Below are 44501 nucleotides of genomic sequence, written 5' to 3'. Positions count from 1 at the left end.
CACAGACCAAAAATCCTCTCCCCCACTCTCCCCCTCTCTCCCCCTCTCCCCCTCTCCCTCTTCGATCAATACTCTGAGCCGATTTCAGCAACCCCTCCCACAATCTCAATTTTTTTTTGATTTAGGGGTTGCAATTTTTCGGAAGGTATGTTTATATTAGAGAGTAGACAAAGCGACGCGGGATAGAGCAGCCTGGTAGCTCGTCGGGCTCATAACCCGAAGGTCAGTGGTTCAAATCCACTTCCCGCCACCAACTTGAAACAAACCCTGTAATTGTTGAAGTTCCAGGGTTTGATTTTTGAGAATAGAGAGTAGACAAAGCGACGCGGGATAGAGCAGTCTGGTAGCTCGTCGGGCTCATAACCCGAAGGTCAGTGGTTCAAATCCACTTCCCGCCACCAAATTTAATCAGATCAGCCCCGGCAACCAAAAAGTTGCTGGGGTTTGTTTTATCATAAAATTCAGAAAATAGAGACGCAGCATTGCTGTGTCCCTACCGCATATTTGTGTTCCAAAGGAAAAAATCAAACAGACCCTCAACACTCAACCCCATACTTTTCTACGCCCGTTTGTGCAAGCTTTATTTCTCAAAAATCAGCAATTCAATATCCCTGTTTTTAAACTTTGCATTTTAAATTGCTAAGCCGATTGAGCTTGCAGCCAATCAAAGATCAAATCTAACTGTTTCAGCGTCACTAACCCGTACTGCCACAACACCATCGGCAGTTGGCTGGCATCTTCTTCGCCGTGTCTGAGAGCAACGGCGATCGCAGAATTCGATAGCGCCAATTCCCCCCGCAAATAATCGATCAGTTGAGCCTTTCCCATCACATTCACCGCCTGTTTTATGCGATTTTGTAAAGATATGTATCCGAGTTGACTGAATTTGAAGTTTAATAGTTCTAATTTTCTGTTGATAAGGGGCGATGTGCTGTGATGGAAAGCGCATGCAACTTGTGATAAAACTAATAAAAAAAGGCGATCGCAGTCACAATATCTCCCAGCCTAAAAAATAGGATCGGGCGATCGATCGCTTGACATCAATTCACTTAAAATGGCTACAGTCCTAGCTGAAGCTGAACTCCCGCTTCTGTGCCGCTGTCGCTCGGTTTAATAGGTAAGGGATTTCCTTGGCGTCGGGCGTCGGAAGGAGTAGTAATAAATTCCAATTCCGGGCCAACTTTGAGGCGAAATGTATCAGCCAAGCTGCGCTCCCTGCTAGCAGAATTAGCCCCCGTTTGTGATTCACCAATCAAGTTTTGGTAGTCCGAGTCCACTGTTCTGTCCTCCACAGTCCTCAGAGAATCCCCCGATAAAGTCGTTTCCGAATTTTGGGGTTCTGATTGCATTCTTTGTTGGGCGAAAACCGCCGGGGTGAAACCGATCAAAATTGAGCTCAGTCCGAGAACAGTACCAAAATTAGCCATAACTGCGTTCATCATCCATGCCTCCGCTAGCTGCATCCTACTATCCTAATTGTACCCAACCGGAGTTTAGTTGCGCTATATCAAAAGTAACTGGTTGTGAAAATAAGCTGGCACCAAGTGGAATTGTCTGTGATTGTTGACGGAGAGAGGGAGAGAAGAAGATCAGGAGGAGAGGATTTTACTGTTGGAGGAATACAAATCGAGAAATATACAGAAACCGTTCCATGAAACCGCGTTTACGAACATACTTAGTTGCAGCAACGCTCAAATACTTAGGACTTACGCACGGAGGACTAAACAAGAAACACGCTTCGGTGCTGGACGCATTAATAGTGCAGAAATCTGGTTTCGATGGGGATTAAAGGTCTAGATGGAGTATAGTCGATCGTCAAACCCGGTTTTTCACCAAAGAGCTCACAAAAGTCTGTCTCAATCTTAAATCGTCAGGGCGATCGCGCGCCGATGTCTCAAATCTCAAATCTCCCAGAGTACGATCGTCCCAGAATGTGTCGAAGACTCATCTCGATCGCCCTCCCAAAGCTCCCGATCGCGTTAAGATGGCGGTGGCAGCCGTTAAAAATTCAGTAACCAGCGACAGATTCCGATTTCTTAACAGCACTTTGCCTGCTCAAACAATCTCAACGTTCAAAATCTGCGCTCATCAGGTTGTACCTTACTTAAATGTTGTGGATTCATAATATTTCTGCTCGATCATGCCAATCAGATCTCTGACAGACCGGATTTTCAAAATGTCGGGTAAAGTGCCAATTCGCATCGTCCTTGTCGTGCCTTTTGCCCTCCAGACTTTCGCTGCGGTAGGGCTGACGGGGTGGCTGTCGTTACGCAACGGGCGCAGGGCAGTCAACGATGTTGCCGCGCAACTGCGGGCGGAAGTCACATCGCGCATCGAGCAACACATTCACAGTTATATCGAAACGCCGCACCAAATCAATCAACTCAATCTCAATGCCATCAGTCTAGGCATTTTGAACCTGCAGGATTCCGCTAGTTTACGCAATTACTTCTCCAAGCAAATCAAAATCTTTGATAAAATTAGCTACATTCAATTCGGCTCCGAACAAAAAACTTTTACGGGAGTTGAACGCCTCGACAACGGCAAGTTGCAAGTTCGGATTTCTAATCAATCTACTGGCTATAACTTTTACAGCTACGTGCCGTCGGAGTTCGGGGAAGCAACCGAGGTATTAAAGACTATTCCTAACTACGACCCCCGCCTCCGACCTTGGTACACGGCTCCGGTGCGGACTGGCAAACCAACCTGGAGTAAAATTTATAGTTATTTTGATACTCCAAAACTGGCGATTACGGCTGCACAACCAGTTTATGGCAACCGAGGAGAATTGATTGGAGTCCTGGGTGCGGATTTGCTACTTTCCCAAATCAATCAATTCTTGGAAACTCTAAAAATTGGTAAGTCTGGCAAAACTTTTATTATAGAAAGGTCTGGACAATTGGTGGCAAATTCTACTCCAGAACCGCCATTTATTGTGAGCAATGGCGTTGCGAAACGGATTGCTGCAACGAGCAGCCAAAATGTTCTGATTCGATCGACAGCCCGCTATTTGACACAGCGCTTCGGGGATTTGAGCAAGATTGACGGTACTTACCAGCTAGATTTTGCGATCGGCCAAAAACGCCAATTTCTACAGGTGACACCATTCTCAGACAGCAGGGGCCTCGACTGGTTGATTGTGGTGGCGGTTCCCGAAGCCGATTTTATGGAAAAAATTAACGCCAACACTCGCTACACAGTGTGGCTGTGTCTCGGTGCTTTGGTGGTGGCGACGGTTCTAGGGTTTCTGACTTCGAGGTGGATTGCGATCCCGATTCAGCGTCTGAGCAAGGCTGCGGAGGCTCTGTCGCGGGGAGAATGGGACTCGATGGCGCTAGATCCATGCTTGATGGTGTCTGTAGAGCGGGAGGATGAAGTGGGTGTCCTGGCCCGCTCTTTTAATAAGATGGCCGGTCAATTGGAAGAGTCGTTTGCTACTCTCGAAGAACGGGTGGAAGCTGCGATAGCTGATAAAACTCAATTAATTGGCTCTCTGAAACAATCTCAGCAAAAACTTGCTTTCCATCTTTATCAAACTCCTTTGGGGGCGATCGAATGGAATCTGAATTTTGAAGTAGCCGACTGGAATCTGTCAGCCGAAAGAATTTTTGGATACAATCGCTTGGAAGCAATGGGACAGCACGGAGTCGATCTCATAGTTCCTGAAAATGCTAAGGAGTATGTCAGGCAACTATCTATTACTTTGCTCGCTAATCAAGGAGGAGTTAGTAGCATTAACCATAACATCAGAAAGGACGGTAAAATAATTCTTTGTGAATGGTACAATACTACTTTGGTTGATGCTGACGGCTGCATAATTGGACTGGCATCGCTGGTTCAAGATGTTACGGAGTTTCACACGGCGATGGAGCAATTGCGCGCTAGTGAGGAGCGGTTTCGCCAGTTGGCAGAAAATATTCATGAAGTATTTTGGATTAGAGAACCCAATAAACAGCAAATAATTTATGTGAGTCCAGCTTGCCAGAAAATATGGCATTTGAGCTATCAGAGTTTGCTGTCAGAACCGGAGGCTTTTTTGAATGCTATTCACCCGGAGGATCGCGATCGCGTCAAGGCTGCTTTTGAGAAACACCTGCGGGGCGATTATGATGAGGAGTATCGGGTAGTGCGATCTGACGGTTCAGTTTGCTGGGTGCGCGATCGGGCTTTTCCAGTCCGCGACGAAACCGGAGAAATTTACCGCATCGTCGGCATTGCAGAAGACATTACCCAGCGCAAATTAGCAGAAGAATTCCAAAAAGTCGCTCAAACCGCTCAAGCTGCAAGCCAAGCCAAAAGCGCTTTTTTAGCCAATATGAGCCACGAATTGCGTACTCCCCTCAACGCAATTATCGGTTACAGCGATATGCTCAAAGAAGATGCTGAAGATTTAGGCCACGAAGATATTATCCCAGACTTGCAAAAAATTCAAACTGCCGGCAAACACTTGCTGTCTTTAATTAGCGATATTTTAGATATTTCTAAGATTGAAGCAGGGCGCATGGAACTTTACCTAGAAACTTTCAACCCAGTTACTTTGATTGAGGAGGTAGTTTCTACAGTCGAACCATTGGTAGAGAAAAATAATAATCAGTTTAAAGTTAATTGTGCTAGCGAGTTGGGAATGATGTATGCTGACCTTACCAAAACTCGTCAAATATTGCTCAACCTGCTGAGCAATGCAGCCAAATTTACGGAAGGTGGCACTATTACCCTATCCGTTGAAAGAGTTAAACATGACAGCTTAACAACTCAAGAAATAGCAGAACCTTCCGACTTAATAATTTTTCGCGTTGCTGATACCGGCATTGGGATTCCGGCCGAACAAATGCAGCATTTATTTCAAGCTTTTATGCAGGGCGACGCTTCAACTACGCGCAAGTACGGCGGCACAGGTTTGGGATTGACTATTAGCCGTCATTTTTGCTTGATGATGGGGGGGGATATGCAGGTTCAAAGCCAGTTAGATTGCGGTTCGGTTTTCATCGTATGCTTGCCGGCTCAAGTTGAATTATTGGTCAGCAGTTAGTCTTACTTTTCGGGATGCAATTGTTACAAAATACACCGGATTTGTTGACAAAAAACTTATACTTTCAGATAACACCAATTATAAATTGTAATGCAATAGTAGCCGTAGGGTGCGTCGCCGTTGAAAATCCCTAAATTTGACAGACAATCTCGTAGCGACGCACCTGAGATATAGCCTTTCTCGTAAAGATGAGGTATGTCCGGTAATAGGTAATTGGTAATGGGTAATGGGTAATTGGTAATTGGTAATTGGTAATTGGTAATTAAGAATTGGTAATTGGGAATTGGGCGGAGCGAAGCGGAGGGATTGGGCATTGGCCCGCGCAGGGCATTGGGCGGAGCGAAGCGGAGGGATTGGGAATTGGGCGGAGCGAAGCGGAGGGATTGGGCGGAGCGAAGCGGAGGGATTGGGAATTGGGCATTGGGCATACTAGGGCTGAAAAAAACATCAAAATTTTTGTTTTCAGCAATGTTTTTCATAAATGATATAAGGTGCGGTTCCGTGAAATTTTAGATTTAATGCTGCAGGATTTTTTATGGCGATACACCCTACAAATACTGTTGCATAACTTTTGAAAAATGGTATAAGTTATCAGCAGCCAACCAAGGTTGTTATACGATGCAGCACAGGTCTGATTTTAGTTGATTTGCCGTTTTTTTCGCCCCAAAAGTTGAGCGGCTAATATCCCGCCGACAAAGCCAAAGAAATGTGCTTGCCAGGAAACTCCCGGCTGCGAAGGCAAAACTCCCCAAATTAAACCGCCGTAGAAGAAACCGACTATTAAAGATATCGCAATAGAGGTAAAGCTGCGTTCAAAATATCCGCGCAGCAGTAGAAAGCCGAAGTAACCAAAGATTAATCCGCTGGCACCTATGTGGACGGAATTGGGCGCGCCTGTCAGCCAAACGCCGAATCCGCTGACTAGGATAGTGACGGCACTCACGATGAAAAAGTCCCTAGTTTCTCGCAGCATGATTAACCAACCAAATGTCACAAACGGGAGGGTATTAGCTGCTAAGTGAGCAAAACTGCCGTGCAAAAAAGGCATGAATATGATGCCTTCAAGTCCTTGGATGCTGCGGGGGCGGACTCCGTAGGAATTTAGTGCGCCTCGGAATAGGAATACATCGACAATTTCGATAATCCAGAGGAGGGAGACGAAGCCGCCGAGAATGGCGGCGTGGCTTTGCAATTCGCGGGTGATGCTTTTGCTTTCTGGGTTGCTCATGGGTTTTGAGGGCGGTGAAACCGATTATTTATAATTGTAGGAGTTGTTTGCCGATCGCGCGAAGCGACACTTGGCACTAGCTTTCAGGTTTTTTGCAGTCGAGCTTATTTGAAACTATTATAACTTTGATTTGAAATTCCGCATTTTCACCTATAGAATAATTCACCTTAATGCGTCACAATGATCGAAGAACTGCACTAGGAGAGTTAACCAAAGGTTAAAGTTAGAACGTATCAGGCAGAGTTTTTACCCCATAGGTAAATGCTTGAGCTGGCAGTGAGGACATTTTGGCGATCGCACACTGTCTCTAAAAACTCAGGAACTACTTGTCTCGGTTCTAGTCATTAATTCAAGAACTTTCATCCGGTAAAGCAAAACGAGCTGCTGTAGGTACTTATTGTAGACAAAATCCAGTACAAGCTCTACAAAGAGTTCTTGGCACCTCGTTCTAAAAGAGGAGAAGAGCAATATGAACGTATTTGAGCAAAAATTACCCCAGAGAATTCTGCCAATTTGGGTATGGCATGGCAAAGAAGAAATTACTGTTACTGTCGCTACAATTTCTCAGCCTTACAGCAAAAAGCCGCGCTTTGATTTGTTACATCCCCTGAAAGAGTGGATCGAGAACACGGAAATTAAGAGTCAAAAATTTGCTCGATTTTTGTGTAAATATATTCCGTCGCAGTGTCCGTTTGAGCGGGAAGTCAAAGTTGGCGATCGCACTTTATTTTCCATTCCGCCGTTGTGCAAGTTAAATCCGCTTTACGAGCAAGTGGTTGGGATTCGCTTTCGGGCTTTGTGTTATTTGGCTGATGAGTGCGGCGTGGATGTAACTCCCTATTGTTAATTTTCCAAAAACTTTAATTTCTAACTCTATTTTTATCTTACCTTCTCTTTGTTGGGGAGGTTTTTTTATTTTCAGATTATGCGGCGGTTGAAACCACTACTGCACAAGAACGTCGGCGGTTGAAACCGCTACTACATAAACAAAGTCTGCCTTCGCAGACTAAGAGAGCGCGATCGCATTTAAAGACTAGAGAGAGCGAATTACTCGTGGTTGGAGAAAGAGTTTGCCGTTTTTAGAAACACTGAGGCTGGCTCCTGTAAAGCACACTTCCCACTTGGCATTCTACGGGTAGTGATTCCCCCGTCAATGGATTGGTCAACCTGTGCCGGATCGCCTGACAAAAACCGCACATCTGCGGGGACAATATCGCCCAGACGCAACCGGATCAGGTCGCCTAGAACCAGTTCGCGGGCAGGGATATGCGTCCAGGTGTTGTCTCGTTTCACCCGTGCCTGGAGTGCTAATTTTGCCTTGAGAGCGGCGATCGCATTCCCTGCTTGAAATTCTTCCCAAAAACCCACTACTCCGTTGCCGATTAGGAGTACCAAAATGATCCCAAAATTTACCCAGTCTCCAACTATTGCCGAAAGAATCACTGCCGCCTCAATCATCCAGGCGATCGGCCCCCAAAAGTGCGATAGGAATTGCATTATTGGGCTGACGGTTGTTTCGGGTAACTCGTTGTAGCCACCTTTTGATTGTCGTTGCAGTGCCTCTTTTTTGCTTAATCCCTGATTGGAAGTAGTCAGTTGCTTTTGTAGGTCTTCTAACGATAGATGCGAAAGCGTTTCTCGATCGGTAGATATAGTCATGAGATGGTTCCTCTACTTGTAAATCACAAGCTATTCAAGATAAGACGAGAACAATATTGAAAGCGCAAAACTCCCGATAAATGTCAACATAGACCAATTTGTATCTTGAGTTTGATGCACTTCAGGAATAATTTCTTCAGCGATCGCCACCATCAAAGTGCCTGTTGTAAATGCAAGCACAACTAGCTTGGGAAGCTCGGCTTGTCCGCGCAATCCCCAATAGCCCAGCGTCGTGCCCAGCCAAACAGGAATAATAAATGCCGCAAGTAACAAAAATCGCAATGTTCGCGGCATATTTTGACTCTTAAACGCTGCATTAGTGACAAATCCTTTTTTGCTTAAGTTGAGAAGTTGATTAACCCATACAAAAAAAGCTCCACCTAAAAACAATGCTAGAACCGTTGCCCAAACAGGTTTAGCGATAACAACTTTTGGTATCAGTTCGGTAGATGCGATCGCTTGTGGAGGAGAAGAAGAATAAGTTAATCAAATGGAATTCACCTTACCGATCCTCTAGTTCAATACTTCTAATCCTTTGGTAGTCCTAAATCTGGCAAGCTTTTTACAATTATAACGGTTTCTAAGCTGACGGTGATTACTTGTTTGATTAAGCGCACGATGTATTCTTCATCATCGAGTCGGTTGGGATCGTTGGTGATACCGCTTCGTTTATCGGTGCTGATTTGGTATTGATCGACGATCCAATCTAGGGCGGAACGGTTGCCGAGGCGATATTCTAATACTTCTGGGGGAATGCCTGTCAGCGTCAGGAAGTCGTTATATTTGATTTGGGTTTTGTCTTTGCTGAGGCGCATTTTTTCGACTCGCCAATCTATCGGGAGGTCTTTGTTTTCGATATGTTTGAGGCGATATTCGGGTTGTTGTTCGTAGTTGATATGGATTTCGGCGAGGCGTTTTCCTGCTGTGGCAAAAGGATTAAATTCTGGCGCGAAGGGGATGCGCGGTAGTTCGCGTTTGAGGTTAGCGGCGTAACGTTGGCGATAGTGGGGATGATGGAGTACGGCGTAGGTGTAATGGAAGATGTCCCATTTGGTAATCTTGGGATCTTGATAATGGGTGTGAAATTGTTCTAACGCCCAATTTGTAATGTTTTCTTGACGATTATTTCCATTTTCATCATAGATATAAAATGGAAAACATTGAACTTGTCTCCCACCATAGTGCATATTTGGCAAACACGCACAGGCTAATGTTAAAAAAGGAATTTGAGGCTCAATTACTACTCCAATCACTTTGTTTTCTATTTCTGTATTTAGATTTGGGAAGAACCGAGCATTACTACCTGCTTCATCAATAATCACATCATCAAAATAGAGAAATCTTTTAGTGAAAGGTCTATATAAACTTGATCTTGCTTTAGATGAGTTAAAATTTAGTTTTTTATAATTCTTCAGCGATCGCTTTAAATTGCGGCTCCATTTTACATTTTCATAGTCAAGAAAACTGTCAATATCAATAGGTTTTATTGAATTATGATAACTAATGAGTTGAGTATTGTAATCACTACAAAAAACCTCTACTCTTTTAAGTAATTCGTCAAGAGTGAAATCATAGACTACTGAATCTCGATTAGTAGAAACTCCTAAAGAATAAAGTTTAAAAACTGCTTCATCTTTATTCTGACTACTTCCTGATTTAACTTCTTTACTTCCTAAAGCAATAAAATTAAGAAAATCATTGCTCATATTTTGAGTCAACCAATTATTTTGACTGTCAGGAATAAGTTCTTGCCATTCCAAGTTATATAAACTTTGAGCATTTTCCAAGATCGTGAATTTATCTTTTCGTTTTGCTCTCCAGTCAACCTCTGAATACAGTAATTTATGCTCATCTATATTTCGCTTCTTTACGAAAAATGTTACGGCAACTCCTACCATTGCAGACAAGCCAAATACAGTATGTTTTTCACCAAGAGGAATTCCATCCCTCATTGAATCCTGTCTAATATCTCCCTTTAAATCCAAAACATAAATAGTGTTGAAATCTTTGGACAGATGATTTCTCATCGAATCAAAAGCTTTCTTATCTAAAAAACTGTTGTTAGTAACAAAAGCGACTATACCTTCATCCCCAATTCGATCGGATGCCCAACGTATAGCTTTAACATAAGGATCGCTGAGCTTGCTGAGTAGACTAGCTCTTGAATCTTTAGCATAGGTATCTGAGACTCTATCATCTACACCTTTTCTATCGGTTCTTTTATATTTACGATTTTTGTTATTGTCATTTTCATCAACTTGGTTGGTATTGTATGGTGGATTACCAAGAATCACAAAAATTGGAGATTCTTGCTGTCTTTTGACTCTTTGTGTATTTTCTGGGACAAACAACGATAGCTGTTGCTCATCAATCATTTCAAAAGTATCAACTAAACAAATCCCCTCAAACGCCTCATACTTTCCAGTCTGCTCAAAATACTCATGCTCAATATTCATTGCAGCAATGTAATAGGGCAACAACATCACCTCATTGCAATGCAACTCATGCTCATACTTATGAGGCAAAGCCGACTTCTGGATATCCGCAATCTCACGCATCACCCGCATGATGAAATTTCCCGTACCCACAAACGGATCGAGAATATGCACACCCTTATCCACCAGAGACTTGCCAAACTCCCGTTGCAAAATCTCCTCCACACTCTTCACCATAAAATTCACAATCGGCTGTGGTGTATACACAATCCCATGCGTATCCGCCACCTTCGTCGAAAAGCCCTGAAAGAATTTCTCATAGACTGTATTCAAAAAATCTTGCTTTTGCGAAAAATCATCAATCGTTGCAGCCGTCTCCTCGATCGCCCCATAAAACCGATCCAAACTACTCAAAAAATGAGCGCGGCTGAAATGCTTAGAAGTCAAGGCATTGATCACTTTCTCAATCTCAACCGCAATAATATTCCGTTGAGCAAAATCTGGATTATTGAACACACTCCGAAAAATCCGTTCCGTCAATAAATGTTGAATCAACATCTCCTCAACCGCAGACTCCGATAGATTCGGATTAATCGACTGACGGCAAAGCTGCATAAATGTCGCAAACGCATCGATGAATTTTTTGTTAGTCTTCTCCTGTGTACGGATTAACTCAAGTAGCGCCGTTGCATGATCCTTTACGCGATCGCCAAATTCCTCAGCAGCTTTTTCCCATTGCGCGATCGCAGGCGCACGATATTCAAAAAACTGGCGCACCACATCCACCAATTCCTGATCCTTGGTAATGTCTACATCCATCACCAACTTGCCATCTTGATAAAGAATGGCGCGATCGGGCTGCTGAAAAATAATATTGTCTTTGGGATAGCCCACTGCAAATTTTTTCTGAACTTCCTTCTTCAGATCATCCTTACTATCCTTCGCTTCCCAGTAAGCACGCGGTAAATGATAAATATCTACCAACGCCCCATCGATGCGAATTGGCTGCTTGTTCGATCGCTTAATTGCAAATTGCTGTTCCAAAGTCCATTCAAACTGTCGCCCACAGGACTCCAGCAATTGCTGAAAAGCCGATAACACCGCCCCTTCATGGACTATACCTAACTTGGCGTAGCGATCCAACGCTTCATAGTAATTTTTGATTGGCTTGTGCGATGGCTTGAGGCTAAGACTAGGCATATTCAGTCTGTATGAGATAGGGGATAAGACTACTATAAACTAACTGCGAAAATCTGGCGATCGCCGATTTTTGATTTTGTTTAACTTAAGATGGATGAGTAATCATTTTATTCCTGGGTTGAATAGACATCTCCAGAAATCATAGATCGACTCAAGCATAGCCAGGGCTTGAAATTCATTTTTGGAGATGTCTAATAGGCGAATTTATTAAACAATCGATCGCACCACTCCACCCTCGACTCGCAAGGCAGCACCATTAATTGCAGAGGCTAAAGGACTAGCAACAAATGCAACTAATGCAGCAACTTCAGACGTTGAAGCAAATCGCTGAATCAGGGAAGATGGACGAGTCTTGGTAAAAAACTCTTTCTCAACTTGTTCGGCTGAAATATTTTGCTCCTTGGCAAGTCCCTCGATAAAAGTTTCCACTCCTTCGGAACGGGTTGGCCCTGGCAATACGGTATTCACCGTGACACAACTGCCTGCGGTTGTTTCAGCTAAACCACGAGCCAAGGCTATTTGTGCAGTCTTGGTAACGCCATAGTGAATCATTTCAGCGGGAATATTCAAGCCAGATTCACTAGAGATGAAAATAATGCGTCCCCAATCTTTTTTTAGCATCAAAGGTAAGTAAAAACGCGATAGCCTTACACCGCTCATCACGTTTACTTCCATAAAGTTCATCCACTCTTCATCGGAGATATTTTCAAATGCTGTAGCGCCATAAATTCCCAAGTTGTTGACCAAAATGTTGACGAATGGCACTTGTTGAAACAACAATTCAGCTCCAGCTTGCGTTCCCAAATCGGCAGCAATTCCCTGAAGTTTGGCCTTGGGGACGCTTTGCTGAATGCTTTTGAGGGCATGGTTTACGCGCTCTTCCGTTCTGCCATTGACTATGACAGTTGCTCCTTCCTGGGCAAGTGTCGTGGCGATCGCTAATCCAATTCCTGCGGTGGAACCGCTGACCAATGCAATCCGATCTGATAGTTGGAGATCCATACTTTCTTAAACCAAATAATTTATCAGCAATCTAGGGTTTCAATTTGCTCAAATAATGAAGCAACTGCCGACTCAATCAGTGGCTACCCATTAGTGTCAACTTAAGGCTGAAAGCTTTGGTATTTATCGCTTTTACCTAAGTCGAGATCCCCCTAAATCCCCCGGATAGTCGGGGGACTTTGAAAAGACTCCTATCCCCCCCGACTATCCGGGGGAGTAGGGGGCAAGCTAAGGGGGGATATAGATTTAATAGTCAAACAACAGTCTTTGGCTGGGTTTGACGTTAAGTTGACACTAATGGCGGCTACCTAATCCAGTTTTACCACCATTTTACCCACATTTTTGCCTTCAAAAAGACCGATAAACGCATCCACCGCTCGCTCGATTCCTGCCACCTCTGTTTCCTTATTCTTCAATTTTCCAGCTTGGAAATAGCCGCCCACTTCTTGTTCAAATTCACTCTGGCGATCGAGCCAATCGCGAACAATTAGCCCTTTCATCGTCAAGCGTTTGCCAATCATATTAAATAGATTGGAAGGGCCCGGCTGCGGTTTTTCATCGTTATAACCGGAGATGCTGCCACAAGCGATAATCCGGCCGTGCACGCGCAATGCCGAGAGCGCCGCTTCCAGCGTTTCGCCTCCTACATTATCGAAATAGACATCAATTCCGTCCGGTGCTGCCTGATTCAGTTGTTCGAGAATAGGGCCGGCCTTGTAATCGAAGGCGCTATCAAATCCGCATTCTTCCTGCAGAAACTTGATTTTTTCCATTGAACCGGCTGAGCCGATGACATGGCATCCGCGCAATGAAGCCAGTTGTCCGGCGACATTTCCCACCGCGCCTGCGGCTCCCGAAATAAAAATAACATCGCCGGCTTTGACTTCTACCAAATTCAACCCAACCCAAGCAGTCATACCTGTCATGCCGAGGGCACCGAGGTAAACTGAGAGCGGTTGAATGTCGCGGCTAACCTGATGCAAATCTTTGGGTGCAGCGATGAAGTATTCTCGCCAGCCATAGTTGGAAGTCACAACATCACCCGGCTTTAATTCCTGGGCACGAGACTCGATTACCTCGCCGACTGCGCCGCCTTCGAGTGCTTTTCCTAACGCGAAGGATGGAACATAGGATTTCCCCTCGTTCATGCGACCGCGCATATATGGATCGACTGACATATAGAGATTGCGAACGAGCACTTGCCCATCTTGAATTGGCTCTAGTTCTGTTTGCGCGATCGCAAAGTTATCTGCGGTAGGAATCCCCTTGGGGCGGGAGACTAGCCGAATCTCGCGGCTCACGATCTCTGTCATAATTTTATCCTCATTAGTTATTAGCCCAAATTTATTGGTTTACCTCATCAATTGACTGTTTTTTGTTTTGCGATCGCCCCATTAATCTAAAGTTCTTGACGAGTCGGACGGATGATCATTTCATTCACATCAACATCAGCGGGCTGTTCAATCGCATAGGCGATCGCCCTAGCAATAGCATCTGCATCAATAGCTATTTCATAAAGTGCATTAATGTTCGCTGCTGTATCTTCATCGCTAATCGTAGTAGTCAACTCAGTCGCAACTGCCCCTGGTGAGATATTAGTCGATCGAATTTCACCGTTTGACTCTAATCGCAGCCCTTCCGAGAGCGCTCGCACTGCGAACTTAGTAGCACAATAAACCGCCGATCCGGGAAACACTTTATGTCCGGCGACAGATGATAGATTAATGACGTGACCGGACTTTTGCTGGCGCATAGTTGGTAACACGGCCGCAATCCCATAGAGAACGCCCTTGATGTTGACATCAATCATTTGATCCCACTCTTCCACCTTGATTTGGTCGAGGGGAGAGAGCGGCATCAACCCGGCATTATTGATTAGCACGTCGATCCGGCCGTAGGTGCTCAAAGTTTTTTGCGCCAAGGATTCCACCTGTGCGCGATCGGTGACATCCGTCACTAAGTAGGTTGCAGTTCCTCCCGATCGGGCGATCGCATCAACCAGTTCTTTGAGCCGATCTTCGCGGCGGGCAGCTAACATTAGTTTGGCTCCACTAGCAGCAAGTCGCTTCGCTGTCGCCTCACCTAATCCACTGCTGGCTCCGGTGATAATTACCACTTTGTTTTGAATTTCAGACATATTGATTTCTGCGGGTTATTGAGTGTGGGTCATCAAACATTTGATGCTGAAATCAGCTAAACTCAGCATTATTCTATCAGCTCAACTAGCTTGTAGCTTGATCAATGTTTGTGTACCAGCAGCATCACTAATCCGAACCGCTATCATCACGCCATTTAAGTCTTGTCCGGTTAAAATTTCAGTTGGTGAATCGATGGTGTGAGCGTAAGTCACCTCATCTTTACCCACTTCAATCACCAAATCATCTCCCTTGCCAGGGCGATCGTAAACAATAGCATGAAGAGGTGCGTTCTTAATCACTTCGGCATCACCGAGTTCTGAATTGAGGATTTCGATGGAAATATGCCGTCCGCGATTACCATCTGAAAACTGATCGAAAAATTCACCCCATCGCTCGCGCGGCACAGATTTGTTGATGTCAATTTTATTTGTCATTATCATTCCTTGTGAAAAATCTTAAAAACAAAAAGAGCAATACAATAGTTGCTAAGTTTCACTACCCTATTGCTGTTGGTTCAAAGCCTTAGACTGCGATCGACATACTCATTTCATGACTGATTCTGTCTAGCATCTGCTTCGCCTGACTGACATCATCCTCGCTGCCTGTTACAAGGATCGTGAACTCCCCTGCTTGGATTTTAGTCTCGTACTTCAGTACCTCGTTCTTCGGGATTCCTAACCCTCCCAAGGCACCCGCTAGTCCTCCTACAGCAGCAGCACCAGCGCCACCAACAAGCGTTCCTTCCAACCAACCCGCCAACACTCCAGCAACGGGGCCAGCAATGATGAGCGGAGCCATTCCGGGAATAAACAGCACTCCAGCACCTGCTAAAATACCAAATAAACCTCCAACAAAGCTACCCCAATAACCACCTCCTGCGGCTCCAGCTTTCGCTGTATCTTTCCAGGTTAGAAATCCGCGCACATTTTCAGTAGTCTGGTAGTCTTTGCCAATAATCGAGAGCTTTTCCATATCGAAGCCTTCTTTTTCCAACTCCAATACCACCCTTTCTGCTTCTGCATGGGATGGGAAAGAAGCAACAATCGTATGTGTGTATGCCATGAGTTAGTTTCCTTGGTTGTTTGTCCGAATGACGGAAAAAAAATTTGGTTTTTGATTTGTTTTCTATTTTTTGACGTTCGATTTTACCTGGTCGAGCTTCGATTGAATCTCAACTTTGGTTTCTTTCGTCGTCAAATGAACTTTAACAAAAATTGCCTAATATAATCTCTACCTTTTGATTGAATTTTAACAAGAATTACCCAATATGATCTCTACCCTTTGATTGCTTTAAGGAGATGTTATATCAAAGGAAAATAGCGGAAAAAATGGCATTGTTCCGCTCATAAGCATCTATCCTGAATCAGGTAAAATCTGGCGCATTTGAAAAGCGAAAGTCAGGAAACGGCACTGCCGTGTCCCTACAATTAATCGGCGTAGGGAAACGGCACTGCCGTGTCCTCTTACAATTAAGCAAGGTATGGAAACGCCACTGCCGTCTCCTCCTACAATTAAGCAAGGTATGGAAACGGCACTGCCGTCTCCTCCTCCTACAATTAATCGGCGTAGGGAAACGGCACTGCCGTCTCCTCTTTGCTGTCAACTGTCAACTGTCAATTGCGTCGCCCTGAGCGTAGTCGAAGGGTCAACTATCAACTGTTTAATCGTGTCTTACTTATGCGTCGTAGTTCCCGCAGCAGTTGTGGCATCTAATCTGGTGGAAATCGCTTTCAAGGTAGCTTCTTCGGCTTCTTCCATCGTCGCCATTGCGAATAAGATCGCTGTGTTGGCATAATCCTCAGCTTTATCCGCCCGATGTTCGAGTTTCTTGACTTCGCGACTCGCTTTCCATTCCTCGACGTTCGACTTCACCTCAGTTTCTTTTTCCTCAAATTGAGTTTGGAGCTTTGCCCGATACTCATCAAATTCTTGTTTTTTAGCATCTAGATTTGTCTTCATTCCGTCAAGTTTCGATTGCAGCTCAGATTGAGTATTTTTTGTGGCAGATTGAACGCTTTCCTTCAGCGACTTTGCCCGGTCTTCAATCGCTTCTAAATTGTCGTGTAGTTGGTTGGTGAAGTTGTCAATTGTCGTACTCATGGTGATTCCTCTCGTATGTTGAGTTTGTCGAATTGTTGGTAGTGTTATTAAATTGCCATCTGGCTACAAAAGTTTTTGTTCTAAGTAACCTCATCTACTGGTGAAAAACTAAAACAACTCTTTAATGATTTGATGCTGGTGAGTTATTATTTTTAATAATAGCTTTAAATTGTGAAGGAAATCTGAGGTTTTGGTGAAATAAATATATCGCTAATTTATGACTATGCCGAGGCGTTTTGGCGCATCAGAACGGTTGATATCATTCCGGCATAGCCGGAATGATATAGAGGAGACTGCACGTGCTGTTTCCCTACAATTAATCTGGCGTAGGATACGGCACTACTGTGTCCTGATTTCTCCCAAATGCGGGCTGTGGATTGATTATTTGACACCTAATTTTTAAATTTTATATAAGCAACCTTTGCTGCTAGAACTAATGTTTGACCGTCTCTGACTATGGCCTAATTTTTGTAGTTTGCTTTAACAGTTCAAACCAAAGCAAGCTAATCAATCCACCGCCCAAACAGATAGCAAGATCGATCGCACTTAGCAGAGAAAAGCTGAACAAATGACGCAAAAACGGGACATACAGCACCAACCCAAGGAACAACAGTCCCCCACCAAGCACCCACCACAGGGCAGGATTTGGGGATTTCAGTATTTTAAAGCTGAGGCGCGAGGTTGAACCTTCGCTCAAAATTAGTCCTAAATTTGCCAAAATCAACGTCGTAAACGTTAACGCCCGGGCTTCAAATTCGCCTTGTCTGCGATATAGGGCGATCGCAAAAATCGCCAGTACGATCGCCAAAATTCCGCCCCCTTGCAACACAGCCAAGCCCAGCGTTTTCTTGCCAAATAAAGGTTCTTTGGGGTTGCGGGGAGGGCGCTTCATCACCGTTGTTTCTGCGGGTTCGGCTTCTAAAACGATCGAGCAAGCTGGATCGATAATTAAATGTAAAAATGCCACATGAACCGGAAGCAATACTAACGGTAACTTAAACAATACTGGAATCAAAGACATTCCAGCGATCGGGATATGAATCGCAATCAGATATGACATGGCTTTGCGGAGATTATCAAAAATTCTGCGCCCCAGTTTGACCGCTTGGACGATCGACGAAAAATCATCATCCAATAATACCAACGCCGCAGATTCACGGGCCACATCCGTTCCTCGCTCACCCATCGCAATCCCGATTTGAGCAGCTTTGAGAGCAGGAGCGTCATTCACGCCATCTCCCGTCATTGCAACGACTTCACCCTTGGCTTTCAAAGCATTAACTAACCGCAATTTTTGTTCGGGAACGGCTCGTGCAAAAATATTTGTACTTTGAATCCGCTGCTCTAATTCAGCATCGCTCATGCCATCTAATTCTGCTCCGGTGATAATTGCTCCCATCTGCATCAATCCAACTTGACGGGCAATACTTTGAGCAGTTTCTGGATAATCACCTGTAATCATCACGACTCGAATCCCTGCGGTATGACATTCTTGAATCGCCGCCGCCACGGTTGGACGTACTGGATCGGACAGTCCAACTAATCCGATAAATTGAAACGGAAAGTCATGTTGTTTTTCGGGCAAATGATTAGGATTGAGCGACGGATGAGGCGGCAAAAATGGCGGCGGCGCACCAACAATAGACGCTTTGGCAACGCCTAATACCCGCAATCCTTGACTTGCCATTGCACTGACTTGCGCTGCCATAATTTTCTGCTGTTGGGGCGTGAAATGGCAGAGATCCGCCATCGCCTCCGGTGCTCCTTTTGCCGCAACTTCATACAATTTGCCATCGGCTGACTCCCAAACATGAGACATTGCCAGTAGATGCGGTGACAGCGGATATTCTCGCAACAGTTTCCAATCGCTGTGCAAATGTTCGGTATGCGCCAGATAGCGATCGCCCAATTCCTTAAACGCTTTTTCCATTGGATCGAATGGATCTCTTTGGCTCGCCAGAATACAGAATTCGACTAATTGATGAACTGCTTCTGGGAGTGCCTCTGATGAATGCAATCCCAAATCATAAGGCTGAGGATTTTCTGCCTGGTTGTAGGATAACAACTGCTGCACAGCCATCTGATTCTGAGTCAATGTCCCGGTTTTATCCACGCACAAAACGGTTGCGGAACCTACGGTTTCAACGGCTGAGGCGCGGCGTGCTAAGACATGATTCTGAGAAATCCGCCAAGCTCCCAAGGCTAAAAAGATTGTCACGACAACCGGAAATTCATTCGGCAAAATTGCCATCGCTAACGTAATGCCGGCGAGAATTCCTTTAAGCCAATCTCGTGTCGTGAATCCATAAATTACAACAATTGCCACACACAGCGATAAAGCGATGCCAAACAAACGACTAACCAAGCGATTCATTTCCTGTTGCAAGGGGGTCGTTTCTGGCTTGATTTTTTGCAAAGCCTTGCCAATCTTGCCCATTTCTGTTTGAGGGCCGATCGCCTTAACTTGAGCAATTCCCTGTCCCTGAACCACCAATGTGCCAGAATACACAAACGGCAATTCATCGCCTCCCGGACGCGCCATCTCCACGTTACCCACAGCGGTAACTTTGCGAACGGGTAGCGATTCCCCGGTTAATAACGACTCATCGGTTGAGAGATTTGTGCAAGATAGGACGATCGCATCCGCAGACACTCGATCGCCTTCAGCCAGCACTAAGAAATCTCCCCGAACCACTTCTCGCCCCGCAATCCGTTTTCGTTCCCCATCCCGAATCACCAAGGCGCGAGGACTGGAAAGATCGCGCAAGGCTTCTAAGGCGTGTTCGGTTTTGCCTTCTTGATAAAGGCTAATTCCGGTGATAAAAAAGACGAAACCTAGCAAAATCAAGGCTTCTTGTAAGTCGCCTAAAATCCAGTAAATGATACCACCGCCGACTAGCAAGAGAAAGATCGGATCTTGAACTGTATTCCAGGCGATCGATAACAGATTGCGAGACTGAGCCGAGGGGAGTTCATTGTAGCCGTCATCTTTGAGTCGGGCGATTGCTGTCGCAGACGGCAAGCCGTTCGCGTCTTTTTCAGATAAGCCAGTTACGGTATTGATCTCAACTGGTGAAACCATAATCTTGCTTTTTGATAATAAACATAAAAAACAGGTAAATTCGTCTTGATACTGCCGATTGCTACGTGGTAAAGTGCTGTCGAATCTTCGCCGCAATCTGATAATCAGTCATTTTGTCAACTGTTTCAATACCTACAACGCGACCACTGAGGTTATTTCTTTCAAGACGTTCTTTTAGTTCATCTTTTGCCTCACCCGGCCCAAATATCAGAATAGATTCTGCATCACGAATATACGCAATGACCTCATCGTAGTAAATATTGAGTTCTCCCGTAAAAGTTCTCTGGCGGCTATTATCAGCGGGAATCTGACGCGATTCATAAGTGCCCTTAAGAGGTGAATCACCAGAACGCCGAGGCTGTTTTTCTACGTCAGAAATTATCTCTTTTATCTCTTCTCCTTTCTCCGTAATCGCCACGACAGTAGCTTTCCTATGGTCAATCCACAGCCCTACTTGTGTTTTCATTTATATCTCCTTTGTTAACGAGTTCCACCTAATGTGTACTATGCAAAATTAATTTTGCTTTTTTAAATTCTGTATCTTTGATTGGATTAGGCACAGAAGCAAATGAGTTGTGACAATAATTTTGGTTGTGCTTATGAATGGGTTTAAGTAAATACACTTAACCCCTTAACTTCAATCATTATTGGGCAAAGCTTGTTAAAGAATAAGTTGAAGTGACTAATATGGCGATGGTTTTGCCACTGCAATGTAGTTTACGAGCAGCCTACCCTTTATAATTGGCGAGGGTATCGTTCTTAAGGAATAGTTTTTATGAAAGCAGGGTTTTATTTAATTTCCGATCCTTAACAAGTTATTGCTTTAAATCTCGTTGTGCTAAGGCTTGAACCTCAGTTCGCAGTGCGGAGATTTCTGCTTGTAGAGCTTGAATTGATTTTGCACCTGCTAGTTCTGCTTCATCATCCTCAGCATCCTGACCTACAAAGAATGTTGCTAGCATTGCTGTCGCATAACCACATACTGCGATCGCATACAACCCCAGTAAAAAACATAGCACCCGCCCTTCCGGTGTTTTCGGAAAGTAATCAGATCCAATCGTGGTCATCAGCATTGCCGTCCACCACAGCGCAGTACCATAGTCGGTGATATTGCTATTAGGAAGTTCGCGCTCAAACGCATAAATTCCAGCCGCTCCAACTAAGATAACGATCGCAGTTAATCCCATCACATAGCCAAACCCTCGACGCTGAACACTTACAGCGAGTAATCGCATTCCTCTGTTAGTTCGTGTCATCATTCCCAACAACTGTAACCCTCGAACCGCATGAACCGATCGCAAAGACTGTATGAATCGCACAATCCGAAGGGTTCGTAGCGCTGGGATGAACAGTGAGAAGGCAATTAACCAGTTGTGCTTGAGGTAAGAAAGTTTGCGAGGAGCGAGGAGAAATTTGATGCAAAAATCCACGATCAAGACAATCCAAATGGTAATGCCGATCGCTTCTAAAAGAGGATTTAGTCCCCAAACAAGCTCAACGATAAACAGTCCTAACCAAGCAAAGCTCAGCACTAGCATCGGCATTTCTAGCCAATCTTCCCACTGTTGCAGCATTTCGCTGCGCTCCCGATCTAATGTCGGCTTTTCAGTTAGGTTCATATACCTCATAACGCATTTGATGGATGAGATTGATACGCCCTAAGTTGTGCTCGTAATTGGGCAATTTCAGTCGCCATATCTAACACCATTGCGGCTCCGACTAAGTTCAGTCCCAAGTCTTGACGCAACCGCTGAATCTGAGCAATTCTAGCAATCTCGCGGGAATGCAGCAGGTCGCCAATTGGTTCGATCACACCTAATTCAACATAAATTTTCACTAGCGTAATTGAAGTTTCAGTTACCAATGCAGCATATTCAAAGGTGTAGAGTTGTTCACCTTCGGGTGAAACCACAATTTTTGAAAGGCTAAAGCTCATAACTTAATTTCCTCTAACTGGATACGCGGATTAAAACTCGTATTTGCTTGGATTTTTTCGTAGCATTCTTCCTCGATCTCATTCAGGTCTTTCGGAGTGACTATCTGAAGTTTAGCTAATAAGTCACCTCGTCCTCCTTTTGGCAACGTCCAACCTTTGCCGCGCAGTCTTAATGATTGTCCCGATCGCACTCCTTTAGGCACTTTCATTGTAACGCTACCATCGGGAGTTGGCACGCTGATTTCTGCCCCTAAAACGGCTTCATCGGGGCGAATTGGAATGTCACAAACTATGTCATCACCCTCGAATCGAAAGAAAGAATGGGGCAAAATCTCGATAGTTAAATACAAATCGCCGCGCTGTTGAGAGAATGGACTAGGACGACCTTTACCTTTGAGTCGAATTCGACTACCGGGTTTTGCGCCTGCGGGAATGCGGACGTTGATTGTTTCATCGTCGAGTTGTAGCCGTTTCTGGACACCGTGAAATGCTTCCGAAAATGTGAGTGCGATCGCAGCTTCGGTATCCGGCGCGGGCGCTTGAGAACGAAATCCGTCCCCAAAATCATTAAAACCATTGGTCGCAGTTTGATAGTTCTGGGTTCTACGTTTCGATCCACCTTTCATTCCCCCCAGCAAATCGTTGATAAAGGAATCAAAGTCCTCGTAGCGATCGAAGTCTTCCGCCGAAACATTAGTTCCTCTAGGAGTTGGCGCTTCAGTGTATCCCGGCTGATTCCAATGTTGACCAAAGCGATCGTACTTTTGCCGGTTCTCTGGATCGGAAAGTACCTCATTTGCTTCATTCAAGTCTTTGAACTTTGCCTCTGCATCTTTATCCCCAGGATTGAGGTCAGGATGGTACTTGCGGGCCAGTTTGCGGTAAGCCCGTTTGATTTCTTCAGGAGTTGCAGTTTTGCTCACTCCTAAAATGGTGTAATAGTCTTTAAAATCCGTTGCCGTTGGCATCACTGACCTCTCAATATGTAATGCTGCTATCTGAAATACTATCTGAAATGCTAAAAATGATGATTCATCTAAACTTAATTTGAATTCAAAAAAATGACTTATAAACTAGGTGGGAGTTGTCACTTATCCAGAATTTCGGGAGCGTGAATTGTTCATTATTTTGTCCTAGTTTTTCCATAGTCCCTTAATTGTTTTCAGGCTCCCATCTCCTCCATCGCGACCTTGTATTCGCCACGACGCGCCGCCCAATTGCACTTAGCTCGATGCAACAAAGCCTGCTGTGCGTTTGACACATTCGCCTCTTTGCCTTGCCAAAGCTCTAACGGTGGTTGCTGGATGGCGCGGGCAAAGGAAAACGCTAATGCCCAGGGGAGCATCTCACTTTTGCAGCCAAGCTAGAAATTGGAGGTAGGAGACAGGAGACAGGAGGAAAGAGGAAGAAAGAAGGAGTCAAAAGAAGTCTTTTTACAAATATGAGATGCTCCCAAATTTATTGACTATTTATATCTAGTTCGTGGATGGGTTGCAGCAACTCTTTGGCATCCTGTCCACGCAGTCCTAGCGCCAGCAATTTTTCGACCGTTTGTCGAACCAAATTCTTTAACCGAATCGGATTTTGCTGGGTTTCGATTCCTAAACCTCTCAGTCAATTTTTTGCTCAAGTTTGTATCAGGTTTTAATCAATGGCTAATCAGGGTTTGCCATTCCTGAATTGCAGCAGAGGGAACAGATAAGCTGACGGATTCACCGTCGATGGTTGGTAATGTCAGTTGCAGGGGAATCTCCGCTTGTAACTGAGGTAGGGCAAGCTGAATATCATATTCTGCGACATTCGCTGGGGCTGGTGTGTCCTGAGAAATTTCGCTAGAAATATCCTTGGCGGTTAGAGTTTCGCCCATAGATGTTGTCAAGGTAAGCGGTTGAGTGCGATCGAATTCCACCGCACCAGGAAAGCCCACGACGCGCAGAGAGAGACTAGAACTACCTTCGGGATGGATGCGCTTAAAGGCGATCGCCTGCCAGGAATTTCCGTTCCGATCTTGCAGGGTTTGCCGGGATTGGTAGAGCATTTGCCCTGGATATTCTTCGATTTGCGTCACAGATGCAAAAGCGGGTAAGGGAGTCCAGACAACCAGTGAAATGCAGATTAAAGCAGCTAGCAGCCAGGGCAGCGGGTGAATTTTCAACCCGTTAAAGCAGATAGAGTTCATCACAAAAATCCTCTTAAAGTAAGTTAAAAGCTTTGGCAATTGCAGAGTAAAAATTCGGAATTTTAACTAGAAGCGATCGCTTCTCCTGCGGTTTTCCAACCTGCTTTCGCTAGGTGGAAACCCCTGGACATTATCATAACCCAATAAGTGCAGTGTCATTACTCCCATTGCCGCTCGATAACCGGCGGAACAGTACAGCACTACAGGGCGGTCGTGCGGAATTTGCTCCAGATTGTGCGCCAAGGTTTGGAGGGGAATATTGATGGCATCAGGTATATGTCCAGACTTATACTCAGAGGGTTCTCGCACATCCACCAACAGGGTTTGAGGGCTCTTTAATTGTTTTTTTAACCCTTCGACATTGGCGATCGTGTAATAGCCTGGTGGAATTGATGTGAGAAAGCGATCGATTGTTGATTCCAGATTTACGGTTTTTTCAGACATTGTTTGCATCTTTTCTTGAAAGATTGGTTCAGTTTCTGCGATAGTTGCTGCGAGGATCGGGTTTTGCCCAATGCCAACCAAAAGACAAAAACATAGTGCAAAACCCAGCAATACCGTCTGAATTGATTTCTTAAAGCTCATAAATTGCTCCTAAAATCCTAGTAAAAATTTGAGCCGATTCGATCTATTTCCTTTCAGGTCTTGTGCATTCATCTCTGACTCCTGAGAAAATTTATTGACTATTAATTGAGCTAGACAGAGGTGGGTCAGTTCTGTGATTTTCTTGGTGGTGCAGCCGTCCAAGCGTGTGCTCGATCAATCTGGTCAATTTATCGGCAGCCCCGTCAACGGCTTGGTCTAAGGTCGCTGCCTGATGTGTGACCGCGAGGGGTTGGTGTCCTTTGAGGCGGGCTTCGATCGTGCAGCGCATATCGTCATCGCCGCCCTTCTTGTCGCTGTTCTCATCGCTCAGGTGAACATCAACGTGAGTGATGCGATCGCCCAATCGGCTTAGACTCTCTGCAACTACACCACTAACCTGAGTGGCTAGTGCTTTGTCACCTTTGATGTTGTGGCCGGTATGGATTTGGATTTGCACGATGTTCTCCTGTTGTAATTGTGATTGGCTTAATATTTAGATGGAATGACTAGGATCTGGCTGTCTGTCTTTCCAACCCTTGACATTCCTTGCTGCGCCCCACTTCCAATTGCGGATTTCCGGCAAGTCTTCGCCGTGCTTGTCGATGTAATGCTTATGCTCGATCAACTTATCCTGCATCATCTGCTTGAGATAGTCTCCCTTACTACCCAAATGCAGCAGACGATCGACTACATCTTGCACCAGATGAAAACGATCCAGGTCATTTTGCACCCTCATGTCAAGTGTACATAGATGAAGTTCTGTCCCGGTGTTGTACCCCAATTTCCAACCACTAATGGTTTGACGTGGGAGAGTTGCAGAGGCTGCTTCAGCAATGGATTGTCGTAGAGATAAATTTGCCCAACTGACAGATAGTTGGCGGCACGCCAGTAGGCATCTATTTTGTGGAGTAGTTCTGGGGAAAGAGTGTTTGTTTTTATGGTTAATTGCCCAATTTCTAAGCCCGATAAACCAGTCCGATCAATTGTGTTCACGGTTTTTCTCTTTTTATTTATCTTTATCGGGATTTGTATCTTTTATGACTAAAACAGAACAATTCGCGCGATCGACCACATGATTGCTGACACTACCTACGAAAAATTCTGCGATCGCAGAGTGGTCATGCCGACCTAGTACGATCAGATCGGCATTCCACTCTTGAGCAACACTAGAAATCGTTGCCCCTGGCTCACCAAAATTGTGTTGGTATTCAGCAGGAATATTTCGGGCAGTTGCGCGATCGCAGTATTCTTGCAACCAAGTTTTTGCCTGCTCAATCTGTAGCTGAAGCGTTTCGTCCTGGAGTAATTGAGAAAACCCAGTGTTGATTGGATAGATTCCAAATGTCCCACCTGACTGGAATCCTGGATCGATCGCAGTCAAGTCTGCGAGGCAATGAAGGATCATCAATTTAGCTTGCTCTTGCTGCGCTAAATTGAGTGCGCGATCGAACACGATGGATGTTAAAGGAGAATGATTAATGGCAACTAGAATGCGTTTGAAGTTCATTATTTTGAGCCTTCAGGTTAATTTCAGTGTTGACTAAATCTGCTATTTGTAAAAGTTGAATTATTTCCTTGCGGCTAGGATGTAAAGCTAGTTCCGGGGCTGAAATTTTTGCCCAAGATGAACGTAGCGCAAGAGCCAGTAAATGCTTAAGCCTAAATCCACAATTCCCTCAATCACGGATAGTAAATCTATTCCTGACTTGAGATTGAGGTTGAGATTTGGTGAAAGAATCGCGAACCCTAAAATCAGTCCAGAAATAATGGTTAAAGTAAACTGTATCCAAAATTTACTCTAGCCCAATGTTGGCAGTAAACTAGCAGTTGTGTGTCTCTCTAAAGGATGATATTTTGATTGTAGGTAGCTAGATATAAGGCATTGCTTTCTAAATAGAACTCTTGCAAAAATCCAAAGCACCCCACCCCAACCCTCCCCTCCCGCGGGGAGGGAGCAAGATTATTCTTGTTTCTCCCCTTAATAAGGGGGGACTAAGGGGGGTAAATTTGACTTTTGCAAGAGGTCTAATCTTTGCTTTGAAAAATAGCAGGTGTCTCAAACAGTGTCCATTAAAGATAGCCGTGCGAGGCAAGCAGTAATAGCGGAACATCGCCCCTCGTTCCACAAATCGCTCCATCACCAGCAATATTTACTGATGACTTTTAAGTATTGCCTTCGCCTGCAAAAGCTTTTGATATTTTTCGTCGCTGACCTTTGGATATTTGAGGTTTAGTTCCTTTAACTGGGTGTAAATGATGCTAGCTACTACAAGAAGAGTAAACCATTTGCTATCGCAATACATTACTCCTCTAAGATCGCCGATATTATAGGGTTTGTTAATGCAATGTAATGCAACCAAACGTTAATGAATGCTAATTTTTTGTGCGTTACTCTCCGCTAGGAGACTCTACAAGCTTTCATTTTGCCAAATAAAACTCTATTCAGGGATGTTACCTGTAAAAATCTTGTTATTACACTCATTGGTTGCTTTATCTGACAATTTATGAAATATTTACCCTCTATAAGTATTTATCTTGCGATCTACCAGATAATATAAGTTCTGCCGCTTAAGTTTTGGCTGGTGGAAGTGGTTTGGAAATTCTCTGTCAGTGTCCAAAGTTAAGATGTTTTGGGGTCGTCGGTGAGAGCAAAGTTTTGAGCAGATTCTGGAGTCTAAAATGAAGTTACATTCACGATCTAAATAAAGCTAAGCTGTTGTGCAAATAAACATTGTATATTTTGATGACAATCAAAAATTGTCAAATCCTCTCCCCCTCTCCCCTTCTCCCCCTCTCCCCCTCAATCGCCATACACAATATATATGAGCAACAGCTTAGCTTATGCAAGACCCTAGACAGGAAATTAATGCCAGAGCTTCTATGCCTTTGGAACAGCGAAGGAATTGGTATTCTCCCGTTGCTGATATCTATTACAACGCAAGACCAAACTATCCAAAGGAATTGGTTGATCAATCCGTCGGTTTAGCTCAGCTTTCCTCAGAGGCATCCATTCTTGAGGTCGGCTGTGGTCCAGGAAATGCAACAGTGGCTTTTGCTCAATTTGGTTTTTCGATGACGTGTCTTGAGCCAAACCCAGATTTTTGTCATTTGGCAAGACGCAACTGTATGCTGTACCCGAATGTTGCAATCCACAACACCTCATTTGAGGAATGGAAACTAGAGGAAAAACAGTTCAATGCCGTTCTAGCTGCCAACGCCTTTCACTGGATATCGCCAGAGATTCGGTATGCCAAGGCCGCGTTGGCATTACACGACAACGGGTTTCTTATCCTGCTTTGGAATTTGACCCCTGAACTGAAATATGAAGTGTATCAAGAGATCGAGGAAGTGTATCAAGCTTATGCTCCCTCATTTGTCCGATATGAAGGCGCGGAAATTCAAGCGGAGACTTTGCGGGGATTTAGACAAGAAGTTTTAGACTCTGGTTATTTTAAGGAGTTGGTCTTCAAGCAAACCGCGTGTGAAGTCACCTATAGCATTAATGATTACCTTAAGCTGTTAAGTACCCATCGGGGACTAGAGCCACAAGCGGAAGCGCTACTATTTGCAGGATTGCGGGAGAAGCTAGAAAAAATTGGAGATAGTGTGCGACTCTCGTTTCTTTCGGCTGTTCATGTAGCTCGCAAAGACAAATAATTGATAAGCGATCGCCCAAAAATCACGACTCACAGGAATGGCGATCGCTAATATCAAGCAATTTGCATCCTTATTTCTGGCTTTCCAGAATTTTCTTCGCATTCAAAAGTTCTTGATGTTGCTCTTTACTGAGCGTAGGATACTTGAGGTTCAGTTCCTTTAACTGCGTGTAAATGATGCCCGCCACAACTAGACGAGTAAACCATTTGCGATCGGCGGGGATAATGTACCAAGGAGCATATTTTGTACTCGTGTGATTGAACATATCCTCATAGACAGCCATATAGTCATCCCAAAAGCTACGCTCTTTCGCATCATTCACAGAAAATTTCCAATTCTTTTCAGGGCGATTAATCCTTTCTAGAAAACGTTCTTTCTGCTCCTCCTTAGATACATTGAGGAAAAACTTGAGGACGATCGTCCCGTTATTGACCAGATGCTTCTCAAAGTTGTTGATTTCTTCAAAGCGGCGCTGCCAAATATCATTATCAATTATACTAACAGGGAGCGGTCGCTGCTCTAGGATTTCTGGATGCACTCTTGTTACTAAAATTTCTTCGTAATAAGAGCGATTAAAAATTCCAATTTTTCCTCTTTCGGGTAAAGCCTTAGAACATCGCCACAAATAGTCATGATTTAACTCTTCCGTAGATGGAGCTTTAAAGCTATGCACTTGACATCCTTGAGGATTAATCCCAGACATAACGTGCTTGATGGTACTGTCTTTACCAGCCGCATCCATCGCCTGAAAGATGATGAGCACAGCATGGGTGTTTTGGGCGTAGAGAACATCCTGATATTCAGCTAATGCCTCAATACCTTCCTTTAATTGACCTTTAGCTTTCGACTTTTTGAGGCGATCGGCTTTGTAGGCTGGGTCATAGTCTTTGGCAAGAGAAATTTTTCGTTCTGGTGGAACAATAAAAGGACGAATCAAATCGTCAAGATTTTCGATGGGAAATAGGTTTAAGGATGAATCTGTCATACTTTTAATTCTCCCCTATTAAGGTAATGTCTTGAGATAAGTGAGCGCGTCAGCTTGTCATGAAGGCTTTGTATAGAACCCATTTGGGATCTTAGATATTGAGGTAAGATGAATTCGCAAGTGATTATTGAAGTTTTATCGAACTCTACAAAAACTGACGATCGCAGCGATAAATTTAAATTCTATCAAACAATTCCGACATTGCAAGAGTATATTCTGATTGACCAATCTCAGGTTTATGTAGAACAGTATTGTAAGTTGGCAAAAAAGCTGTGGTCTTACCCTCATTACCATGAGGAGGATGCGGCGCTAGTTTTTAATTTATTTCAAGTAGAAGTGCTGCTTGTAGATGTCAATAGAAAAGTATATTTTGCGACAGAAAATGAGCTAAAAAATGAGATTGAGAAGAACAAAGAGGAATAAGGGCGATCGCTTTTTTGGGAATGTGCGTTATCATTTAATTGAGCGATCGCATTCAAAAAAGTATTTGTTCAAAATCCTATTGGGAGAATATTTTAATGACCACCACATTGCAAACAACCGAGCAACGTTACTTCACAGAAGAGCAATATTTAGCACTGGAAGAAACAGCCGAAGATAAAAACGAATATCTCAACGGGGAAATTATTCCTATGACAGGCGGATCTACAAATCACAATCAAATCGCTGGTAATTTGTACATTGCTTTGAGTCTGGCTCTCAAAAAACGGAATTACCGCATCTTCATCGGTGATGTGCGTCTGTGGGTTCCAAAAGTGCGACTTTATACTTATCCCGACGTAATGGTAATTTTGGGAAAACCTGAATACCACAACAATCGCACAGACATGATTACTAACCCTCAAGCGATTGTGGAAGTTTTATCAAAGTCTACTAAAAATTACGATAGAGGTGACAAGTTTAAATTGTACAAAACTATTCCTAGTTTTCGAGAATATATTCTGATTGACCAAACACAAATTAATGTTGAGCAGTATTCTAAAACCGAGAATAAAAAATGGTTGTATAGCGAGTATGACGAGGAAGATACGGCTTTAGTGTTTAATTCCTTCGAGCTAGAAATTCCTCTATCTGATGTTTACGAACAAGTGAATTTTGAGCAAGTTGAGCAAGAAGATAGTCAAAATGAGGAGTGAGGTCGATCGCACTTTGTTGGAAAAAGGGATCTCGCTTCTCCCTCGTGTTAAACTGAATCTAGCGGTCGTGTTAAGCAAGGAAAAATAGCCGTGATGCCTATCCAAGAACAAATTGTTGACAAACTGAAAAATTTCTCTGAAATCGAACTGCAAGAAATCCTCAACTTTGCTGATTTCCTGTTATGGCAGCGGAGAAAGCAGGAAGTAGCTTCGCCGCCTGATGAAACTGGCAACAGCCAACCAGCAAAGATGGATGAAGAGTGCGAAGTTCATTATGTTGGTGGAGTTTTAGTCGTCAAAGCATCATTAATAAAAAATCAAGAACTGATTAATTGGGATACAATTTTTTACGATATGCGCGAATATGGAAAATATCTAATTGAAAAGACATGACTCAAAATAATTTACTGTCTCGCATCTCAATCGACTCGAATATCTGCTTTGGCAAACCGTGTATTCGCGGTCATCGCATCTGGGTTTCTCTGATTCTTGACTTTCTAGCTAGCGGCATGACTTTGGAAGAATTGCTTGAGGAATATCCGGGAATTGAACGAGAAGACGTTTTGGCTTGTATTGCTTATGGGGCTGAGTTGGCAAGAGATTATTATGTCGAAATTCCTCTGGGTGAAAAAAAGGTAGTTTTAAAGTGAAGTTAAAACTTGATGAAAATTTGGGCAGCATCCGCGTTGTTTCGATGTTACGTTTGGCTGGCCATGATGTTGCGACTGTACGGGAACAAAATTTGAGTTCCACACCGGATGAATTATTAATTGATATATGTCGGAGGGAAGATAGATGTTTGGTGACTTTGGATAGGGGGTTTGGCAACCGCCTCCGCTACAATCCTTCTGATTATTCTGGGATTGTGTTACTGCGTCTGCCTTCTCAATCGAAACCGCAAGATTTGCAAGCAGCAGTAGAAATATTAATTCGCGGATTGGATGCGGCAGAAGTTGCGGGTAAATTGTGGATTATCCGACGGGAACAGCTTTTGGAGTATCAAGCAATATCGTCAGATGAATCTGACTAAAAATTTACCAAATCCCGTAGGGTGCGTCGCGAGCGACAATTTCCGAAATAGCGATCGACATAGCCTTTTTTACCCTCCATCAACAACCCCACTCGTAGATAACATCGCTAAAATCCAATTTTTTTAATGCTGATTCTTTGACAAAAAAGTTACCTACGCCACCATTGCCCCACATAATATCTATTACCTCATTAGCATCGCCATCCATTTGAAATAAAAGGCTATACGGATCGCTTTCGCTATCGAGTATAGGATCGTTTGATTGAAAAGAACCATGATAGCCACCAATTTTATGACCGCGAGGAACACATAGATTTAGATAATTGTCCCTAACTTCATCGTCTTCTCTAAATAATTTAAAAAAATCTTCTCCTAAAAACTTTGTAAATCCATCATCGTAATGGGTAATTGGCGCATACTTTTTAGTAAATTGCAAACTGCAACTTCCCCAAATAGGCACGTATTCAAATTTGGGCAAAAAATCATAATTGGTGATGATATTCTCAAGGTTGAAATCTGGTTGAGGAAAATAGAAAATTTGAAAAATATCTTCATTATAGCCGAAAGATAAGCCATATAGTTGATCGTCTGGAAGATAAAACTGCAAGATTCCTCGATCGGGAAAACCTTCAAGAGGCGGTACTTCAGAAAAGTTGATTTGGGCAAGCAATAATAAGCAATCGCCATTAGGAGTTTTAGGATACTCGAACCCTTTAGGTAAGTATGGCAACCCACCAAATTTACTTTGCCACCAGTTCGCAGGTTCGTTGTTTTGAATTGTAATTTCAATATAGGGTTTGATAGTTGATTCGATTCGATCGCGATACTTTTCTAGTTTGGGAGATAGCGGCACATCAAGTTTGTAGCTCATAAACCTATCGCAACTTATTTTAAATCCAAAACAAAACTTTGCAAGGCGGGCATTTGCCCGCCCAACAAATCATTAAGCCCCGACAGATTCCTTCGCTGCGTACAGCACCTCAACGGTAATCTTATCAATCCCCCGATCGCGCGCAAACTTCTCAGTATTCCGCTTCACCTTACCCCGCACAAAACCGGGGATTTTGTTCAATTCAGCCTGTCCATCCTTCGTCCAACCCATATCAGAATCAGCCGAAATACCCTTCGTAATCACTTCCTTGGTATCGTGGCCGCCGAAGATTTCCAGCAAGTGGTCTTCCATTCCCAAAGTGAAGGAATTGTACACCAAATCTACGCACTGATTCGTCCCTTCATAACCCAAAAATGGCTTGTAGCCGATCGGGAAATTTTGGACGTGAATCGGTGCAGCAATTACGCCGCAGGGAATATCCAACCGCTTACCGACGTGGCGTTCCATTTGCGTGCCGAAAATTGCCGAAGGTTCCGCTTTGGCGATCGCATCCCCAATTTGCCCGTGATCGTCCGTGACGAGCACTTCATCACAATACTCGCTAACCTGTTCCCGGAACCAGTCAGCATCGTGTTTGCAGTACGTTCCAGCCCAGACAACGTGGATTCCCATCTCGCGAGCCAAAATCTTCGTCATCGCCGCAGCGTGCGTATTATCGCCAAATACGACGGCTTTTTTGCCGGTTAAGTTTTGGCAGTCGATCGACCTTGAGAACCAAGCAGCCTGCGACACAAATCGAGTTTGTTGGTCAATAAAGTTTTCGTAATCAACATCCGCACCTTGAGCATTCAAAACTTGCTGAATCTTGCGGATACAGCGCGCAGTTTCTACCACACCCATCGGCGTAATATCCACCATCGGCGTGCCGAATTCTTTTTGCAAATACTCCCCGGCCATCATCCCCAATTCCCGATAAGGAACCAAGTTAAACCAAGCCCGCGGCAGTCTTTTTAAGTTGTGAACCGAAGCACCTTCGGGAATAACTTCGTTAACTTCAATTCCCAAATCTGCCATCAAACGCTTCAACTCGGTGCAGTCGTGCTGGTTGTGAAAACCCAGCGTAGACATCCCGATGATGTTGACAGATGGTTTTTCGCTTTTGGCTTCTACTAAATCGCCTTTTTTGCGGGCTTTGTTAATGTAAAATTGGACGATTTGATCTAACGTGCGATCGGCAGCTTGCAATTCGTTGACGCGGTAATGGTTGACATCCGCCAGCAATACATCGCCTTTGGCATCCAATTGAGCTCGCTCCACGAAGTTTTCCAAGTCTTCTTGCAGAATGCTGGAGGTGCAAGTCGGAGTCAACACGATTAAATCTGGGTGTTCTTCTCTGTCTTTGCGGGTGATATTGTCCACCACCCGTTCCTGCGAACCCCGCGCCAGTACGTGTCTGTCAACGACGCTGGTAGTTACCGGAGTGAAATCCCGTTCCCTCTCCAGCATGGAACGCATGACGTTGAAATAGTCGTCTCCAATTGGTGCGTGCATGATCGCATGGACGTTTTTGAAGGAAGTGGCCACGCGCAAAGTGCCGATGTGGGCTGGGCCTGCGTACATCCAATAAGCCAATTTCATAGGTATTTTTCCTGATGTTGGTTGAGATTTGCCCGATCGGGCGATTACTGCTAAATTTTAAGGTTGTTTCCGATTTTCTCACCGGATGAATCCTTTAGAAATAATAACTTTCTGAAGATTTACAGATGAGAAAAATCCTCAAACGCTTTTGCTGGCTGGGATTTTACTCGCCCTTCCCACAATTTTACCTTTGTTTTATGGCAATAATTCTTAATGTATTGTCAAGTTTCGTTAAGAACCGGACACATCTTATTAACCTAGGATACCCCAGCCGCACCTGACCCCTAAATTGCTACAATAATTTTCGCCCAACTGCATTATTGACTTTTTAAACAACATCGAATACACTATTAATTAATCCACTATTTCCTCTGTCGCGAAACTTGCTTAATTAGGGGAAATATTGACCTAAAACAAATTCTTGACAAATCCCATGAAACTATCCAAAATTGACTTGAGCAGCGTCTTAGCTGTCGGTCACTCTAACGGCCAGTTAGGACTGTTGATCGATCGCGGCGCAGAAGTCGAATTTATCGAAATAGCCGCACCCGAAGCTGCAATGCACGGCCTGCAAATGGTTGATTTCATCGCCAATACAGATTCCACCGAACTCAATGGCGCTATTGAATCACCAGAAATTGCTCCCTGCGGCGAACCAATTGCTATGATGTCCGTAGATTCCCAAATGGCTAGAGCGATCGGATACAACGAAGAAGAGCAAGTTTTACAAATAGAATTTAGCAGTGGCTCAGTCTATCAATACAGCGACGTAGAACCGGAAATTTGGGAATCTCTGCAAGATGCCGATTCTACAGGCAGATTTTTTAACTCCGACATTAAAGGTTATTATTCGAGCCAGCGCGTAGATGAACCAGCGTAGTTAGAAGTTGCACCTAAAAGCGGTTTGAGCGAGGTGTAATAACTTGCCTATTTTCACTACAAACAAGCTAAATTCAAGCAATCTCCTCAAAGCTGAGATTGTTTTTTTAGGATCGTCTCCTTTTGGCAAAAAGCGTTTTTTTGCAGTGCGAGCTTCAGATATCGCGAGTCTCACAAGCGATCGCACTATCAAAGCAAAGGTGAGATTGTTTTTTTGTCAGCCGTGCGATCGATCCTTACATCAAATCCTTGCACAAATTCTCTATTTGTGCTTTTGTTTACCTAACTGCTGAGGTGACGAAAGCCCCAGGGCGCTTTAGAAAGCAGCAGCTCTTTCCTGTCAAGGCGGATCTTCCCACACACCCCAAAAGATAGCTCTTAAGCGATAATGAAGAATAACATAGGATTTACCAAGAAATTGGGTCTAAAGCCCCGTCCTTTTAGGACGGCTTTTCCTCTTTAAACTTATCAATCCAGTCCTCTACAAGTTGGGTCATTGTTTTTTCTTTCTGTTTGGCAATTCTCCGTAACTTCTCTAAGCGACTCACGGCAATGCGAATACTTAATCTTTGCTTCATCATTTGGCTACCCAATTGCTATCCATTATGGTATCATAATTAGCATGAAAACATTGAAGTTCAAGCTATATCAAAGCAAGTGGAATAAACACCTCAAGCGAAGCATTAATGCTGCTGGGGTGATTTATAACCATTGCATCGCACTTCACAGACGGTACTACCGGATGTGGAACAAGCACTTGAATTGCAGCAAGCTTCAAAGTCATGTCGCTCAACTCAGAAAGCGTAAAGTATTTTGGCAACAGGTTGGATCTCAGGCTGTGCAGGATATCTGTCAACGCATTGAGAAAGCCTACCAACTGTTCTTTAAACATCACAAGAAAGGAGTTAGACCACCTGGCTTCAAGAAAGTTCGCAGATACAAATCATTTACTCTCAAGCAAGCTGGCTACAAAATTTTAGGTAGCAATCGAATTAAAATTGGGAATCGCGTTTATCAGTATTGGAATTCCAGAGAGATAGAAGGCAAAGTTAAGACGTTAACCATCAAACGCACGACATTAGGAGAGTTGTTCATGGTTGTGGTCGTTGACAGCGTTGGAGAGCCTGAAACCAAAGTCGAGACGAGTAGAATCGCTGGCTTTGATTTCGGCTTAAAAACGTTTCTCACCTGCTCAGATGGAACAAAAATTGAATCGCCGCAATTTCTGAAACAGTCCCTCAGTGCTATCAAGAAAGCAAATCGTCAGCATTCCAAAAAACGGAAAGGCTCAGCGAACCGAGAAAGAGCAAGACTTAATCTAGTTCGCAGACACGAGGGCATAGCAAATCGTCGATCTGATTGGTTCTGGAAATTGGCTCACGAATTAACTGATAAGTTTGACGTGCTGTGCTTTGAGACTTTGAATCTAAAAGGAATGCAACGACTCTGGGGACGTAAAATCTCAGACCTTGCATTTGGCGAATTTCTCCAAATTCTCGAATGGGTAGCCAAAAAGAAAGGAAAACAAGTAGTTTTCATCGACCGTTGGTATCCATCTAGTAAAACTTGTTCCCACTGTGGACAAGTTCTGAAAGAGTTGGATCTGTCGGTTCGTGAATGGCGCTGTCCGTCCTGCCAAAGGGTGAACAACAGAGACGAGAACGCCGCGATAAATATTTGTGCGGTTGGGGCATCAACCGTTAAGTTAGGTGATGTTAGACAGGCTACGCCTGCAATTGCTGTTTGAGCTTAGAATCCCCTCGCCTGATAGCAGGGGAGTATGTCAAGAAAAAACCCTGGTTTATAGGAAAAAATCTGGGGTTTGTCAACGACTAGCAACGAAAAAATCGGGTTTCTAGCCCGCCGTGCGTAAGTCCTGTAATATTAACCAAGCACACCTAATTTGAGAGAACCCAACTATGATGGCAATTCCCGGCGTTGCAGTTCTCGCTCTCATTTATGAAAGCAGCACTTCCCTGGTTTACCGCGGCCGCAACGAGCAAGACAACCAACCCGTTATTATCAAACTGATCAAAGAAGACTATCCGACTCCCGAAGAACTCAATAGATACAAGCGCGAATATGAGATTACCGCCAATTTAAACCTCCTGGAAGGAGTTGTTAAAGTATACAAATTGCAGCAGGTTAGAAATAGTCTGGCAATGATTTTAGAAGATTTTGGCGGCGAATCTTTGAGGATTTTCATGGCTTCTCAAAAATTTACAACTTTAGGATTTTTGACCGCAGCCATCAAAGTTGCTGAAACCTTGGGAGAAATTCACGCCCGCAATGTAATTCATAAAGATATTAACCCCTCTAATATAGTTTTCAATCCAGCTACCGGACAAGTTAAACTTATAGATTTTAGTATCTCAACTGCATCCAATCTAGAAGACTTTCCCAATAAAGATCCTAATTTTTTAGAAGGCACTTTAGCTTATATGTCGCCGGAACAAACTGGCAGAATGAACCGCGTAATTGATTACCGTACAGACTTTTATTCCCTAGGCGTTACCTTCTATGAAATCCTATCGGGACAGCTCCCTTTTCCCACTACCGATCCGATGGAGTTAGTTCACTGTCACATCGCCAAACAGCCAGTACCGATCGCTGAAATTGCACTAGAAATTCCTAAAGCTATTTCAGATATTCTCATGAAATTGTTAGCGAAAACCGCTGAGGATCGCTATCAAAGTGCTTGGGGGCTCAAAGCAGATTTGGAAGCTTGTTTGTTTCAGTTGCAAACATCTGGAATTATTACCGAGTTTGCTCTCGGACACCAAGATATTTCAGACAAATTTAAAATTCCTCAAAAACTTTACGGCAGACAGCGAGAAGTTGAAACTCTTTTAGCAGCTTTTGAACGGGTAGCCGCCACAAATAATCGAGCCTACCGCCTCGAACAATCGCAAATTTCTGTCATCAAGAAAGAACTCAAATCGAAAAAAGAAAGCGCTCTGTCAGTGCTGGCGAGAGGACAGCATAAATCCCGCAGCGAGATGATGCTGATTGCTGGTTATTCGGGCATTGGCAAATCTGCAATGGTGAAGATTTTAGACAAATCCATTACCCGCAGGCGCGGTTATTTTATTTGGGGAAAGTTTGACCAGTACAAACGGACTATTCCTTACTCTGCAGTTGTCAGCGCTTTTTCGGAGTTAGTGCGGCAACTATTAACTGAAAGCGAAGCTCAATTGGCAGTTTGGCGCGAAAAACTCCGCACTTCTTTCGGTCAAAACGGGCAAATTATTATTGATATACTTCCCGAAATTGAACTAATTGTCGGAGCTCAATCTCCTGTCGCTGAATTGGGGTCTACAGAATCTCTTAACCGCTTTAATTTAGTATTTCAAAATTTCATTCGCGTATTTTGTCAGCCCGAACATCCGCTGGTGATTTTTCTCGACGATTTGCAGTGGGCAGATTCTGCGACTCTCAAGCTGATCGAATTGATGATGACAGATGAAGCGACACAATATCTGTTTTTAATCGGCGCTTATCGGGATAATGAAGTCAGTCCCACTCATCCTTTAATGATGACTGTGGAGACGCTGCGAAATCAGGAAGCCATCATTAATGAGATTGCTTTGTCGCCGCTGGGGGTCGAAAATATCACTGATTTGATTGCCGAAACTTTGCACAGCGATCGCGAATCTGTCAAACCTTTAGCTGAACTGGTTGTCAACAAAACAGATGGTAATCCTTTTTTTGTTAATCAATTTCTGCAAACATTGTATCAAGAAAACCTGCTAGTTTTTCATCCGCCTCAGTCGGGGAGCAAGGGCGGCTGGCATTGGAATATGACTCAAATTGAGCAGTGCGCTATCACTGACAATGTTGTAGATTTGATGGTGCAGAAGTTGAGAAAACTGCCGTTGCAAACGCAGCAAGTTTTGCGTTTAGTGGCTTGTTTGGGCAACGAATTTGATTTAAATACTCTTTCTTTAATTAATGAAAAAGAAGCGTCGGAAACTTTTTCGCACTTACTGCCGGCGATTAAGTCGGGACTGATTTTGCCAACTTCGGAATTGGAAAGCAAGTCCTTAGATTATGTGCTGTTTCCGCTGTTGATTCTGAATTATAAGTTTTTGCACGATCGCGTACAACAAGCAGCTTACGCTCTGATCGACGACTCGGAAAAAAAGGCAGTTCACCTGAAAATAGGCAGGCAAATCCTCGAAAACACTCCGGCTGAGTATCGCGCTGACAGAATTTTTGAATTAGTCGATCACTTGAATGTAGCTCGATCGCTAATTAGAGACGAGCGAGAATTAATTGAACTAGCAACCCTGAATTTAGACGCCGCCCGCCGAGCTAAAGATGCCACGGCTTATGTTGCGGCTTTGGAGTATTTGACTGCTGGTATGGACGGTTTGACGGCCGATATTTGGGATTTTTACTACGACTTAGCCTTTGCTCTGCACATGGAGCGCGCAAATGTTGAGTATCTAAACGGCTATTTCGAGCATTCAGAAGAATTTATTAACATAACTTTGCAAAAAGCGCGATCGCCCTTAGAAAAGGTAGAAATTTACAACCTGCTGATTGTGCAGTACACCCTCCGCGCCAAGTACGAAGAAGCCGTTAAAGCCGGAATCCAAGCTTTGAACTTGCTGGGAATTGACTTACCGCTAGACGGGCTGCAAAAAGTCATCTCCGAAGAATCAGCAACAGCCAAAAAACTTTTAGCAGGTAAAGACATCTCTTCCTTAATTGACGCACCAGAAATGACGGTACTAGACAAAAAAGTTGCCGTCAAATTAATCACAAACTTATTAACATCAGCTTACCTCAAAAATCCCGACTTGTGGAAAGTCAGCGTCTTAAAAGGAGTCAATCTCTCTCTCACCTACGGTTTAGTTCCCGAAGCATCTCTCTGTTACGCGGGCTACGGTATGTTCTTAAACGCTGTTTATGGAGATTACAAAGCAGCTTATCAATTTGCCATGTTGTCCCTAAATTTGAGCGAAAAATCTGGAAATATCGGCTTGAAATGCAGAGCTTGTTCCTCCTTAGTTAGTATTTTTTATTACTGGTTCAACCATATCAAAGATTGCCACGCCATCAGCAATGAAGGATATCAAGCTGCCTTAGAATCAGGAGATTTAGAATACGCGGGTTATATTCTCTCCAACCGCATAGCCAACTACTTTTTTCAAGGGAAAGAAATATCCCTCATGCTAGCAGACACCAGCAGGTATTTGCTATTCAGCCAAAAAACCAAAAATCAACTTGTTACCGACATATTATTAGGGGCAGAGTTGATTCTCCGCAACTTGAGCCAACTCACTTCTGAAAAGTTTGTATTTGAGAGCGAAGATATCAGCGAAGCTGAATATGTACAAAACTGTCTAGCTCATCAAAATTTGTACTCGCTGTGCCTTTATCAGATTCGCAAATGTCAGGTAATGTACTGGTACGGAAACTTCAACGAAGCGCTGCAACTAGCTTTGGAAGTAGAAAAGCAGCTATCTTTTATTACTGCAGCAATACCCGCTACCGAATGGAATTTTTTCTTTTCTCTAGTTTTAGCAGCAGTTTTTCCCACTGTTCCAAAAGACCAGCAAAAACAATACCTAAAAAGGTTAGAAGCCAATCAAAAACAGATGAAGATTTGGGCGGACAACTGTCGCGAAAACTTTCTGCACAAGTACCTTTTAGTACAAGCAGAAATAGCTAGAATTACCAAAAAAGACTCAGAAGCTGTAGAGCTTTACGATTTCGCGATAAATTTAGCTCAAGACAACGAGTTTATCCAAAATGAAGCCCTCGCTAACGAACTAGCAGCCAAATTTTGGTTGAGTAAAGGTAAATATCAATATGCCAAAATCCACTTGCGCGAAGCTCACTCGTGCTACTTGCGCTGGGGCGCTGTCCGCAAAGTTGAAGATTTAGAACAAAAGTATCCGCAGTTGCGAGAAATGACCCCGCTGCACGGAAGTTTTAACAACAATCCAACTACAACAACTATTCATACTTCTACTGGCAGCGATGCGAGAGTGCTAGATTTAGCAAGTGTAATGAAAGCATCTCTAGCGATTTCCAGCGAAATTGTTTTAGACAAATTGCTGGCTTCTTTGATGAGGATATCACTGGAAAACGCGGGCGCACAATCCGGTTTTTTGATTTTGGTGAGAGATGAAAAATTGTTAATTTCAGCTCAAGCGTCAGTAATTGCTGAAGATGTAGCGGTGCTGCAATTTACGCCTGTTGAAGAATGTCAGGATTTACCTGTGACGGTGATTAATTTTGTGGAAAGGACTCGCTCGGACGTGGTGTTGAGCAATGCGACGGCTGAGGGGCGATTTACGGCAGATCCTTATGTGGTAAAACACCAGCTCAAATCTCTTTTGTGTACGCCGATAGTCAATCAACGCAAATTAATCGGCATTCTTTATTTAGAAAACAACTTAACAATCGGAGCATTTAATGCCCACAGATTAGAAGTTTTAAGGTTGCTTTCTTCCCAAGTTGCAATTTCTTTAGACAATGCTCTGCTTTACAATTCGGTGGAGCAGAAAGTGCAAGAGCGGACGCAGGAATTGAATGAAAAAAACGAGCGTTTAGAACAAACTTTGCGCGAACTAAAACTCACTCAAGCTCAATTAATTCAAACTGAAAAGATGTCTAGCTTGGGGCAAATGGTGGCTGGTGTCGCTCACGAAATTAATAATCCTGTAAGTTTCATCTACGGCAATCTCAATCCGGCTAGCGAATACGTAAAAGATTTGCTGAAATTGATCGAGCTTTATCAGCAAAACTATCCAGAACCTGTTGATGAAATTCTAGAGGAAATAGAAACAATTGAACTGGAATTTTTGAGCGAAGATTTGCAAAAACTGCTGGATTCGATGAAAGTTGGAGCGGAAAGAATCCGAGATATTGTGTTGAGCTTGCGGAATTTTTCGCGCCTCGACGAAGCGCAAATGAAGTCGGTTGATATCCATGAAGGTATTGACAGTACGGTGATGCTGCTGCAACCGCGCTTGAGGAAAGAGGGCGGACGTTTGGGAATTGAGGTGATTAAAAATTATAGCCAACTGCCGTTAATTACTTGTTATGCGTCGCAGTTGAATCAGGTATTTATGAATCTTTTGACCAATGCGATTGATGCGCTGCTTTTGGCAAGAGATTGCCCGGAAAGCTCTCAAAAACAGCCGAATATTACAATTTCTACGGAGCTGACAGACAGGAATTCGGCGATAATTAGAATTGCTGACAGCGGGCCGGGGATGAGCACTGAGGTGCTGCACAAGATATTCGATCCGTTTTTTACAACTAAACCGGTGGGTTCTGGGACTGGTTTGGGGTTGTCGATTTCTCACTCGATTGTTGTTAGTTCCCACGGCGGAAATTTGACTTGCGTTTCTGCACCGGGAGAGGGTACGGAGTTTGTGATTGAGATTCCGATCGCCCCGCGGCAAGTTTTGTAAGAAATAGCGAATATTGGGCGAATATCCGGCGGTTGAAACCGCGTCTACACAAACAATGTCCGCCTTTGGGAGGCTAAGAAAATTGTACTTGGCGGTATAAATCTGCGATCGCAATTTCCACACCCACCGATTCAAGTAGCAAAGAATCGCCCAAACCATATTCTGACAGCACCCACTGACTCTGTTGATTGCGTCGAAACAGTTCTACTCCGGGCTGTTGAACTTGCACTAAAACATACTCTTGCAGCGTTGGAAATTGGCGGTATTTAGCAAATTTGGTGCCGCGATCCGCTGCTTCTGTGGAAGGTGATAAAACTTCGACAATCAAGGAAGGAAATTGCACTAATTGCGGATCGTTATCGCGATCGTCGCAAGTTACCATAACATCAGGATAAAAATATTTTTGCCCTCGTTCTACTTGCGCTTTTACATCCGTCATGTACATCTCGCAAGGGCGATCGACAAGGGCATCATCCAGGAGTTTCGAGAAGTTGAAGGTAATTCGATTGTGATCGCGGGTGCCGCCGGTCATGGGCACAACTTCGCCATCCCAATACTCGTAGCGTTCTTCTTGGGTGGGTTCCCAAGCTAGGTATTCTTCTGCGCTCATCAATGGGCGATCGGGTAAAGCAACCATAATTGCGATCGGGTAATGAAGTCTGTTTCTAGGATAACAGGAAGATTGGCTTCCCTGCGCGGGGATTGATGAAGGGCGATCGCTCTAAACTATCAACTTTGTTAAACCCTCATAGGAAGTGATATAATTGGTAAAAAATACCTTCAGGAGAAACAGATGAAAGCTGTTGAAGTAACGGGAACCCTGGATGAAAAAGGTCAATTATTTCTCGATCGCGCGATCGAAGACTTCCCCCCCAGCCGCGTGCGAGTGATCGTACTTTTTGCCGAAGTAACAGAGGAAACCGAAATCGATCCTGATGATACTCCCATTGCCGAAGTGAAAGCAAGTCTCAGGAGAGCATTACAGCAAGCAAAAGCCGGACAAACCCGACCAATTTCTGATCTGTGGGAGAGAATCGATGCTGAATGAGCCTCATCTAGTTTCTATCAGATTCTCAGACGAATTTGAGGAAAACTTATATACCTTGTCAAAAAGATATCGACTGATTCGCTCGGATGTTCAGCCAATTATTGAACAATTCCAAGGGGGGAATTTTACTGGCGATCGCATCCCCGGAATGGGTGAAAATTATGTCATCTTGAAGGTGAGAGTCAGAAATAGCAATATCCAAAAAGGAAAAAGCGCTGGTTATCGACTGATCTATCAAGTTGAATCACCGACTAGCGTACTGCTATTAACCATTTATGCTAAATCAGACCGAGAAGATATTAGTCCTAAGGAGATTCGTAACATCTTAGCTGAGTTCGATCGGGATGAATGAATGATTAATGTCGGTAATCACGAGGTTAAAATTAACCAAGTTAAAAAGCTTGCCGCTGAGCCTCCAACAATTCCTGAATCCCAGTTTCTGCCAAATCCAAAATTTGATTTAACTGACTCCGACTGAAACTTCCCTCTTCCGCAGTTCCCTGAATTTCAATGATATTCAAATCTCCATTCATTACCACATTACAATCAATTTCTGCCGCCACATCTTCAAGATAATTCAAATCTAAAAATAGCTCATTTTCCAAAAGCCCCACAGACACCGCCGCCACTTGGCGAATCAAAGGAGACTGCCCCAAATCACCTTTTTGCACCAACTTATTCAAAGCATCAGCCACAGCCACAAACCCGCCATTAATTGAAGTCGTGCGAGTCCCCGCGTCTGCTTGCAAAACATCCGCATCCACAAGTATCGTGCGTTCGCCCAAAAGCTCCATATCCAAGCACGATCGCAAACTGCGGCCAATCAACCGCTGAATCTCTTGAGTGCGTCCCGATAACTTCATAAATTCCCGTTCTTGACGCTGCGGTGTAGAACCCGGTAACATCCGGTACTCCGCCGTCAGCCAGCCTTTTCCGGTATTCTCCAGAAACCTAGGCACTCCCGGCTTGATTGTAACGCTGCACAGTACCTGAGTATCACCGCTTTTTGCGAGCACCGAGGCGCTGGCAAATTTCGTAAATTCGCGATCGAAACTAATCGGACGAAGTTGATTTGGCTGTCTGCCATCTGCACGTTTTGTGGACATAAGTTATTTGTTATTTGTTATTTGTTACTTGTTATTTGTTACTTGTTACTTGTTACTTGTTATTTGTTATTCGTTACTTGTTATTGGTAACAATCAACAAATAACAGCTACTGACTACTGACTACTGACTACTGACTACTGACTACTGACTACTGACTACTGACTACTGACTACTGACTACTGA

At 43.9% G+C, this 44501-nt stretch carries 46 protein-coding genes and 2 tRNA genes; 16 read left to right on the top strand and 32 right to left on the bottom strand.

Features of this window, described 5'->3' with window-relative positions; translation table 11 throughout:
• Positions 1-176: 176 nt before the first annotated feature.
• Positions 177-253 (top strand) — tRNA-Met (locus QUA97_RS20800).
• 71 nt (positions 254-324) lie between these two features.
• Positions 325-401 (top strand) — tRNA-Met (locus QUA97_RS20795).
• Between the two features lie 238 nt (positions 402-639).
• Here QUA97_RS20795 and QUA97_RS20790 read toward each other — a convergent pair.
• Complete coding sequence (locus tag QUA97_RS20790) at positions 640-828, bottom strand: DUF2949 domain-containing protein (protein WP_194011192.1); 189 nt, start codon at positions 826-828, stop codon at positions 640-642.
• Positions 829-1058: 230 nt separating this feature from the next.
• The gene (locus tag QUA97_RS20785; RefSeq protein WP_228049731.1) at positions 1059-1463 is read right to left on the bottom strand and encodes a hypothetical protein; all 405 of its coding nucleotides are present in this window, start codon (positions 1461-1463) and stop codon (positions 1059-1061) included.
• A 470-nt stretch (positions 1464-1933) separates the two neighbouring features.
• Here QUA97_RS20785 and QUA97_RS20780 point away from each other — a divergent pair, with 470 nt between their 5' ends.
• Both QUA97_RS20780 and QUA97_RS20775 read left to right on the top strand, forming a co-directional pair.
• Complete coding sequence (locus QUA97_RS20780) at positions 1934-2125, top strand: hypothetical protein (RefSeq protein ID WP_194065956.1); 192 nt, start codon at positions 1934-1936, stop codon at positions 2123-2125.
• Positions 2126-2140: 15 nt separating this feature from the next.
• Positions 2141-5029 carry a PAS domain S-box protein gene (locus QUA97_RS20775; RefSeq protein ID WP_333195777.1) on the top strand — a complete coding sequence of 963 codons (2889 nt, stop codon included), beginning with the start codon at positions 2141-2143 and terminating at the stop codon, positions 5027-5029.
• A gap of 56 nt (positions 5030-5085) precedes the next feature.
• Here the strand turns inward: QUA97_RS20775 and QUA97_RS20770 are convergent, their stop codons facing one another.
• Positions 5086-5508, bottom strand: a complete 423-nt coding sequence (locus tag QUA97_RS20770; RefSeq protein ID WP_333195775.1) for a hypothetical protein — start codon at positions 5506-5508, stop codon at positions 5086-5088.
• 158 nt (positions 5509-5666) lie between these two features.
• Entirely contained in the window at positions 5667-6257 is a 591-nt protein-coding gene (locus tag QUA97_RS20765; RefSeq protein WP_194065959.1) for a rhomboid family intramembrane serine protease, read from the bottom strand.
• A gap of 469 nt (positions 6258-6726) precedes the next feature.
• Here QUA97_RS20765 and QUA97_RS20760 point away from each other — a divergent pair, with 469 nt between their 5' ends.
• Positions 6727-7104, top strand: a complete 378-nt coding sequence (locus QUA97_RS20760; RefSeq protein WP_194065960.1) for a Mo-dependent nitrogenase C-terminal domain-containing protein — start codon at positions 6727-6729, stop codon at positions 7102-7104.
• A 200-nt stretch (positions 7105-7304) separates the two neighbouring features.
• Here the strand turns inward: QUA97_RS20760 and QUA97_RS20755 are convergent, their stop codons facing one another.
• From QUA97_RS20755 to QUA97_RS28355, 23 genes are all read right to left on the bottom strand, one after another.
• Positions 7305-7916, bottom strand: a complete 612-nt coding sequence (locus tag QUA97_RS20755) for a cation-transporting P-type ATPase (protein ID WP_228049732.1) — start codon at positions 7914-7916, stop codon at positions 7305-7307.
• 30 nt (positions 7917-7946) lie between these two features.
• Positions 7947-8210, bottom strand: a complete 264-nt coding sequence (locus tag QUA97_RS20750) for a hypothetical protein (protein ID WP_228049733.1) — start codon at positions 8208-8210, stop codon at positions 7947-7949.
• A gap of 233 nt (positions 8211-8443) precedes the next feature.
• Positions 8444-11551 (bottom strand): type ISP restriction/modification enzyme, encoded by a 3108-nt coding sequence (locus QUA97_RS20745; RefSeq protein WP_194065961.1) that lies wholly within the window; start codon positions 11549-11551, stop codon positions 8444-8446.
• Between the two features lie 207 nt (positions 11552-11758).
• Positions 11759-12553: an SDR family NAD(P)-dependent oxidoreductase gene (locus QUA97_RS20740; RefSeq protein WP_194065962.1), complete on the bottom strand. Its 795-nt coding sequence runs from the start codon at positions 12551-12553 to the stop codon at positions 11759-11761.
• A 308-nt stretch (positions 12554-12861) separates the two neighbouring features.
• Positions 12862-13866 (bottom strand): NADP-dependent oxidoreductase, encoded by a 1005-nt coding sequence (locus QUA97_RS20735; protein ID WP_194065963.1) that lies wholly within the window; start codon positions 13864-13866, stop codon positions 12862-12864.
• A gap of 86 nt (positions 13867-13952) precedes the next feature.
• Positions 13953-14690, bottom strand: a complete 738-nt coding sequence (locus QUA97_RS20730) for an SDR family oxidoreductase (RefSeq protein WP_194065964.1) — start codon at positions 14688-14690, stop codon at positions 13953-13955.
• A gap of 81 nt (positions 14691-14771) precedes the next feature.
• The gene (locus tag QUA97_RS20725) at positions 14772-15125 is read right to left on the bottom strand and encodes a DUF5335 family protein (RefSeq protein WP_333195768.1); all 354 of its coding nucleotides are present in this window, start codon (positions 15123-15125) and stop codon (positions 14772-14774) included.
• 88 nt (positions 15126-15213) lie between these two features.
• Positions 15214-15753, bottom strand: coding sequence for a general stress protein (locus QUA97_RS20720; protein ID WP_333195766.1), 540 nt, complete (start codon positions 15751-15753; stop codon positions 15214-15216).
• Positions 15754-16362: 609 nt separating this feature from the next.
• A complete protein-coding gene (locus QUA97_RS20715) occupies positions 16363-16791 on the bottom strand; it encodes a hypothetical protein (protein ID WP_194065967.1) in 429 nt (142 codons plus the stop codon).
• A gap of 221 nt (positions 16792-17012) precedes the next feature.
• The gene (locus tag QUA97_RS20710) at positions 17013-17183 is read right to left on the bottom strand and encodes a hypothetical protein (protein ID WP_333195763.1); all 171 of its coding nucleotides are present in this window, start codon (positions 17181-17183) and stop codon (positions 17013-17015) included.
• 62 nt (positions 17184-17245) lie between these two features.
• Positions 17246-19873 (bottom strand): cation-translocating P-type ATPase, encoded by a 2628-nt coding sequence (locus tag QUA97_RS20705; protein WP_194065969.1) that lies wholly within the window; start codon positions 19871-19873, stop codon positions 17246-17248.
• Between the two features lie 61 nt (positions 19874-19934).
• Positions 19935-20339 (bottom strand): hypothetical protein, encoded by a 405-nt coding sequence (locus QUA97_RS20700; RefSeq protein ID WP_194065970.1) that lies wholly within the window; start codon positions 20337-20339, stop codon positions 19935-19937.
• 349 nt (positions 20340-20688) lie between these two features.
• Positions 20689-21492, bottom strand: coding sequence for a potassium channel family protein (locus QUA97_RS20695; protein WP_228049734.1), 804 nt, complete (start codon positions 21490-21492; stop codon positions 20689-20691).
• Positions 21493-21497: 5 nt separating this feature from the next.
• A complete protein-coding gene (locus tag QUA97_RS20690) occupies positions 21498-21809 on the bottom strand; it encodes a chaperone modulator CbpM (RefSeq protein WP_194065972.1) in 312 nt (103 codons plus the stop codon).
• Entirely contained in the window at positions 21806-22777 is a 972-nt protein-coding gene (locus QUA97_RS20685) for a DnaJ C-terminal domain-containing protein (protein WP_333195758.1), read from the bottom strand. The genes QUA97_RS20690 and QUA97_RS20685 overlap by 4 nt, the downstream gene beginning before the upstream one ends.
• 194 nt (positions 22778-22971) lie before the next feature.
• The gene (locus tag QUA97_RS20680) at positions 22972-23154 is read right to left on the bottom strand and encodes a class I fructose-bisphosphate aldolase (RefSeq protein ID WP_333195756.1); all 183 of its coding nucleotides are present in this window, start codon (positions 23152-23154) and stop codon (positions 22972-22974) included.
• Positions 23155-23457: 303 nt separating this feature from the next.
• Entirely contained in the window at positions 23458-23988 is a 531-nt protein-coding gene (locus QUA97_RS20675) for a DUF3122 domain-containing protein (protein ID WP_194065974.1), read from the bottom strand.
• A gap of 66 nt (positions 23989-24054) precedes the next feature.
• Positions 24055-24573 carry a rhodanese-like domain-containing protein gene (locus QUA97_RS20670; RefSeq protein WP_333195753.1) on the bottom strand — a complete coding sequence of 173 codons (519 nt, stop codon included), beginning with the start codon at positions 24571-24573 and terminating at the stop codon, positions 24055-24057.
• A 91-nt stretch (positions 24574-24664) separates the two neighbouring features.
• Complete coding sequence (locus QUA97_RS20665; RefSeq protein WP_333195751.1) at positions 24665-25030, bottom strand: HPF/RaiA family ribosome-associated protein; 366 nt, start codon at positions 25028-25030, stop codon at positions 24665-24667.
• 36 nt (positions 25031-25066) lie between these two features.
• Positions 25067-25303, bottom strand: coding sequence for a hypothetical protein (locus tag QUA97_RS20660; RefSeq protein ID WP_333195748.1), 237 nt, complete (start codon positions 25301-25303; stop codon positions 25067-25069).
• A 2-nt stretch (positions 25304-25305) separates the two neighbouring features.
• Positions 25306-25566, bottom strand: coding sequence for a hypothetical protein (locus tag QUA97_RS20655; RefSeq protein WP_333115459.1), 261 nt, complete (start codon positions 25564-25566; stop codon positions 25306-25308).
• Positions 25567-25579: 13 nt separating this feature from the next.
• Complete coding sequence (locus QUA97_RS20650) at positions 25580-26080, bottom strand: universal stress protein (protein WP_333195746.1); 501 nt, start codon at positions 26078-26080, stop codon at positions 25580-25582.
• Positions 26081-26167: 87 nt separating this feature from the next.
• Positions 26168-26359 (bottom strand): DUF3611 family protein, encoded by a 192-nt coding sequence (locus tag QUA97_RS28355; protein WP_442922547.1) that lies wholly within the window; start codon positions 26357-26359, stop codon positions 26168-26170.
• Positions 26360-27414: 1055 nt separating this feature from the next.
• Between QUA97_RS28355 and QUA97_RS20645 the strand changes: the two genes are divergently transcribed.
• On the top strand, positions 27415-28230 hold the full coding sequence (locus QUA97_RS20645) for a class I SAM-dependent methyltransferase (RefSeq protein WP_333195744.1): 816 nt from the start codon (positions 27415-27417) through the stop codon (positions 28228-28230).
• A 70-nt stretch (positions 28231-28300) separates the two neighbouring features.
• Here QUA97_RS20645 and QUA97_RS20640 read toward each other — a convergent pair whose 3' ends face one another.
• Positions 28301-29215 carry a polyphosphate kinase 2 family protein gene (locus tag QUA97_RS20640; RefSeq protein ID WP_333195742.1) on the bottom strand — a complete coding sequence of 305 codons (915 nt, stop codon included), beginning with the start codon at positions 29213-29215 and terminating at the stop codon, positions 28301-28303.
• 108 nt (positions 29216-29323) lie between these two features.
• On the opposite strand from QUA97_RS20640, the gene QUA97_RS20635 reads away from it, so the two are divergent.
• The 5 genes from QUA97_RS20635 to QUA97_RS20615 all read left to right on the top strand — a co-directional run bounded on the left by QUA97_RS20635 (position 29324) and on the right by QUA97_RS20615 (position 31381).
• Positions 29324-29638, top strand: coding sequence for a Uma2 family endonuclease (locus QUA97_RS20635; protein ID WP_333195740.1), 315 nt, complete (start codon positions 29324-29326; stop codon positions 29636-29638).
• A 95-nt stretch (positions 29639-29733) separates the two neighbouring features.
• Complete coding sequence (locus tag QUA97_RS20630) at positions 29734-30351, top strand: Uma2 family endonuclease (RefSeq protein WP_333195738.1); 618 nt, start codon at positions 29734-29736, stop codon at positions 30349-30351.
• Between the two features lie 93 nt (positions 30352-30444).
• A complete protein-coding gene (locus QUA97_RS20625) occupies positions 30445-30744 on the top strand; it encodes a hypothetical protein (protein WP_333195780.1) in 300 nt (99 codons plus the stop codon).
• Complete coding sequence (locus QUA97_RS20620) at positions 30741-31001, top strand: DUF433 domain-containing protein (protein ID WP_242723171.1); 261 nt, start codon at positions 30741-30743, stop codon at positions 30999-31001. The genes QUA97_RS20625 and QUA97_RS20620 overlap by 4 nt, the downstream gene beginning before the upstream one ends.
• Positions 30998-31381, top strand: coding sequence for a DUF5615 family PIN-like protein (locus QUA97_RS20615; RefSeq protein ID WP_333195736.1), 384 nt, complete (start codon positions 30998-31000; stop codon positions 31379-31381). The genes QUA97_RS20620 and QUA97_RS20615 overlap by 4 nt, the downstream gene beginning before the upstream one ends.
• A 79-nt stretch (positions 31382-31460) precedes the next feature.
• Here QUA97_RS20615 and QUA97_RS20610 read toward each other — a convergent pair whose 3' ends face one another.
• Positions 31461-32252, bottom strand: a complete 792-nt coding sequence (locus QUA97_RS20610; RefSeq protein ID WP_333195734.1) for a YwqG family protein — start codon at positions 32250-32252, stop codon at positions 31461-31463.
• A gap of 72 nt (positions 32253-32324) precedes the next feature.
• Entirely contained in the window at positions 32325-33851 is a 1527-nt protein-coding gene (gene bchB, locus QUA97_RS20605) for a ferredoxin:protochlorophyllide reductase (ATP-dependent) subunit B (protein WP_333195732.1), read from the bottom strand.
• Between the two features lie 433 nt (positions 33852-34284).
• Between bchB and QUA97_RS20600 the strand changes: the two genes are divergently transcribed.
• From QUA97_RS20600 to QUA97_RS20590, 3 genes are all read left to right on the top strand, one after another.
• Entirely contained in the window at positions 34285-34731 is a 447-nt protein-coding gene (locus tag QUA97_RS20600) for a KTSC domain-containing protein (protein WP_333195730.1), read from the top strand.
• A gap of 621 nt (positions 34732-35352) precedes the next feature.
• On the top strand, positions 35353-36477 hold the full coding sequence (locus QUA97_RS20595) for an RNA-guided endonuclease InsQ/TnpB family protein (protein ID WP_194068909.1): 1125 nt from the start codon (positions 35353-35355) through the stop codon (positions 36475-36477).
• Positions 36478-36649: 172 nt separating this feature from the next.
• The gene (locus tag QUA97_RS20590; protein WP_194068907.1) at positions 36650-42163 is read left to right on the top strand and encodes a trifunctional serine/threonine-protein kinase/ATP-binding protein/sensor histidine kinase; all 5514 of its coding nucleotides are present in this window, start codon (positions 36650-36652) and stop codon (positions 42161-42163) included.
• Between the two features lie 73 nt (positions 42164-42236).
• Here QUA97_RS20590 and QUA97_RS20585 read toward each other — a convergent pair whose 3' ends face one another.
• On the bottom strand, positions 42237-42800 hold the full coding sequence (locus tag QUA97_RS20585; protein WP_194068905.1) for a Uma2 family endonuclease: 564 nt from the start codon (positions 42798-42800) through the stop codon (positions 42237-42239).
• 156 nt (positions 42801-42956) lie between these two features.
• Here QUA97_RS20585 and QUA97_RS20580 point away from each other — a divergent pair, with 156 nt between their 5' ends.
• On the top strand, positions 42957-43211 hold the full coding sequence (locus tag QUA97_RS20580; protein ID WP_333195727.1) for a type II toxin-antitoxin system RelN family antitoxin: 255 nt from the start codon (positions 42957-42959) through the stop codon (positions 43209-43211).
• The gene (locus QUA97_RS20575) at positions 43201-43563 is read left to right on the top strand and encodes a type II toxin-antitoxin system RelE/ParE family toxin (protein ID WP_333195725.1); all 363 of its coding nucleotides are present in this window, start codon (positions 43201-43203) and stop codon (positions 43561-43563) included. The genes QUA97_RS20580 and QUA97_RS20575 overlap by 11 nt, the downstream gene beginning before the upstream one ends.
• Positions 43564-43603: 40 nt before the next feature.
• Here QUA97_RS20575 and rph read toward each other — a convergent pair whose 3' ends face one another.
• Positions 43604-44317, bottom strand: coding sequence for a ribonuclease PH (rph, locus tag QUA97_RS20570; RefSeq protein WP_333195723.1), 714 nt, complete (start codon positions 44315-44317; stop codon positions 43604-43606).
• Positions 44318-44501 lie beyond the last annotated feature (184 nt).

This window comes from Microcoleus sp. CZ3-B2 (assembly GCF_036705055.1).
Lineage (GTDB): Bacteria > Cyanobacteriota > Cyanobacteriia > Cyanobacteriales > Microcoleaceae > Microcoleus.
The sequence above is the reverse complement of the archived record's forward strand: the minus strand, read 5'-3'. Positions and strand labels throughout refer to the sequence as shown.

Excerpts from the sequence above, each read along its gene's own strand:
- QUA97_RS20750 (WP_228049733.1), bottom strand. The coding sequence starts at position 8,210 with ATGCCGCGAACATTGCGATTTTTGTTACTTGCGGCATTTATTATTCCT.
- QUA97_RS20715 (WP_194065967.1), bottom strand. The coding sequence starts at position 16,791 with ATGAGTACGACAATTGACAACTTCACCAACCAACTACACGACAATTTA.
- QUA97_RS20675 (WP_194065974.1), bottom strand. The coding sequence starts at position 23,988 with ATGAACTCTATCTGCTTTAACGGGTTGAAAATTCACCCGCTGCCCTGG.
- QUA97_RS20770 (WP_333195775.1), bottom strand. The coding sequence starts at position 5,508 with ATGAAAAACATTGCTGAAAACAAAAATTTTGATGTTTTTTTCAGCCCT.
- QUA97_RS20740 (WP_194065962.1), bottom strand. The coding sequence starts at position 12,553 with ATGGATCTCCAACTATCAGATCGGATTGCATTGGTCAGCGGTTCCACC.
- QUA97_RS20685 (WP_333195758.1), bottom strand. The coding sequence starts at position 22,777 with ATGCCAACGGCAACGGATTTTAAAGACTATTACACCATTTTAGGAGTG.
- QUA97_RS20580 (WP_333195727.1), top strand. The coding sequence starts at position 42,957 with ATGAAAGCTGTTGAAGTAACGGGAACCCTGGATGAAAAAGGTCAATTA.
- QUA97_RS20575 (WP_333195725.1), top strand. The coding sequence starts at position 43,201 with ATGCTGAATGAGCCTCATCTAGTTTCTATCAGATTCTCAGACGAATTT.
- QUA97_RS20595 (WP_194068909.1), top strand. The coding sequence starts at position 35,353 with ATGAAAACATTGAAGTTCAAGCTATATCAAAGCAAGTGGAATAAACAC.
- QUA97_RS20705 (WP_194065969.1), bottom strand. The coding sequence starts at position 19,873 with ATGGTTTCACCAGTTGAGATCAATACCGTAACTGGCTTATCTGAAAAA.
- bchB (WP_333195732.1), bottom strand. The coding sequence starts at position 33,851 with ATGAAATTGGCTTATTGGATGTACGCAGGCCCAGCCCACATCGGCACT.
- QUA97_RS20765 (WP_194065959.1), bottom strand. The coding sequence starts at position 6,257 with ATGAGCAACCCAGAAAGCAAAAGCATCACCCGCGAATTGCAAAGCCAC.
- QUA97_RS20590 (WP_194068907.1), top strand. The coding sequence starts at position 36,650 with ATGATGGCAATTCCCGGCGTTGCAGTTCTCGCTCTCATTTATGAAAGC.
- QUA97_RS20640 (WP_333195742.1), bottom strand. The coding sequence starts at position 29,215 with ATGACAGATTCATCCTTAAACCTATTTCCCATCGAAAATCTTGACGAT.
- QUA97_RS20735 (WP_194065963.1), bottom strand. The coding sequence starts at position 13,866 with ATGACAGAGATCGTGAGCCGCGAGATTCGGCTAGTCTCCCGCCCCAAG.
- QUA97_RS20645 (WP_333195744.1), top strand. The coding sequence starts at position 27,415 with ATGCAAGACCCTAGACAGGAAATTAATGCCAGAGCTTCTATGCCTTTG.
- QUA97_RS20670 (WP_333195753.1), bottom strand. The coding sequence starts at position 24,573 with ATGAGCTTTAAGAAATCAATTCAGACGGTATTGCTGGGTTTTGCACTA.
- QUA97_RS20745 (WP_194065961.1), bottom strand. The coding sequence starts at position 11,551 with ATGCCTAGTCTTAGCCTCAAGCCATCGCACAAGCCAATCAAAAATTAC.
- QUA97_RS20725 (WP_333195768.1), bottom strand. The coding sequence starts at position 15,125 with ATGACAAATAAAATTGACATCAACAAATCTGTGCCGCGCGAGCGATGG.
- QUA97_RS20620 (WP_242723171.1), top strand. The coding sequence starts at position 30,741 with ATGACTCAAAATAATTTACTGTCTCGCATCTCAATCGACTCGAATATC.
- QUA97_RS20585 (WP_194068905.1), bottom strand. The coding sequence starts at position 42,800 with ATGGTTGCTTTACCCGATCGCCCATTGATGAGCGCAGAAGAATACCTA.
- QUA97_RS20650 (WP_333195746.1), bottom strand. The coding sequence starts at position 26,080 with ATGAACTTCAAACGCATTCTAGTTGCCATTAATCATTCTCCTTTAACA.
- QUA97_RS20610 (WP_333195734.1), bottom strand. The coding sequence starts at position 32,252 with ATGAGCTACAAACTTGATGTGCCGCTATCTCCCAAACTAGAAAAGTAT.
- QUA97_RS20775 (WP_333195777.1), top strand. The coding sequence starts at position 2,141 with ATGCCAATCAGATCTCTGACAGACCGGATTTTCAAAATGTCGGGTAAA.
- QUA97_RS20730 (WP_194065964.1), bottom strand. The coding sequence starts at position 14,690 with ATGTCTGAAATTCAAAACAAAGTGGTAATTATCACCGGAGCCAGCAGT.
- QUA97_RS20790 (WP_194011192.1), bottom strand. The coding sequence starts at position 828 with ATGGGAAAGGCTCAACTGATCGATTATTTGCGGGGGGAATTGGCGCTA.
- QUA97_RS20760 (WP_194065960.1), top strand. The coding sequence starts at position 6,727 with ATGAACGTATTTGAGCAAAAATTACCCCAGAGAATTCTGCCAATTTGG.
- rph (WP_333195723.1), bottom strand. The coding sequence starts at position 44,317 with ATGTCCACAAAACGTGCAGATGGCAGACAGCCAAATCAACTTCGTCCG.
- QUA97_RS20630 (WP_333195738.1), top strand. The coding sequence starts at position 29,734 with ATGACCACCACATTGCAAACAACCGAGCAACGTTACTTCACAGAAGAG.
- QUA97_RS20755 (WP_228049732.1), bottom strand. The coding sequence starts at position 7,916 with ATGACTATATCTACCGATCGAGAAACGCTTTCGCATCTATCGTTAGAA.
- QUA97_RS20625 (WP_333195780.1), top strand. The coding sequence starts at position 30,445 with ATGCCTATCCAAGAACAAATTGTTGACAAACTGAAAAATTTCTCTGAA.
- QUA97_RS20635 (WP_333195740.1), top strand. The coding sequence starts at position 29,324 with ATGAATTCGCAAGTGATTATTGAAGTTTTATCGAACTCTACAAAAACT.
- QUA97_RS20690 (WP_194065972.1), bottom strand. The coding sequence starts at position 21,809 with ATGAGCTTTAGCCTTTCAAAAATTGTGGTTTCACCCGAAGGTGAACAA.
- QUA97_RS20785 (WP_228049731.1), bottom strand. The coding sequence starts at position 1,463 with ATGCAGCTAGCGGAGGCATGGATGATGAACGCAGTTATGGCTAATTTT.
- QUA97_RS20700 (WP_194065970.1), bottom strand. The coding sequence starts at position 20,339 with ATGAAAACACAAGTAGGGCTGTGGATTGACCATAGGAAAGCTACTGTC.
- QUA97_RS20680 (WP_333195756.1), bottom strand. The coding sequence starts at position 23,154 with ATGCTCCCCTGGGCATTAGCGTTTTCCTTTGCCCGCGCCATCCAGCAA.
- QUA97_RS20600 (WP_333195730.1), top strand. The coding sequence starts at position 34,285 with ATGAAACTATCCAAAATTGACTTGAGCAGCGTCTTAGCTGTCGGTCAC.
- QUA97_RS20695 (WP_228049734.1), bottom strand. The coding sequence starts at position 21,492 with ATGAACCTAACTGAAAAGCCGACATTAGATCGGGAGCGCAGCGAAATG.
- QUA97_RS20720 (WP_333195766.1), bottom strand. The coding sequence starts at position 15,753 with ATGGCATACACACATACGATTGTTGCTTCTTTCCCATCCCATGCAGAA.